The organism is Nocardioides sp. Z13_37 (genome assembly GCF_058355585.1).
Map to the genome: position 1 here is coordinate 56,206 of NZ_JBZGDV010000006.1, position 56,076 is coordinate 112,281.

Consider the following 56,076-nt stretch of genomic DNA (forward strand, 5'->3'; position numbering starts at 1 on the left):
CGGCCGAACGAGAGCCAGCGCGGGTAGTCGAGGCCGACCACGAGCTGGGCGCGCGGGAGCACGAGGTCGAGCCAGGCGCCGTACGCCGAGTCGAGCAGCCACCTCTCCTCCGCGACGACCCGCCCGATCACCTCGCGCTGCACTTCGGCGTCCACCGGCACCCAGCCGGGCAGCCACGTGAGCTCGTCGACCAGCGTCACCGGGTGACCGGTGCGGGCGCCGACCGCGAGCGCGGCCGTGCTCTTGCCCGAGCCGGTGACGCCGTAGACCAGGACCCGGTCGGGGAGCACCGTCGGGAGCCCGGCCGGGGGCCGGGGCGAGGGCTCAGCCATCGAGCGGGTTGCGGGCCAGCGACAGGAGCCGCTCGTACTGCTCGGGGTCGGTCGTGTTGACGCCGAGGTCGTGGTCGACCTTGCCGAGGCCGTGGTGGTCGCTGCTGCCCGTCACGACGAGGTCGAGGTCGGCGGCGATGCCGCGCAGCCGGGAGCGCACCTCGGGCGGGTGGTCCTGGTGGTCCACCTCGATGCCGGCGAGCCCGGCCGCCGCGAGCGAGCTCAGCGCCTCCTCGTCGAGGACCGTCCGGCCGCTGCGGCCCCACGGGTGCGCGATCACCGCCACTCCCCCGGCGTCGGTGACCAGGCCGATCGTCTCCTCGAGCGGAGGGGCCCAGCGGTTGACGTAGCCGGGGCGGCCCGGGTTGAGCAGCACCTCGAACGCCTCGGTGCGGTCGGCGACCAGGCCGAGGCGCACGAGCGCGTCGGCGACGTGGGGCCGGCCGGCCGCGACGGAGCCGCCGGCCTCGCGGTGCACGTCGTCCTCGGTGATGTCGATGCCCTCCGCGCGGAGGGCCGCGACGATCGCGGGCGTGCGCTCGGTGCGGCCGGCGAGGATCCGGTCGAGGGTGGCCGCGAGCGGGGGGTGGGCCGGGTCGGGGAGGTAGCCGAGCAGGTGCACGCCGCGGTGGCCGTACCTCGTGCTGATCTCGAGGCCGCGGACGAGGGTGATGCCGACCTCGTCGGCGGCGCGCTGCGCCTCGGCCCACCCGGACATCGCGTCGTGGTCGGTGAGCGCGACGACGTCGAGGCCGGCCGCGGCGGCCTCGCGCACCAGGTCTCCGGGGGTGTCGGTGCCGTCGCTGGCCGAGGAGTGCGTGTGGAGGTCGATCCGCACGTCAGCTGTTCCAGCTCAGGAGCGTCGGGTGCTCCCGCTCGTAGCCGAGGACCGAGACGGTCGAGGTGTCCAGCTTGAAGAACCGGCCCTCGGACGGCGACTGCTCGAGCCACCGCGCCGTGAGCACGCGCAGCGAGTGGCCGTGGGCGAAGGCGAGCACGCGGTCGTGGCGCCGCGCCCGCGCGATGACGCGGTCGAGCCGCGCCGCGACCTCGTCGGGCGTCTCGCCGCCGGGCATGGGGTGGGTCCACACGGTCCAGCCGGGCACGGTCTCGCGGACCTCGGCGGTCGTCACGCCCTCGTAGTCGCCGTAGGCCCACTCGACGAGGTCCTCGTCCACCTCCGCGTCGGGGAAGCCGGCCAGCTCGGCCGTACGGCGCGCGCGCCGGCGGGGGCTGGTGAGGACCAGGTCGAACCCGACCCCGGTCAGCCGCGGGGCCAGCGCTGCGGCCGCCGCCTCGCCGTCCTCGGTGAGGGGGAGGTCGGTGGTCGAGGTGTGCTTGCCGTCGCGGCTCCACTCCGTCTCGCCGTGGCGGACCACCCAGAGCTCGGGACCATCGGAGGACATGTCGCGAGAGTCTGCCACGACCGGCCGGTCGGGCTGCCACGATGCTCACCATGACGACGGCCGGACGGAGCGGGGCGGAGTCCGACGTGCGCCGGGCCCGCTGGGCGATCTCGGCGGCGTTCGGCGTGCAGGGCCTGGTCTTCATCAGCCTCACCACCCGCCTGCCCCGCTTCCAGGACCGGTGGGACCTCGACGAGCTCGCGCTGTCGGGCGTCCTGCTGATGATGGTGCTCCTCGCCGGGGTCGGCTCGCTGGTCGCCGAGCGGCTCGCCCCCCGCCTGGACAGCGCCGTGGTGCTGCGCGCCGGCCTGCTCGTGGTGGCGGGCTCGGTGGCCGTCGTGGTCCTCGCGCCCACCACGCTCGTCTTCGTGCTCGGCCTCGCGGCGTACGGCGTGGGGCTGGGGCTGGTCGACGCGACGGGCAACATGCAGGCGGTGGCGCTGGAGCACCGGCTCGGCCGGGTGGTGCTGCCGTCGTGCCACGGCGCCTGGACGCTGGGCGGCGTGGTCGGCGCCATCGGCACCCTCGCCGCGGGCGACCTCCCGTGGTCGGCGGTGGCGGTGGTCGCGGTGCTGCCGCTGGCCGCCGCGGCGGCGCCCTACCTGCCCCGCGACCACGGCGTGGCCGCGACCGGCGCGCCCGTCGACGTCCCGTGGCGGGCGATCGTCGCGGTCGGCCTGGCCCTGGTCGTGTTCTACACCGTGGACACCGCGGCGGCGACCTGGGGACCGGTCTACCTCGACGCCGTCTTCGACGCACCCGAGGGGCTGGTCGCCCTGGCGACGCTGCCCTACCTCGTCGCGAGCGGGCTGGTGCGCCTCGCCGGCGACCGCCTCACCGAGCAGGTCGGCGCAGTCCGGCTGCTGCGGGTCGGGGCGGGCGTGGCCCTCGTCGCGCTCGTGGTGGTCGTCGCCGCACCCTCGTGGCCGGTCGCCGTGCTCGGCTTCACGCTGCTCGGCTGCGGGGTCGCGGTCGTCGCGCCCCTGAGCTTCTCCGCCGCGGCTGCGCTGGCGGGCCGCGACGCCGACCCGGCGACCCGCCGGGCGCGCGTCGACGCCGTGGTCGCGCGGTTCAACCAGTTCAACTACGCCGGCGCGCTGCTCGGCGCGGTGATGACGGGAGCGGTCGGCTCAGGATCGCTGCGGGTCGGCTTCGCCGTCCCGCTGGTGCTCGTGGTGGCGCTGTTCTGGCTGGCACGGGCCTTCGCGCCGGCGGACGAGGTGCCCGCCGGCGCGAAGTGACCGCCCACCCCGGGTCACGCGCCTCCGCCACCGGCCTTGCGCCGATGCATCGGCTTGGCGACGTTCTTGTCGTTGACCTCGGATCCGTGTGCCTTCTCGCGCGACCCGGCCGTGTCGTCGGGGTGGTCGTGGCCCTTCTTGCGATCGAGGGCCTCCCGCATCTTCGCCTTGATGTCTGCGTTGGGGTCCTGGCCAGCCATGAGGTCCTCCTCGTCGATGACGCTACGAATGGTCCACCCTGTCAAACGCGACCACACGGGTCGAGCGGTTAAGGCCGTCGCAGCACGTCGAGCCGTGCGCCGAGGCCGCCCGTCATCCGGTGGACCTGCCAGCGACACCGGGCCACCGTCACCTCGTACGCCGCGTCGCCGAACTCCGCGCGGTAGCGCTCCGGCTCGCGCAGCAGCCGGGCGAGGTGCAGGAGCGCGCGACCGGCCGTGCCGTCGTGCTCCTGGGACCACTCGGCCCACTCGGAGGACAGGTCGATGGTGTCGACCACCTCGAGGCCCGAGCGCTCGATCGCGGCGTCGATGGCCCGCGGGTCGGCGGCGGCCGGCACCACGCCGAGCACCTCGAAGAGCCACCGGGCCTCCGCGTGGCCGAGCAGGTCGGTGGCGACCGCCTGGTGGGCCACGACGTGGCCGCCGGGACGCAGCACCCGGGCGAACTCGGCGAAGGCGTCCTCGGGGTGCCCGACGTGCACCATCGCGTCGCGGCACCAGACCAGGTCGAGCATCGCGTCGCGCACCGGCACCTCGGTGGCGCTGCCCCGCTCGAAGGCGAGGCGCGAGGCGATGTCGGGCACGAGGTCGCGGCGGACGGCGCGGGCGTGGTCGAGGTGGCCCTGGACGAGGTCGAGGCCGAGCACCCGGAAGCCGAAGTGCGTGGCCAGCCGGACGGCGTGGTCGCCGTCGCCGCACGCGACGTCGACGACCCGGCTGTCGGGCGGCAGCCCGAGCTCACGCACCACCTGGAGCAGCATCGAGGGGTCGCGGGGGGCGAGGCTCTCGTCGAGCCTGGCCGCGAACGCCGCCTCGGCCTGCGGGTCGAGCTCGGGGACGAGGTGGGGCAGGAGGTCGCGGTGCACGGATCGAGTCTGCCGTGACCGAGTAGGGTCGCCGGCATGGCTCGCCGTGTGTTCCTCCACGTCGGGACCGCGAAGTCCGGCACCACGTTCCTCCAGGACCTGTGGTGGCGCCACCGCGACGAGCTGCGCACCCGCGGGCTGCTGCTGCCCGGGCGCCGGCGTGACCACTTCGCGGCCGCCGCGGTGGTCAAGGGCATGTCGACGGTGCTCGACACCCTCGCCGCGCGCGAGCGCGACGCGTGGCGCCGGCTGGTCGAGGAGGCCCGCGAGTGGCCGGGCGACGTGCTGGTGTCCAACGAGCACTTCTCCGACTCTCGCGGCGACGCCGCCGCGGCCGCCCTCGCCGACCTGGCCGGCGCGGCCGACGAGGTGCACGTCGTGGTCACCGCTCGCGACCTCGGCCGGGTGCTGCCCTCGGCGTGGCAGCAGCGGGTCAAGATGGGCGCCCGCCAGCCCTACCGGCGCTTCCTCGCCACCGTGCGGCGCGGCGAGGGCGACCAGAAGTTCTGGCGCTACCAGGACGTGCCGGCGATCCTCGACCGCTGGTCCGCCGGCCTGCCCGACAGGCGGGCGCACCTCGTCGTCGTGCCGCCGGCAGGGGCGCCGCGCGAGGAGCTGTGGCGGCGCAGCGCCGCGGTGCTGGGCCTCGACGTCACCGGCCTCGACACCGAGGCCAGGCGACCCAACGACTCGCTGGGCCTGGTCGAGGCCGAGCTGCTGCGGCGGGTCAACGAGCGCCTGCCGCGCTCACGACGCTCCCCCGCCCTGACCCGCCACGTCAAGGGCACCTTCGTGCCGGAGGCGCTCGCCGGGTCGGCGCCCCGCGAGCCGTTCGTCCTGCCCGCCCGCCACCACGGGTGGGTCCGCGAGCGGTCGGAGGCCACGGTCGCCGACCTCCGCTCGCGGTCCTACGACGTCGCCGGCGACCTCGATGACCTGCTGCCCGCCGACCCGCGCACCGGTCGCACGCCCGACGACGCGACCGATTCCGAGCTGCTCGCCGCCGGCCGCACCGTCCTGGACCGGCTCGGTCTCGACCCGGCCGGCTCCCTGGACGAGGCGCTCGACGCGGTCGTGGGCGACCTGCTCCGGCACGGCTCCCCCGCCGCGGCGTCCGTGGCCGATGCCGCCGCCCCAGCGCCGTCCCCACGCGCCGCCGTGCAGCGCGTCGTACGCCGGGTCGCCGGGCGCCGGTGACCCACCGGGGCTCCGGCGGGCCTCAGCGCGGGACGAGCGCCCAGTAGTCGAGGTCGAGCAGCACGCCGTCGGCGTAGGCCCCGTCGTCGCCGCGCAGCGTCATCGACTCGTCGCGGCCCTTGGTGGCCACGAGCCGCAGCCGCAGCGCGCCGACCCCGAGGGCGTCGAGGACGGCCGTGTCGAGCACCTCCGACCAGGCGTGCACGGTGTCGCCGGCGAACGCCGGGGCGACGTGCGCGCCGGCGTTGATCGCGGCCACGAGCTGGGCGTTGGCCAGCCCGTTGAACGACAGCGCCCGCGCCAGCGAGATCACGTGGCCGCCGTAGACCAGGCGCCTGCCGTCGGGACGCGCGTCGGTGTTGAAGTGCACCTTGGCGGTGTTCTGCCACAGCCGGGTGGCCATCATGTGCTCGGCGTCGGTGAGCGTCACGCCGTCGACGTGGTCGATGCGCTCCCCCACCTCGTAGTCGCCGAGCCGGTGCGGCTCGCCCGCCGCCACGACGTCGTACGACGAGAGGTCGAGGCCGGCCGGCACGACCAGGTCGGCGGGCGCGACAGCGTCCGCGAGGACGGGGACGACGGTCTCCGGAGCAGGTGAGTCAGCCGACCGCTTGTGCACCATCACCCAGCGGGCCCAGTCGATGGCGACCTCGCCGCGCTGGTTGGTCGCGGTCGAGCGCACCCACACCACGCCGGTGCGCCCGCTGGAGTTCTGCTTGAGGCCGATCACCTCCGAGCGGGTGCGCAGCGTGTCGCCCGGCACGACGGGCAGGTGGAAGCGACACTCCGCGTAGCCGAGGTTCGCGACGGCGTTGAGCGACACGTCGGGGACGGTCTTGCCGAAGGCGATGTGGAAGGCGACGAGCTCCTCGACCGGGTGGGGCGCCAGCCCGACCGACGCCGCGAACCCCGCCGAGGAGGGGACCGCGAAGCGGGTCGGGTAGATCGCGCCGTAGAGCGCCCGGTCGCCCTCGGTGACCGTGCGCGGCGTGGCGTGCTCGATCACCTGCCCGACGGTGAAGTCCTCGAAGAAGTTGCCGGCGTTGGTCTTCATGCCGCACATGGTGCCGCACCCCGCACCCGCCGGGACCCTCTCGTGAGGGCAGTCACACGGCGGGTCACGCGTCGACGTCGACGCAGCTCCCGCCCCTGGCCGAGCTCGCCTCGATCGCGGCCAGCACGCGCTGCACGGCGAGGCCGTCCTCGAACGACGGGGTGGGCTCCTCCCCGGCCGCGAGGGCGGCGAGGAAGTCGGCGGCCTGGTTGGTGAAGGTCGCGTCCCAGCCGAGCACGTGGCCCGGTGGCCACCAGCCGTCGATGTAGGGGTCGTCCTGGTCGGTCACCAGGACGCGCCGGAAGCCCTCGGAGCCGTCGAGGCAGAGGTCGAGGTGGTTGAGCGACTCGAGGTCGAAGCGCAGTGCGCCGTTGCTGCCGTAGACCTCGATCCCGAGGGCGTTCTTGCGCGCGGTGGCCATGCGCGTGACCTCGAGGCTGACCACGGCGCCGCCGTCGGTGCGCAGGGTGCCCCACGCGGCGTCGTCGACGCTCACCTCCTCGGGACCGTCCGCGCCCTGGCGCTCGCCCACGAACGTGTGGGTCAGCGCGTTGACCGCCGTGACCTCCTGGCCGAGCAGGAAACGCACCTGGTCCACGGCGTGCGAGCCGAGGTCGCCGAGGGCGCCCGACCCGGCGAGCTCGCGGCGCAGCCGCCAGGTCATGGGCGCGGCGTCGTCGGCCAGCCAGTCCTGCAGGTAGGACACGCGCACCTGGCGCACCTCGCCGAGCCGGCCTTCGGCGATGTGCCGACGCGCAAGCACCAGCGCTGGGACGCGCCGGTAGTTGAAGCCGACCATCGAGTGCACCCCGTGCTCGCGGGCGGCGCGGGCGGTGGCGACCATCTTCTCCGCCTCGGCCATGGTGTTGGCGAGCGGCTTCTCGGCGATGACGTGCTTGCCGGCCTCCAGCGCGGCGATCGCGACCTCGGCGTGCAGGTGGCCGGGGACGCAGACGTCCACGATGTCGACGTCGTCGCGCTCGATCACCGCGCGCCAGTCGGTGGCCGACTCGGCCCAGCCGTACTGCCCGGCCGCCGTGGCCACCGCCTCCGCGTCGCGACCGACCAGGACCTGCTGGCGCACGCCGGGGGCGCCGGGTCGGAGCGAGGCGACGTTGCGCCATGCGTGGGAGTGGGCCTTGCCCATGAACGCGTAGCCGATGACGGCCACTCCCGGGGACCCGGCGGCGCCCGATGCGCTGGGTGTGCTGGTCACGTGCTTCTCCTGCCGTGAGGTGGCGGTCGCTCAGGCGAGCGACCGGAGGAACGACAAGCCGTCTCGGGCGAGCTCGTCCTGGGTGGGTGCCAGCGGACGCCAGATGGAGGCGGCCGTGGCGATGGAGGCGTTGTCGGCCGTGAAGCTCTCGATGACGAGCGGGCCGTCGTAGGCCACCTCGTCGAGACCCTGCACGAACGCACGCCAGTCGGTCTGGTCGCCGCCCGGCGCGCCCCGGTCGCTGCCGCAGACCTGGACGTGCGCCAGGTGGGGGCCGGCGGCCCGGATCGCGCCCGCGCTCGAGCGCTCCTCGATGTTGAGGTGGTAGCTGTCGAGCGCGAGTCCGAGACCGTCGCCGAGCAGCGGCCCGAGCGCGTCCAGCGCCTGGTCGACGGTGTTGACCAGGGAGGTCTCGTAGCGGTTGAGCGGCTCGACGCCGAGGCGCACGCCCCGCTCGACCGCGTGGTCGACCACGGGGGCGAGGTGCCGGTGGAGGTCGTCGTAGGCCGCCCGCCGCGCGTCGGCGTCCATGCGCCACACGCGGCCCGTGGCGGCGTAGAACGGGCCGCACACCGTCCGCGCGCCGATGCCGGCGGCGAAGTCGATGCAGGCCCGCAAGTAGTCCTGGGTGTCGGCGACGCACGCGGCGTCGACGAGGTCGCGCCCGGGTGCCATCGCCCCCACGACGCACGGCGTCAGGCCGGTCTCGGCGAGCACCTCGGCCACGACCGGGACGGTGAGGTCGCCGGCGTTCTCGAGCGGCAGTTCGACGGCGTCGAAGCCCATCGTGGCGATGTGCCGCAGCAGTCCGGCCACGTCCGCGTCGGTCAGCGGTGAGGTCCAGACCCACGTGTTGACGCCGATCTCTCGCATGGAGGTCCTTCCGGGTTGGCTGGGCAGGGGGTCGGACGGACGTCGGTGGGCCGGGCGCGGCCCGGCCCACCGACGGGTGCTTCAGTCGATCATGCCCGGATCAGGGGATCTGGCGCTCCTGCCAGACGTCGGGGTAGCCCACGAGGTCCTCGCCGCCGAACTTGGCGTAGTGGCCGTCGGGCATGCCGTCGTTGGCCTCGAGGTAGTCGCTGCGCTCGTCCTCGGTGATCGGGGTCTGCGGGAGCACCCACTCCTTGGGGACCTCCTCGCCGGCGAAGATCTTCTGCAGCGCGAGGAGCGGGGTGCGCCACTGGAAGTTGGAGTAGACGGGCGCCAGGCCGGTCAGCCCGGTGTCCTCCCACTTGCGCAGGAAGCTCATCTCGTCCTCGCCGGTCATCACCGGGTAGTCGGCACCGAAGTCCTCGAAGGCCTCGATCGCCGCGACGGCGCCGTCGCCGGCGTCCATCCACACGCCCTGGACCTCGCCCTTGCCGAGCTCGTCGGTGATGATCTTCTTGATCTCGGTCGGGTCGGCGCCGGTGAAGTAGTCGACCGCCTCGATGCCGTTCTCGTCGAAGAGCTTCTCGGCCGCGGCCCAGCGCTGCTCGAGCACGTCGACGCCCGGCAGGATGCGGAGCGCGACGACCTTGTCGCCCTCCTCGAGGTTGTCGATGAGGAACTCGGCGGTGTCGATGCCCCACGCGAAGCCACCGATCGGGTGGATGAAGGTGGTGGCGCAGTCGGTCTGCACGCCGCGGTCGAAGACGACGACGGGCTTGCCGGTCTCGCACGCGCGCTCGACCGCGTCGGTCATCGCGGCGGTGGAGTTGGGCGAGATGATGAAGGCATCGCAGTCGCCCTCGGAGATGAAGTAGTCGATGTCGGCGATCTGGGTGTTGTCGTCGTCACCGGCGTCGCGGGTCTCCATCTCGGAGATGACGCCCTCGTCCTGCAGGGCCTTGAGCTGCTGGTTCATGGTGATCCAGCCGGTCTGGCGCCACGGGTTGGAGATCGAGGCGTTGGCGAAGCACGCCTTCTGGGCGCCCTTGGCCTTGTAGTCGGACGTGTCGGTCATCTCGCCGTCGATGTACTGCAGGTAGGGCGTCTCGGTGTCGCCCTCGAAGGTCGCCGACCGCTGCTCGAACTGCGTGTCGTAGACGGCCTGGTCGAACCATTCCTGCTCCTCGGCGGGGCTCTCCTCCTCGGAGGCGTCCGGCGACTCGGACGTCTCCGAGGTCTCGTCGGTGCCGGAGGTGGAGTCCGTCGGGTCCTCGGTGCTGCACGAGGTGGCGAACACCCCGAGCAGCAGGGCCGAGGCCACTGCCATCGGCGCGCGGTGGATCTTGTGGCGCATCAGTTTTCTCCTGGTTCGGTGCCCGGTCGGGCAGTGGTGGGTGGTGGTGCGGGTGCTGCGGGACGAGACGGTGGACGACGACCCAGCGACCAGGCGCGGGCCGCCAGCGCGACGGCGAGGATGATGATCAGGCCCTGGACGGAGTTCCTCCAGGTCGACTCGACCTCCTGGAAGTTGAGGAACGAGAAGAGCAGCTCGAGGGCGAACGCCCCGGCTGCGGCGGAGAGGAGCCAGCCCCGTCCGCCGCCCAGCACGACCCCACCGAGCACGACGGCGGTGATCGCCTGGAACTCGTAGCCGGCGCCGACGGAGGGGTGCACGCCGGCGTAGCCGACCAGCAGGATGCCGGCGACGGTGGCCGAGAGCGCGGACAGGATGAACGCCCGCGTCTTGACCCACCACACCTTCGCGCCGGCGATGCCGGCGGCGTCGGGGTTGTCGCCGGTCGCGATCAGCGTGCGGCCGAACGGCGAGCGCATCAGCCAGACGCCGGCCGCCGCGACGGCGACGAGGATGATGACCGAGTAGGGCAGCACGTCGAGGACGGGCACGTCCTGGACGCCGCCGCGGCCGATCTCGCGGAAGGTGTCGACCGGGTTGCCGGTGGCGGCACCACCGGTCAGGTAGCGCACCAGTCCGCCGAGGGCGAGCATCGTGCCGAGGGTGACGATGAAGCTCGGCACCTGCAGGATCGTGGTGCCCAGCCCGTTGACCAGGCCGACGACCACCCCGATGAGCAGCATCAGGCCGATGGCCGGCAGCACGCGCCCCTCGTCGTCGCCGATGTAGTTGCCGGCGATGACGACCTGCGTCGCGATGACCGCGCCCATCGAGAGGTCGAACTCGCCGGAGACGATCACGTAGTACTGCCCCATCGCGGCGATCGCGATCGGCGCGGTGCGGCCGATGAAGCGGATGAGCTGCGGCGGCTCCCCGAAGGACGGGTTGACCCACACGACGGCGATGAAGAGCAGGGCGAGCAGGATGAACACCGCCCCGCCCGGGGTCAGCGCCCCGCGCAGGATCCGCTGCGGCAGCGAGCCCTCCGTGAGCGGCAGGGTGCGGCCGGCGGCCGTGCCGGCGGTCGCGGTGCTCATGCGGTCTCCTCCTTCGTGGTGGACCCGGTGGTGGACCCGGTCGTGGACCCGTTGGCCGCCCCGGGGAGTGGCAGCGTGGGCCGGTCGGAGCCGAAGCGGGGTGGACGGCGCACGACGCTGCGGCGGGCGTAGACCGCGACCGCGAGCACGATCACCAGGCCGCGCACGAAGTCCTTGAGGAACGGGTTGACCTGCATCACGCCCATGACGTTGTCGAGCACGGCGAAGATCGCGACGCCGCCGATGGTGCCGACCACGCTGCCCTTGCCGCCGGCCAACAGGGTGCCGCCGAGCACGACGGCCGCAATGGACAGCAGGTCGTAGCGCCCCTGCGAGCCGATCGTCGGCAGGCCGACCCCGGTGCGCGAGAGCAGCAGCAGGCCCGCCACCCCGGCGAGGAGCGAGCAGAGGACGTGCGCCGCGATCACGGGCACCGTCGTCCGCACCCCCGACATGCGCGCCACGTCGCGGTTGCCGCCGATGGCGTAGAGGTGGTGGCCCAGGCGGGTGAAGCGCAGCATCAGCGTGACCAGGAGCGCGGCCGCCAGCAACAGGATGAACGCGGTGGGCACGACCGCCGCGATGCCGCTGCGGCCCAGCAGCTCGAGCGCGGGCGAGGCGTCGCCGTGGCTGCCCTGGTAGTTGGTGGCGAGGTAGCCGCTGACGATGAGCCCGACACCGAGGCTGGCGATGAAGCCGTGCACGTCGAAGACGCTGACCAGCACGCCCATGACCAGTCCGACCAGCGCGCACAGGGCGAGGGTGTTGACGACCGCGGGCCACAGGTTGGAGTCCAGGCCCTTCATCCCGCCGGCCGCGATCACGGTGGCCAGGCTGACGACGTAGGGCACCGAGAGGTCCAGGCTGCCCACCAGGATCACGAGGGTCTGGCCGATCGCGATCAGGCCGAGCACGCTCATCGCGGTCAGCACCGCCCAGGTGTTGCCCTGGCTGAAGAAGTTGCGGCCCTCGACCGCGGTCAGCACCGCGGACGCGACGACGACGCCGAGCAGGACGAGGTAGATGAGCGCGGTCGAGTCGAGCCGTCGCGCGCCGCGCGGACGCGCCACGCGCCTCCGGCGCACGGGGTCGCGGGGCTCCTGCCCCGTCGAGGAGGCCGGGGTGCGGGCCGGCTCCGGCGTCCGGTCGGTGGTGGCGCTCATGCTGCCTCCTCGCGTGCGGCTCCGGTGGCCATGGCCAGCACGGCCTCCTCGCTCGCACCCGCCGGGAGCGAGCCGGCGAGGGTGCCGTCGCGCATCACGAGGATCCGGTCGGACATGCCGATCACCTCGGGGAGCTCGCTGGAGACCATCAGCACGGCGACGCCCTGACGGGTCAGCTCGCGCATCAGCTCGTAGACGCGGTGCTTGGCCCCGACGTCGATGCCGCGGGTCGGCTCGTCCATGAGCACCACCAGCGGGTCGATGCTCAGCCACCGGGCCAGCACCACCTTCTGCTGGTTGCCGCCGGAGAGGAACTGGACCTCCTGGCCCAGGCTGTGGGCGGCGACGTCGAGGTTGGACAGCACGCCGGGCATGTCGCGTCGGGCGGCGCCCGTGCGCCGCGGGAAGACCGCCCGCACGACGCCGAGGGCGTTGTCGAGGATCGACTGGTTGAGCGCGAGGCCCTTGGCCTTGCGGTCCTCGGTGATGAACGCGAGCCGGGCGCGCACGCCCTGGCGGGGGCTGCTGACCTTGAGCGGGGCGCCGTCGAGGGCGATGGTCCCGCGCGCCACGGGGTGCACCCCGAAGACGGTCTCGAGGAGCTCGGTGCGCCCAGAGCCCTGGAGCCCGGCGATCCCGACGATCTCGCCCGCGCGGACCTCGAGGGAGACGTCGTCGACGTAGCCGTTGCCGACGCCGGACAGCGCGAGGCGAACGTCGCCGACGGTGACGTCCGCGGGCTTGTCGGGGAAGTAGGTGGTCAGCGGGCGACCCACCATCAGCCGCACGAGCTCGGCCTCGCTGAGGTCCTCGGCCGGCCGGGTGGCGACGTGCTGGCCGTCCTTGAGGATGGTGATCGTCGAGCAGAGGTCGAAGACCTCCTTGAGCCGGTGGGAGACGTAGACGATGGCGACGCCGCGATCGGTGAGGCGGCGGATGATCGAGTAGAGGAGCTCGACCTCGTGGTCGGCGAGCGCCGCCGTGGGCTCGTCCATCTGGATCACCTTCGCGTCGAAGCTGACCGCCTTGGCGATCTCGACGATCTGCTGCTCGGCGACCGACAGGCTCCGCACCAGCGTGCCCGCCCGGAGGCCGGACACGCCGAGGCCCTCGAGCAGCTCCTCGGTGTCGCGGCGCATCCGCGCGGTGTCGACGGGGCCGAGGCGGCCCAGGCGCCGCGGCTCGCGGCCGAGCCAGATGTTCTCGGCGATGGTGCGCTCGAGGAGGAGGTTGAACTCCTGGAAGACCGTGGACACCCCCGCCCGCTGGGCCTGCACGGGGTGGCTGAACGAGACCTTCTCGCCGCCGACGACCACCGTGCCGCTGTCGGGGGTGTAGACCCCGGCGAGCATCTTCATCAGCGTGGACTTGCCGGCGCCGTTCTCGCCGACGAGCCCATGGACCTCGCCGGCGCGCAGCGTCAGGTCGACGCGGTCGAGCACGGTGTTGCCGAAGAAGCTCTTCGTCATCCCGGTCGCGACCAGGGCGGTCTCGGCGGGGTTGTCCGCAGGGTTGTCCGCAGGGGTGTTCGCAGGCGTGTTCACGGGCACATTCGCAGGCACGGCGCCACTGTGGCACGCGTCACTGGCTTTTGTCGAGCACGCAGCAAAAGTGTCCGGTCTGGCGTGCAAAGTCGCGCATGTGCTTGACTCCGCCCGTGCGAACCGGCGAGCTCTTCGACCTGCTGCGAGACGGAAGGCCCTGGACCCGCGCCCAGCTGGCCGAGGCGACCGGACTGGCTCGCTCGACGATCACGGCCAGGATCGACACGCTCATGCGACTGGGCCTGGTGGCGCCGTTCGGCGGTGCCCGGTCGACCGGCGGACGCCCCCCGGCGCTCTTCGCGCTCAACCCCACCGCCAAGCTGGTCGTCGGCGTCGACGTCGGCGCCACCCACGCGACCGCGGCGCTGACCGACCTCAACGGCTCGATCCTCGGCGAGGTCGACGCCCGCATCGCGGTCGCCGACGGCCCCGAGGCCGTGCTGTCCTGGGTCGTGGACTCGGTCCGCGACCTCCTCGCGACCAGCGACCGCCCGATCGACGACCTCGCGGCCATCGGCATCGGTCTCCCGGGCCCGGTCGAGCACGACACCGGACGCCCGATCAACCCGCCGATCATGCCGGGCTGGGACCGCTTCGACGTGCCCGCCTACCTCCAGCAGAAGTACCCCGTGCCGGTGCTCGTCGACAACGACGTCAACATCATGGCGCTCGGCGAGCGGCGCCGGCACCTGCGCGACGTCGACGACCTGGTGCTCATCAAGGTGGCCACGGGCATCGGCGCCGGCATCGTCTCCGGCGGCGTGCTCCAGCGCGGCGCCCAGGGCACGGCCGGCGACCTGGGCCACGTCCGGGTCCCGGGCGCCGACGACGTGCTGTGCCGCTGCGGCAACTCGGGATGCCTCGAGGCCGTGGCGGCGGGCCCGGCGCTCGCGGCCGCGGTGCGCGCGCAGGGCGAGCCCGCGGAGGACGGCGGCGACGTGGTCGAGCTCGTCCGCTCGGGCAGCCGGGTCGCGATGGGCGTCGTGCGTCAGGCCGGCCGCGACATCGGCGAGGTCGTGGCCACGATGGTCAACCTGATCAACCCCTCGGTCGTCGTCATCGGCGGCCAGGTGGCGGGGGCGGGCGAGCACCTGCTCGCCGGGATCCGCGAGTCGGTCTACCACCGGTCCCTGCCGCTGGCGACCGAGCACCTGCGCATCGTCACCTCACGCGCCGGAGGCGAGGCGGCCGTGCTCGGCGCCTCGGCACTGGCGATCGAGCACGTGCTCTCCCCCGACGTCGTCGAGGCCGCCAGCGAGGCGCTCGCCGCGGCGGACGCCGCGGCCGAAGCCGCCGGCGGCTGACGCACCCGTACCTCCGCCCGGCACGGGGGCAGGGGTCAGCCCAGCTTGTAGTCCTTGAGCAGGCTGCGGCCGATGATCATCTTCTGGATGTCGGAGGTGCCCTCGCCGATCAGCATGAACTTGACCTCGCGCATCAGCCGCTCGATCTCGTACTCCTTGGAGTAGCCGTAGCCGCCGTGGATGCGGAAGGAGTCCTCCACGACCTCGTTGGCGTACTCGCTGGCGACCATCTTGGCCATGCCGGCCTCGACGTCCATGCGCTGGCCGGTGTCCTTGAGCCGCGCGGCCTTGACCATCATCGTGTGCGCGACCTCGACCTTGGTGGCCATCTCGGCGAGACGGAACAGCACCGCCTGGTGCTCGGCGATCGGCTTGCCGAAGGTCTTGCGCTGCTGGGCGTAGGCGATCGCCAGCTCGAAGCCGCGCCAGGCCAGCCCGCACGCGCGTGCGGCGACGTTGACCCGGCCCACCTCGACGCCGTCCATCATCTGGAAGAACCCCTTGCCGGGCTCCCCGCCGAGGATCTGGTCGGCGCCGATCTGGTGGCCCTCGAAGATGAGCTCGGTCGTCTCGACGCCCTTGTAGCCCATCTTCTCGATCTTGCCCGGCACCGTGACGCCCTGGGCGGTCTCGCCGAACCCGGCCTCCTTCTCCACCAGGAAGGTCGTCATGTTCTTGTAGACGCTCTCGGTGCCCTCGTCGGTCTTGGTCAGCACCGCGACCAGGGTCGACGTCGCGCCGTTGGTCAGCCACATCTTCTGGCCCGTGATCGAGTAGCTGCCGTCGTCGGCCCTCGTGGCCTTGGTGGACACCGCCGACACGTCGGAGCCGAGACCGGGCTCGGACATCGAGAACGCGCCGCGCACCTCACCGGTCGCCATCCGCGGCAGGTACTTCTGCTTCTGCTCCTCCGTGCCGTGCTGGACGAGCATGTAGGCGACGATGAAGTGGGTGTTGATCACGCCGGAGACGCTCATCCAGCCCCGCGCGATCTCCTCGACCACCAGCGCGTAGGTCAGCAGCGACTCCCCCAGCCCGCCGAACTCCTCCGGGATCGTCAGGCCGAAGACACCGAGCTCCTTGAGCCCCTCGATGATCTCGGTCGGGTACGCGTCGGCGTGCTCGAGCTCCTGCGCGACCGGGATGATCTGCTCGTCGACGAACTGCCGCACCGCCTTGAGGATCTCGCTCTGGTCCTCGGAGAGGCCGTCGGTCTGGCAGAGGCGGGGCATGTGGTGGCTCCTGGACGCTCGCGGCTGGATCGCAGGGAGTCTAGGTCGCGAGCGAGGACCGGGGGCAGGGCCCGGCGCCGAGACAGTCGTCACACCCCGGCCCGGCACCGACGCCCGTGAGAGACTGGCGCGCATGCGACCCATCCGTGTGATCGGACCAGCCCTGGGAGCCTCCCTCGTCCTGCTCGCCGGCGCGTGCGGCGACGACGACGCCACTCCTGACACCGGTGTCGACCCCTCGTCGGAGACGTCCTCCGCGTCCCCCTCCGCCTCCCCCACCGAGACCGCGGCCGCGGTCGAGCCGATCGACTTCGGCACCGAGCCGGCCGTGTCGCCGCGCTACAAGAAGTCCGCGCTGCGCGCGACCTCCGACGGCGTCATCACGATGGTGCCCTCGACCCTGCCCGACGGCTGGACCGCCGTCGGCGGCGGCTACCAGCCCGACCCGCAGTGGTGGCGCATGGAGTTCACTGCGCCGACCGGCGAGGTCGTCCTCGACCAGCTCCCGGGCACCAGCGCCGAGGTGCTCGGCGACCAGCCCGACCTCACGGCCGCCGACGACGTCGACCTGTCCGACTGGGGCACCGGCACCTGGTCGGCATGGGACCACGCGGGTGCCACCGTGCTCGCGCACGACCTCAAGGGCAGCACCGTCGTGCTGCAGGGTCCTGACCTCGAGACCGTCCGCGGGCTCGCGGAGTCCCTCCTGCCTGCCGACGAGGCGGGCGAGCAGGAGGGCTGAGGCGCCTCGGTCAGTCGTTCTCCCAGGTGGGGCCGCCGCCGGTCAGCCCGTCGGGCTCGACCGTCACCATCGGGCCGACCCCGACCCGGCGGCCGTTGACGGTCTTCCACGAGGAGTACGTCGTGGTGTAGGCGTCGCGGCTGTAGGGCTTCTTCCACATCAGGTTGAAGTTCTTCATGTAGTCACGCACCATCCCGCGCCCGTGCATGCTGAAGAGGATCTCGTCCTGGGGCGTGCCCAGGCTCGACCAGTTCGTCGATCCGGTCCACACCATGTGGCTGTCGATGTTGCCCTTGTAGGACCCGCGCAGCACGAAGTACTTGTGGTGGGTGTAGCGCTCGATGCTCTCGGGCATGTTGTCGATCTCGGGGTCGCCGGTCGGCACGTCGTCCCTGAGGTTGAACCCGGTCGAGCGCAGCGGCACGCGGCCGCGGGCCGTCGGGGCGCCGATGTGCTGCTTGGTGTGGAAGCCCATCAGCCCGTAGTTGACCCGCAGGTGGCACCCGTCGGCGTAGAGCTGGCGCAGCTTGTCGGCGATGTAGTTGCCGCGGCCGCCGCGCATGGTGTGCATCGAGAGTGCGAGCTGGGTGCGCCGCTGCGTCCCCGCCGCGTCGGTGTAGACGCACTGGATGTTGTTGAGGATGTCGAGGATGACGTCCTTGTTGGGCGTGGTGTGGCGCGGGAAGACGATGTTCAAGTACTTGTGCTGGTCGCCGGAGGGGCAGGTCATGCCCGTCTCGCAGAAGAAGTAGGAGGGACGGCGCTTGTCCCAGTCGGGACGCATGTCGTTGAACAGTCGGAGGAACTGGTCGTAGAGGGTCTTCTTGCCGACCGTGGTCCACAGGTCGTTCCACTGCCAGCGCACGGCATTCATCGTCATGTTCTGCGAGCCGAGCATCACGACGTTGCGGTTCTTGCCGGTGCGGCTGAACAGGTAGAACTTGCTGTGCAGGTTGTTGTACTCGTTGTCGTCGGCGCGGCACCCCGACTTGCAGCGCTTGAGGAAGCTCGACTTCTTGGTCTTGTGGCCGAGCACCCGCTGGATGCGCACCTGCGCGTTGGGCACGAGGTGGTCGTTGAGCAGCACCTGCACCTTCACGCCGCGGCGGTGGGCGCGGATGAGCTCGTCGGCGAACACCTGCCGGTCGAGGGAGTAGGCCGAGATGACGATCTTCTCCCCGCGCGGCGTGTTGCGGATCGCGCGCAGGATGTGGCGCTCGATGACGTAGCGGTCCTTCTCGACCATCGGGTTGTTGAACTTGGCCCCGGTGGGGACCTTCCACTTCTTGTTGGGCTTGCCGGGCTTGCGCGCGGCGGGCGCCGTGGGCTTCGCCGACGTGGGCTCGGCCGACGTGGCGGCCTGGCCCCTCTGCGCGGCCTGGCCGGGGGCGGCGGGCGCCGGGCCCGCGGACGCCGCTCCGGAGGTGGGGGCGGCCAGGGCGGCCAGCAGCCCGGAGGCTGCGAGCAGGGCAACGAACTTCGAACGCACAACGACTCCTACGTGGCACCGGTGGCGCCCCGTGGCGCCCGGATCAGGGATTTCCCCGACGTGGCGGCACATCACCTGTGCTCGCGCGGACGTCGGCCACGATATCAGCGACGAGACGCGAGGCCGATTCAACAAGCTCGTCGGCGGTGACCGTGTCGGGCTCTCGTCCCGGCGCGCTCGCAGGCTCGGCCGTCAGCGCGGAGAGCTCCCCCAGCACGTGGAATCCCCGCTCGGCGATCAGGGCCGTGGCGGCGCGGTCGAGCTCGGCGAACCGCGCGCGGTGCTCGGCCGGCACGCCCCCGCGCTCCCGGGGCTGGCGGGCCAGCAGGTCCTCGGCGAGGTAGCCGCGGATCCACACGCCGCGCTCGTGCGCCGAGTAGGGCGGCAGGTGCTTGTTGACCAGGCGGAGCGTCTCGATCTGCACGATGCCCAGGGCCGGGTTGACCGCGTCGACGGGCGCCGGGTAGTCGTCCGGGTCGATGCCGAGCACCTCGGCGAAGTGGCGCCAGTGCAGGTCGCGCGCCTCACCGGCACCGGGCATCACCAGCACGTGCACCCGCTCGCTCGGCAGGTCGGGGGTCCAGCGCTCGAGCACCCCGGCGAGGTCCCACGTGCGCATGCTAAACTCCGGACCGCCCGCGGCGCGGCCGGCCAGCACCGCGTCGAGGCCGACGGTGCCGCCGTTCTTCACCGACTCCTGCCAGCCGGCGGAGACGACGCTCGCGGCGTCGCGCGCCGTGACGACGAGGTGCACCTCGGCCTCCGGGAAGTCCGCGACCGCGCGGGCGGCCTGCTCGGCGCTGGCGCCGCAGAGGAACTCGTGGGTGATCAGCACGTCGCCGGGGTGAGCGGCGACCTGGTCGACCAGGCGCCGCCAGGCACCGGGCGCGTCCGGGTGCCGCTTGGCCAGCCGAGGCCGCTCCTGCAGGTCGAGTGCCGCCCACAGGTGCTCGCGGTGCCCGAAGCCGGGCAGCAGCACGCCGTCGGCGAGGAGCCGGTCGCGGTTGCCCCACAGCACCTGCTGGAGGTAGGTCGTGCCCGTCTTGGGCAGCCCGATGTGGAGGAAGACCCGACGCGGTCCGCCGCGGCGCTCGCGCGGGCCAGGGCTCAAGAGAAGTCCCCTCGGTACTTCCCGAGCAGCTCCTCCAGCCTCTCCTCGTCGCGCGCCGCCACCGGCAGCAGCAGCTCGGTCACGACGTCGGTGAGCTCGGCGACGCGCACGTTGAGCGCGCGGTTCTCCTGCACGGCCTCCTCCAGCGCCGCGACGCGCTTCTCGAGGTCGCGGGTGCCCCCGGTGACGGAACGGTTCCTGCGTCCGAACATGTCTGCTCCCACCTCACGCGTTCCAGTCGATGATCATGCGGCACACCTGCGAGCTCCCGGGTGCCGACGACACCTGCTCGCGGACCTCCTCCACGATGCGCCCGCCGGACTCGGCCACCTCGGCGGCCACGACAGCGGGGTCGAGCGGCTTGCGGGCGCCGGTGCGGCGAGCGTAGCCGTCGCGGCCCTTCTCGCTGAGGAACTGCAGGTGCAGGGTGCCGTCGGTGCCGGCCAGCATCATCCGGGCCGCGCGCAGCATGTTGAGGCGACCGCGGCGTCCGAGCCGCTCGATGACGTGCACGCAGCCGACCGCCCGCGGTCCGGGCAGCCGAGCGATCCAGGCCGGGACGGCCAGCACGTGGCGCAGCTCGAGGAGGTTGAAGAGCTGGAAGGTCACGCGCTCGTCGTCGGCGCGGCGTCGCGCCTCCTCGTCGTAGGCGTAGGGCTGGAAGTCCAGCCCGATCGCGCTGACGCCGCGGTCGGCGAACCAGGCGACGTCGGTGCCGCGACCACACCCGATGTCGACGTAGGTCGCGAGGTCGGGGTGACGCTCGGCCACCTCGCGCGCCACGGGCGACACCGACGTGGCGCGGTGGGCCGTGCGCTTGTGGTAGGCGTGCCAGCCGGCGCGGCCGGTGCGCATCCCCCGGAACCAGCCGTTGAACAGCTCGATGGTGCTCTCGGGGGTGGTGAACTTGTAGGCCGGGTCGGGCACGCGCCAGTGCGGGCCGTAGGTGGCGGTGAGGAACTTGTCGGCGTGGGCGGGCACCGGGAACTCCCGACCCTCCAGCGACGCGGTGCCGAGCGGGTAGATCCACTCACGCTCGAACGGCACGGCGATCTCGCCCATGAGGTAGAGCATCCCGTCGCGCATGAACCCGCCGAACACGTCGAGGCCACGGTCGAGGCCGTCGCTCTCGAGGACGTGGATCTTCAGGGCGATGGCGCTGTAGCGGGTCACGCGGTAGCCCATGTCGGTGAGCGCCCGCTGGATGCGGAACGACTCGCGGATCACGTCGACGGGGTGGTCGTGGGCGCTGACGTAGCCGAGGTCGGCGTCGCTGTCGTGGCCGATGAGGCCGCCGTCGCGGATGGCGCCGAGGGCGGTGCCGTAGGCGAGGAAGGCGTCGAGGCCCACCTCGCGCAGCGCGCCGAGCACCTCCTCGATGGCGTCGAGCAGCGGCTCGACCTGGGCGGCGTCGCGGGTGTCGAAGGTCTCGACGAGCTTGAGCGACTTGTCGAGGGCCAGCGGCCGGCCGGCCGGGTTGACGACCTCGATGCGGTCGGTGCCCTCGCCGAACTGGACCGTGCGGGAGAACAGCACCGTGCCGGTGCCCGGGTCGGTGAGCGTCACCTCGGTGACGCCGTCGAGGAACGGTCGCAGCGGCTTGGGCCAGGCGAGGGTGATCCCGTCGTCACCCGGCGCGCCGTCGCGCAGCAGCCAGAACGACCAGATGCGCCGGCCGTCGAAGGCCACGTCGACCAGCTGCTCGCGTGCGCCGCCGACCAGCAGGCCCGCGGCGTCGATCCGGAGGACCTCCAGCGCGACGGGACGCCTCAGCTGGCTCAGGGACCTCACGGGACGTGAGTATATCGAGGGGTCCGCCGGGGGCGTCGGCCGCTCCTCGGTGCCCGCTCCCGCGGCTCCCGCTCGGGGGCGCCTACTCGTCCGTCTCGTCCTCGCCGTCGGTGTCGTCGAGCACCCCGTCGGAGGTGAGGGTGGCCGTCGAGTGGACCATCGCGTGATCGGAGGCGTTGCCCGTGTCGGTCACCGCGTAGTCGGTGAATGCGACACCTGTGGAGCCGAAGATCCAGTCGACTCCCATCCGCGGCGGCGGCGAGCAGCCGCCGACGGCGCTGCCGCCCGCGGCCGCCGTGAAGACGCCCGTGGCGGCGAAGCGGCAGAAGATCTCGGCGCGCTCGTTGTAGTCGCCGGTGGCGATGACCGGAAGCCCCTCGGCCTGGTGGAGCTGGGTCAGGTGGGACACCTCGATGGCGGCGGCCTCGGCCCGCCAGCGGCCGTTGCTGCCCAGCCTCGCCGTGTCGGCCGGGTTGTGGAAGTTGGCGAACCACGCCCGCCGCCCGGTGCTGGTCGACTCCAGCAGCACGACCGGCATCGCGATGCGGCTGCCGCCCGCGTAGGGGATGGACAGCGTGTGGGCATCCACCATCCGGAACATGTCGGAGCGCCAGGCGATGTTGAACCGCACCGACTTGTTGCCCAGCGTCATGCCCGGGTAGAGGGAGTACTCCCCCGCCCGCGCGGTGAACATCGAGTACTGGCTCTGCTCGAACTCCTGGAACCCCACCACGTCGATGCCGTTGCTGCGCAACGTCGAGATCGCCATGTCCATGCGGGGGCTGCCGTCGGGGTAGCCCGGCTTGTTGCCGCCCGGGCCGGTGTGGGAGTCGCCGAGCACGTTGAAGCTCGCGACCTGGAACTCGAGGGTCTGGTTGCGCCTCTCGGCCACCTTGACCTGGCGCGAGACCCGAGCGGCGAGCCGTCGCTGGGCCGCGCGGAAGCGGCGTACGGACTCCTCGAGCTGCTCCTGCGCGTGGTGCCGGGGCTCCGCACCCGGCGAGCCGGCGGCGTCGTCCCCGGCGTCGTCCCCGTCGCCGTCCGCCTCGTCGTCCGCCTCGTCACCGGCGTCGTCGTCGGTGCCCGTCGTGCCGTCGGAGACCGCAGTGGCCCGCGACTCCCGGTCGCCCGCGACGTCCTCGACCGCCGTGTCGGACCAGAACGACACCCACACCACGGCGGCGACCACGACGAGCACGAGCACCGGCGCCCAGAGCTCGAGGCGCGAGCGGCGACGGCCGGCCGCGGGCTCGGGGTCGGTCTCAGGGTCGGTCACGGCCACCTTCTGCGAGGGGTGAGCCGACTGCCCCGGCGGAGACTCCACGCCGGGCGTGGACGGCTCGGAGAGCCAACCCTAACCCGGGGGGCGCCGCCGGGGGCCAAATGTCGTCGAGTCAGGACCCCGGCACCAGCAGCGGGTCGAAGGCCTGGAACTGCTGCTGGGTGTTCATCGTGGAGCCCGGCACCGGTGGCACGCCGAGGGTGCGGGTGACGAGGTTGGTGAGGTCGCCGACCCGGATGGGCTGGGCGCCGGAGTAGCCGGTCTGCTGCTTGCCGGGCGAGGTGGCGGAGGGGTTGAGCGAGTAGAGGTCGCTGCCGGCCGGGACGCCGGGGCCGGTCACCCACATGGGCACGCGGTAGCTCTGCGCCCAGGTGCGCGAGGAGCCACGCGCCTTCTGCGCCCCACCGGTGCCGGTGACGATCAGCAGCGTGGTGCCGCCCATCGCGGGCGACTTGGCGATGCTGCGACGGATGCTGGCCACGCGCTGGAACGCCTTGCGCACCGCCTTCTTGTAGGCCGGACCGCGGAAGCCGCCGTCGAGACCGGCGCCGAGCACGCCCGACAGCTCGATCACGCTCAGCTCAGCGGGCTTGCGCGCGATCGTGTCGCGCCACCAGCCGACGCTGCGGGAGTCGTCGCGCATGATCTTGAACCGGTCGATCTTCGCCGGGCCGTCGTCGACGCCGTAGGGGTCCTTGCCGCCGGTCTTGCGGTTCCAGCTGCGGAGGACGAGCCGGGTCTCCTGGCGGCTGGAGGCGAACATCGTGCGCGCCGAGTTGTTGTGCGCGAGGTCGAAGATGCTGGAGACGTACTGCCCGGCCGAGTCGTGCACGGTCGACGGCAGTCGCGTCTTGGCGCCGACGCCGTGGCCGCCTCCCTTGGGGAAGACCCGGCGGCCGCTGAGCAGCGTCATCAGGTTGGCGTCGGGGCCGGTGTTCTCGGTGGCCGTGCGCGCGTTGGTGGTCGACGCGCCGTTGGTCGCCATCCGCGAGGCCTCGCCGGGGGCGCTGGTGCCGCGCACGACGGTGGAGGTCAGGCCGGGCACGGCCACGACGACGACGTGGTCGACGCCGACCGGGTCCGAGGCGGGGACGACCGCGTTGGCGTAGTAGAGCGGGTGGTCGCTGGTGCGGGAGACGAAGTCGTTCCACACGCGGGTGTAGCCGTTGAAGAACACGTCCTTGGTGCCCATGATCCAGTCGATCGCGCCACCGCTGGGAGGCTGGCACTTGGTGCCGTCGACGTATCCGCCGCTGGCCGACCACATGTTGGCACCGGGCGCCACGGCGCAGTAGTAGTCGCTGCCGCGCTCGTTCTTGTCGCCGAGGGAGATGAAGGGCGCGTCGGGGTAGGCGGCGCGCAGCTCGTTGGCCAGCGCCACCTCCATCGCGAAGCCGGTGTTGCGCCACTGCTGGGCCGGCCCACGGACGTCGGCGGGGTTGTGGGTGTTGAAGAACCACACCCGGCGGCCGGTGCCGATGTTCTGCAGGAGCACGGCCGGCATCCGGCTCGGCACGCCGTCGAAGTAGGGGATCGGGATGGTGCGGGCCTCGAGGAGCGTCCACACGTCGGTGCGCCAGCCGATCGAGTTCACCGACGGCCCGGCCGGGTTGTCGAGGCCCGGGTAGGTCTGCCACGAGGTGCCCATCAGCTCCTGGAAGCGCAGGGCCTGCGGCGGCTGGAACTCCTGGAAGCCCACCACGTCGAGCGCGTTCTGCTGGAGCAGGCTGACCACGCGGTCCATCCGCACCACGCCGGACTCCCAGCCCTTGCGCTTGCCGCCCGGAGCGGTGTGGTCGGCGCCGAGGACGTTGAAGTTGCCCACCCGGAACGACGTGGCCGGGGTGGTCTGGGCCGTGTCGAGGGCGCGAGCGGCGACAGTCGCGCCCGTCGCCGCGGCCGGCTCGGCCGCCCGGGCCGTCGCCGGGCCGTCGATGGCGGCCGGGGCCACCAGCAGCGCGGTCGCGAGGGCGAGCCCGCCCGCGCAGAGGCGCCGGAGGGAGGACGTGCGCGAGGGAGCGGTCGTGCCGGACAGGAAACCGGACATGGAAGGGGCCTCACAGATGTCGGGGAAGTGGCGTCGTCGAGGTGACCCGACCGCGACCCCTCCACAACACGTGCAGCACGTGCCTGGCCCGGGCCCGGTCGATGTGACGGAAGTGACTCGTGCGACTGAGCGTACACCAACGCCGCGGCGTGGAGAGGGGTTCGCGGCGAGCGCGGCACGCTACGGTGGCCAGCGTGAGCACCACCCCGACCCGCGTCTTCGTGGCACGGCTCGTCGGGCTGCCGATCTTCGACCCGCAGGGCGACCAGGTGGCCAAGGTGCGTGACCTGGTCGTCGCGCTCCGCACGGAGACGAGCCAGCCGCGCGTCCTCGGCATCGTCGCCGAGGTGTTCGGCCGACGCCGGATCTTCGTGCCGATGACCCGGATCACCGCCATCGACAGCGGTCAGGTGCACACCACCGGCCTGCTCAACATGCGGCGCTTCGAGCAGCGCTCCACCGAGACCCTCGTGATGGGCCAGATGCTCGACCGCACCGTGACCATCAAGGAGTCCGGCGTCACGGGCGTGGTCTACGACGTCGCGATGGAGCAGGCGCGCAACCGCGACTGGGTGCTCTCCCGGGTCGCGGTGCAGGAGCCGAGCAGGGGGTTCCGGCGCCGGGGGCAGACCCACGTCGTGGAGTGGCGCGACGTCACCGGGCTGACCCGGCAGGAGCCGACCCAGGGCGCCACCCACCTCATCGCGGCGCTCAACGACATGCGACCCGCCGACGCGGCCAACGTGATCCACGACCTCCCGCTGGAGCGGCGCACGGCCGTGGTGGCCGCGCTCGGCGACGAGCGGCTCGCCGATGTGCTCGAGGAGCTGCCCGAGGAGGACCAGGTCGAGATCCTCGAGCACCTCGACTCCGAGCGCGCCGCCGACGTGCTGCAGGAGATGTCGGCCGACGACGCCGCCGACCTCATCGCCGACCTCAGGCCCGAGACCGCCGCGACGCTGCTGGGGCTGATGGAGCCCGACGAGGCGGAGGACGTGCGGCGGCTGATGTCCTACGAGGACGACACCGCCGGCGCGATGATGACCCCCGAGCCGGTGATCCTCTCCCCCGACGCGACCATCGCCGACGCCCTGGCCCAGGTGCGCAACCCCGAGCTCACCCCGGCCCTCGCGGCGCTGGTCTACGTCTGCCGGCAGCCGCTCGAGACGCCCACCGGGCGCCTCCTCGGCGCCGCCCACATCCAGCGACTGCTGCGCGAGCCGCCCTCGACCCTGGTCGCGGCCGCGCTCGACGAGTCGATGGACCCGCTGCGCCCCGACGCCTCGCTCGACGCGGTGGCCGCCCACCTGGCCACCTACAACCTGGTCGCGGCGCCGGTGGTCGACGACGAGGGGCGCCTGATCGGGGCGGTGACGGTCGACGACCTGCTCGACCACATGCTTCCCGAGGGCTGGCGCGACCGTGCCCCGCGGCCCGGTCCCATCGCCGGAGGTGCCCGATGAGCGCAGACCGCCGCACGCGTCTCGACACGCCCCGCGAGACGCGACGCCCGCTGGTGCGCCGCCCCACGGTGGACGCGGACGCGTTCGGCGTCTTCGCAGAGTCGTTCGCGCGCTACATGGGCACCGCGAAGTTCCTGCTGTGGATGACGATGTTCGTCGCCGCCTGGATCGCGTGGAACACCCTCGCGCCGGGCGACCTGCGCTTCGACGACTTCCCCTTCATCTTCCTCACCCTGATGCTCAGCCTGCAGGCGTCGTACGCAGCGCCGCTGATCCTGCTCGCCCAGAACCGCCAGGAGAACCGCGACAAGGTGCTCGCCGAGCAGGACCGCCGGGTCAACGCCCAGTCCCAGGCCGACATGGAGTTCCTGGCCCGCGAGGTGGCGTCCCTGCGCATGGCCGTCGGGGAGGTCGCCACCCGCGACTTCCTCCGCTCGGAGCTGCGCGGCCTGATGGGCGACATCGAGGACCTGTCCCGCCGGGCCCCCGAGGACGAGCCGGGACCGTGAGGTCACGGGGCGGCTCGTAGACTTCAGCATCATGAGCACCCCCACGCAGCAGCAGGTGATGGACGCCCTCGCGACCGTCAACGACCCGGAGATCAAGCGGCCCATCACCGACCTGGGGATGGTCGACTCCGTCGCGGTCGCCGAGGACGGCTCGGTCGCGGTCCACGTGCTGCTGACGGTGGCGGGCTGCCCGCTCAAGGACACCATCAACCGCGACGTCACGGCGGCGGTGACCAAGGTCCCGGGCGTCGCCTCGGTCGACCTCACCCTGGGCGTGATGAGCGCCGAGCAGCGCGCCGGCCTCAAGGAGATCCTCAGCGACGGCCGCGCCCAGCGCGAGATCCCCTTCGCCCAGGCCGGCTCGCTGACCAAGGTCTACGCGATCGCCAGCGGCAAGGGCGGCGTCGGCAAGTCGTCCGTCACGGTCAACCTGGCCCTCGCCATGGCCGCGCAGGGCCTCAAGGTCGGCGTCGTCGACGCCGACATCTACGGCCACTCGGTGCCGGCGATGCTCGGCATCGCCGACGCCCGCCCGACGCAGGTCGACGACCTCATCATGCCCGTGCCGACGCCGTCCGGGGTCTCGGTGATCTCGATCGGCATGCTCAAGCCGCGCCGCGACCAGGTCGTGGCCTGGCGTGGGCCGATGCTCGACCGCGCGCTGGTGCAGATGCTCGCCGACGTCTACTGGGGCGACCTCGACGCCCTGCTCCTCGACCTGCCGCCCGGCACCGGCGACGTGGCCATCTCGCTCGGCCAGCACCTGCCCAACGCCGAGGTCGTCGTCGTCACCACCCCGCAGGAGGCAGCGGCCGAGGTCGCCGAGCGCGCCGGCACGATGGCCTCGATGATGCACCAGCGGGTCGTGGGCGTCGTCGAGAACATGAGCTACCTCCCCTGCCCGCACTGCCCGCCCGAGGACGACCACCGCCTCGAGGTCTTCGGAAGCGGCGGCGGCGCCCGGGTCGCCCGGACCCTCTCGGAGCGGTTCGGCTACGACGTGCCGGTCCTGGCCCAGATCCCCCTCGACATCTCGCTCCGCGAGGGTGGCGACGTCGGCAAGCCCATCGTGGAGGCCGACCCGGCCGCGCCGGCCGCGCGCGAGCTCACCCGGGTCGCCGAGACGCTGTCGGGTCGCGGGCGCGGTCTCGCGGGCATGCAGCTCGGGCTGACCCCGTCCAGCAAGTTCTGACCCGGGCCAGGCAGTAGGTTCTGGGGCATGTTCGACGTCGGGCTGCTCGAGCTGGCCGTGATCGCCCTCGTGGCGGTCATCGTGCTGGGTCCCGACAAGCTGCCCGACCTCGCTCGGCAGGCGGCCCAGCTCCTGCACCGGGCCCGCGGGCTCGCCACCAACGCCCGCGACGAGCTGCGCAGCGAGCTCGGCCCGGAGTACGCCGACCTGCAGCTGAGCGACCTCGACCCGCGCTCGATCGTGCGCAAGCACATCACCGAGGCGATGGCCGAGGTCGACCGCGAGCAGGCGCAGGCCGCCCGGCAGGCCTCGCTCCCCGAGGGCCAGGTGCCGCCCTACGACGTCGAGGCCACCTGACCGGACCCGGCACCCGGACGCCGGTCGGCCGGGCTCAGTCCTCGCGGCTCTGCACGGCCACCAGGCCCGCGTAGGGGACCAGCACGGCCCGACCGCCCGGGTCGCGGCACTCCACGAAGTCGGCGCCCACGCGCTCGACGTGGGCCTCGTGGCGGGTGCCGTCGGCGAGGTGCACCACGCACCGCTCCCCCGCGTCGGCGAGGCGACGCAGGGCCGCGCGCAGCCCGAGGCGGTCGACCGGCGACCACGCCACGTCTGGCACCGAGCGTCCGCTCGCCCCGCGCACCGCGGTGACGGCGCGCAGCGGCACGATCCAGTCCTGTCCCGCCGCGCCCAGCAGGCACCAGTCCTCCGCCACCCGCCACAGCCGGCCCTGGAGCCGGCCGAGGTGCGGCAGGTCGAGCGCGACGTCCTGTCCGCGTGAGGCCATCAGCCGGCTGGCGAGGGTGACGGCGCCGTACTCGGTGCGGGCCCGGTCGGCGAGCTCGGCCTCGCGGTCGGCCTCCCACGCCGCGGCCGCCTGGCCCTCGAGGTCGTCGAGCAGGGCGAACAGCTCGTGCTCCCAGGACATGGCAGCAGCCTAGGGCGGCTCAGGGCCTGTGGAACACCCGTTGACGACGGCGACATCCAGACGTTGAATGAGGCAAACGCACGCAAACGAAAGGGTTGCGATGTCTCGGGGGATCAACGCCGTCCGGCTCTGTGTCGTGTGGCTGGGGGTGAGCGCGGCAGCCGCCTCGGCGGCGGGGTCGCAGCCCGCCATGTGGCAGGAGGCCTGGCAGGGCCCGGCCACGGCCGACCGCACCGCCGAGGTCGTGGTCGCCGCGTGCGCCACGGTGCTGGCAGTGGCTCTGGCCTGGCTCTGGGTGGTGACCTCGGTGACGGTGGCAGCGCTCGCGACGGGCTCGGTCCCGACGAGTGGCGGCGCCGCGCGCCGCCTCGTGCTCGCCGCCTGCGGCGTGGCCGTGGTGGCCGGCGGGGCCCTGCCGGCGCAGGCCGCCGGGGGCGACGGCGCCGAGGTGCTCGTCGGGCTCCGGCTCCCCGAGCGGGTCGTCACGCCTGCCCCGGCTGTTGCCCCTTCCGGCGCGCATCGCCCGGCTCCCGCTGCCTCCTCCCCCGTGGGCCGCCCGGCGGCCGACGAGACGTACGTGGTGCGGGCGGGCGACTCCCTGTGGTCGATCGCGCGGGCGCACCCCGCGCCGGCCACCGACACCGCGACGCGGTGGCGCGCCATCTGGCACCACAACCGCACCGTGGTCGGGGACGACCCCGACCTGATCCACCCCGGCCAGGCGCTCCGCCTGCCATCCAGCCACCCCGACACCGACACCGACACCGACGCGAACACCGACACGGACGGAGAACGACGATGAGCACTCCCGACACCGCCGAGGCCGAGGTCGTCCTCCTGCGACCTGCCCCGGGCAGCGCCAGCGTCCAGGGGGCGCTCGCGCTGGACCTCACCCCGCGCACCGCTCCCCCGCGCCCGCGGCTGCGCAGCACCCGCGCCAGCGACCTCGTCGACCTCGAGCGGGCCTCGCGCGAGCAGGTCGACGCGTTCGTCGCCCGGTGCCTGCAGGCCGCCGTCGAGATCGCCGCCGGCGACCGACCGGTCGCCCAGCTCCTGCGCCACGCGGCGCCGGAGGTGGTGGAGGCCCTGTCCGTGCGCGCCCGCGCCGTGGCGGCTGCGGGCGGGCTCGCTCCGGGTCGGGTCCGCGGACCCAACCCCGCACGACCGGTCGTGGTCGGCGTGCGCACCGCGCTGATCCGCTGCGACGCGGTCGAGGCCAGCGCACACGTGCGCTACGGGCGCCGCTCCCGCGCGGTCGCCGCACGGTTCGAGGTCGTGCGCGAGCGCTGGCAGTGCGTCGCGCTCGAGCTCGGCTGATCTCGCGACCAGCCCCCGATCAGGTGCCGGTCAGCCGCCCATGGTCGCGCGGCCGCTCGCGCCGCCCGGGGCACCGTGGCAGCGCTTGAACTTCAGCCCGGAGCCGCAGGGGCACAGCGAGTTGCGGCCCACGCCGGCGAACGGGTCGCCCTCGGCGTCGGGTGCCGCGTGGACCTCGGCCTCGCCGTCCTCCGACGGTGCGCTGTAGGACAGGTTCTTGGGACGGTTGGGCTTGTCGAGGCCCTTGGCCCGGATGGTCGGCGAGTGCGACTGCGCCTGGGCGAAGTCGATCTGGGGCGTGGCCGCGGAGACCTGGGGCGCCTGGGGGGCGGCCGCCATGACCTCGTCCGGGGCGGGCTCGCCGGTGGCGTCGTCGTCCTCGTCGACCTCGACCTGGAGGTTGAACAGGAAGCCGACCGACTCCTCCTTGATGCCGTCCATCATGGCGGTGAACATGTCGAAGCCCTCGCGCTGGTACTCCACGAGCGGGTCGCGCTGGGAGTAGGCGCGCAGGTAGATGCCCTCGCGGAGGTAGTCCATCTCGTAGAGGTGCTCACGCCACTTGCGGTCGAGCACGGAGAGCACGACGCGGCGCTCGAGCTCGCGCTGGACCTCCTCGCCCATCTCGTCCTCGCGGCGGTCGTAGGCCTCCTGCACGTCGCGTTGGAGGTCCTCGATCAGCGACTCGCGGGTGAGCCCCTCGAGGCCGCCGGCGGCCTTGATGACGCCCTCCTTGGTCAGGCTGACCGGGTAGAGCTGGCCGAGCGCGGTGAACAGGCCGTCGAGGTCCCAGTCCTCCGCGTAGCCCTCGGTCGCGCCCCGGACGTAGCCGGCGACGACGTCGTCGAGGAAGCCGCGGATCTGCTCGCCGAGGTCGGCGCCCTCGAGCACGCGGCGGCGCTCGGCGTAGACGACCTCGCGCTGGCGGCTCATCACGTCGTCGTACTTGAGGACGTTCTTGCGCGACTCGAAGTTCTGCGACTCGATGTTGGCCTGGGCGCCGGCGATGGCGTTGCTGACCCGCTTGGCGTCGATCGGCACGTCGTCGGGGACCTTGAGGACCGTGAGGATCCGGTCGACCCACTCCGACTTGAACAGCCGCATCATCTCGTCCTGCAGCGACAGGTAGAAGCGGGACTCGCCCGGGTCGCCCTGACGGCCGGAACGACCGCGCAGCTGGTTGTCGATGCGGCGCGACTCGTGGCGCTCGGTGCCGACGACGTAGAGGCCACCGAGCTCCCTGACCTCGTCGTGCTCGGCCGCGACCTGGGCCTTGATCCGCTCGACCATCGCGGGCCACGCGGCGTCGTAGGCCTCGGGGTCCTCGGCGGGGTCGAGGCCCTGCTTGCGCAGCTCCTGGTCGGCGAGGAAGTCGACCGAGCCGCCGAGCATGATGTCGGTGCCTCGACCGGCCATGTTGGTCGCGACGGTGACGGCGCCCTTGTGTCCGGCCAGGGCGACGACCTTGGCCTCGTCGGCGTGCTGCTTGGCGTTGAGGACGGTGTGCGGGATGCCGCGCTTCTTGAGCAGGTTGGAGAGGTACTCCGACTTCTCGACCGACACGGTGCCGATGAGGACCGGCTGGCCCTTCTCGTGGCGTTCGGCGATGTCGTCGGCGACGGCCTCGTACTTCGCCTCCTCGGTGCGGTAGACGAGGTCGACGTTGTCGACGCGCTGCATGGGGCGGTTGGTCGGGATCGGGACGACGCCGAGCTTGTAGATCTTGTCGAACTCCGAGGCCTCGGTCATCGCCGTGCCGGTCATGCCGGAGAGCTTGTCGTAGAGGCGGAAGTAGTTCTGCAGCGTGATGGTGGCGAGGGTCTGGTACTCCTCGCGGACGGTCACGCCCTCCTTGGCCTCGATGGCCTGGTGCAGGCCGTCGTTGTAGCGACGCCCGGCCAGGATGCGGCCGGTGTGCTCGTCGACGATGAGCACCTCGCCGTCCATGACGACGTACTCCTTGTCGTTGCGGAACAGCTCCTTGGCCTTGATGGAGTTGTTCAGGAACGAGATGAGCGGGGTGTTGACCGAGTCGTAGAGGTTGTCGATGCCGAGGTGGTCCTCGACCTTGGTGATGCCGGGCTCGAGCACCGAGATGGTGCGCTTCTTCTCGTCGACCTCGTAGTCGGTGTCACGGACCAGCGTGCGGGCCACCTTGGCGAACTCGCCGTACCACTTGACCTCGTCCTGGGTCGGGCCGCTGATGATGAGCGGGGTGCGGGCCTCGTCGATGAGGATCGAGTCGACCTCGTCGACGATGGCGAAGTTGTGGCCGCGCTGCACGCACTCCTCGACCGAGTCGGCCATGTTGTCGCGCAGGTAGTCGAAGCCGAGCTCGTTGTTGGTGCCGTAGGTGATGTCGCAGGCGTAGGCCTCGCGGCGCTCGGCCGGGCGCATCGACGGCAGGATCACGCCGGTGGTGAGGCCGAGGAAGTGGTGGACGCGGCCCATCTGCTCGGACTGGAACTTCGCGAGGTAGTCGTTGACGGTGACGACGTGGACGCCCTTGCCCTCGAGGGCGTTGAGGTAGGACGGCAACACGGCGACGAGCGTCTTGCCCTCACCGGTCTTCATCTCGGCGATGTTGCCCAGGTGCAGCGCGGCGGCGCCCATCACCTGCACGTCGAAGGGACGCATGCCGAGCACGCGCTTGCTCGCCTCGCGGACCGTGGCGAACGCCTCCGGCATGAGGTCGTCGAGGGTCTCCCCGTTGGCGAGCCGCTCGCGGAACTCGTCGGTCATCCCGCGGAGCTCCTCGTCGCTCATCTTGACGAAGTCGTCCTCGATGGCGTTGACGGCCTTGGACACGGCTTCGAGCTCACGGAGGATCTTGCCCTCGCCGATGCGGAGGAGCTTGTCGATGATGGCAGGCACGAGTGGTAACTGTACCTACCTCGACAATGCCGCTCCCAATGCGCGCGACAGGTCGCCCCGCTCCCCCACGATCACGTCGTCCAGGCCCAGCCATCCGGACAGCCGGCGCAGCTCGACCGCGAGCTCGTCGGCCGTCTCCAGCGGGGCGCACGCCTCGGCGAAGGCGCCCGGGACGAGCAGGCGCCCGGACGCCCGGTCGGCCTTGAGGTCGACCCGGGCGACCAGGCGGTCGCCGAGGAGGAACGGCAGCACGTAGTAGCCGTGGACCCGCTTCTCGGCCGGCACGTAGATCTCGATGCGGTAGAAGAAGTCGAACAGGGCCTCGGCCCTGCTGCGCTCCCACACCACGGGGTCGAACGGGCTGAGCAGGGCGCGTGCGGCGACGCGGCGCGGCAGCCGGGCGTCGCGGTGGAGGTAGGCCCGGCGCCTCCATCCCTGCACCGCGACCGGGGTCAGCTCGCCGGACTCCACCAGCTCGTCGACGGCGGCCTTCGCGCTCGCCTTCCCCGGTGCGGGCTGCAGCCGCAGCCGGTAGTAGTCGGCCAGGCACGCGGCGCTCGCGACGCCGTGCGAGCGGGCCGCCCTGCGGACGAGCTCGGTGACCGCCTGCTGCGGGGTGGGAGTGGGCGCGGCGAGGACGGCGGCGGGGAGCACCCGCTCGGGCAGGTCGTAGACCACCTCGAACTGGCTGTTGCGCCCGGCCACCGCGACGTCGCCCACGAGGTAGAGGTAGTCGAGGACCTTGCGGGCCTCGGACCAGTTCCAGCCCCAGTGCTCCTTGGTGCGGGGGCCGGTGCTGAGCTCGTCCTCGAGGTCGCGTGCCGTCACCGGCCCGCGCTCGCGCACGGCGTCGAGCACCCGCGGCTCGAGCCTCGGGTCGGCGATGAACCCCCACTTGCCGCGCTCGCCGCGGTACTTGTCCATGCGGTGGCGCATGAGCGGCCAGAGCTCGACCGGCATCAGCGCCTGCACGTGCGCCCAGTACTCCACGAGCCGGCGCGGCCGGCGCGGCGTGTGAGTCTGCGCGCGACGCAGCAGGTCGACGTCGTAGGCGCCCATCCGCGAGTAGAGCGGCATGAAGTGCGCGCGCTGGAGCACGTTGACCGAGTCGACCTGCAGCACGCCGGTGCGCGTGAGCGTGCGCTCGAGCGTCGCCATGGACGGCGTGGCGTGCGTGCGGTCGGTGAAGCCCTGCGCGGCCAGCGCGATGCGCCGGGCCTGGAGCTGCGTGAGCTGGTCCACGGCGTGCACTCAACCAGTCGGGACCGACACCGTCAGCCGCCGGTCAGGGCAGGTCGAGCAGCTTCTCGCGCATGGCGTACATGACCGCCTCCATGCGGGAGTGGAGCTGCAGCTTCTCCAGGATGTTGCGCACGTGGTTCTTCACGGTGTTCTCCGAGATGAAGAGCTCCTTGGCGACCTCGCGGTTGTTGAGGCCCTTGGCCACCAGCCGGAGGACCTCGAGCTCGCGCTCGGTGAGCCGCAGCGCCGGACCCTGCTCGCGCTCGGGCTTGGACATCTGCTTGAACTCGTCGATGAGCTTGACGGCCATCGACGGGCTGATCAGCGACTGTCCCTCGTTGACCACGCGGACCGCCTGGGCGACCTCCTCGATCGAGGAGTCCTTGAGCAGGTAGCCGGCCGCGCCGTTCTTGACCGACTCGTAGAGGTCGGCCTCCTCGTCGGAGACGGTGAGCATGATGATCTTGGTGGCCGGGACGGCCTCCTTGATCGCCCGGCAGGCCTCGACGCCGGTGCGGCGCGGCATGCGTACGTCGAGGAGGATCACGTCGGGCGCCGTGGTGATCGCCAGCTCGGTCGCGGTGACGCCGTCGGCGGCCTCGCCGACCACCTCGATGTCGCTGTCGCCGCCCAGCAGCATGATCAGGCCGCGGCGGAACAGCTCCTGGTCGTCGACCACCAGGACACGGACGGGTTCGGTGCCAGCTGCTGTTGCCTCGGTCACGCGCGCATCATGTCATGCGCGCGTGACCGGGGGCACGCGCCGCGTCAGTCGAGCTCGAGCGAGATCACGCCGTAGTCGTAGCCGCGGCGGCGGTAGACGACCGCCGGCCGCTCACTCTCCTTGTCGACGAACAGGTAGAAGTCGTGCCCGACGAGCTCCATCTCGTAGAGCGCCTGGTCGAGGGTCATCGGGGACGCGCTGTGCGACTTCTCGCGCACCACGAGCGGACCCTCGCCGGTCACGGTGATCGGTCCGACCTTGTGCTCGACCACCTCGGAGTCGGCGTCGGCGTCGGCGGTGTCGTCCACCTCGGGCAGCGCGGCCAGCGCCTCACCCACCGACAGGTGCTCGTTGCGTCCCTTGTGGACCCGGCGCCGGTCGGCGGCGCGGCGCATCTGCGCCTGCATCTTGTCGAGGGCCAGGTCGAGCGCCCCCATCTTGTCCTCGGCCGCTGCCTCGGCCCGGATCACCGGACCCTTCGAGAACGCGGTGAGCTCGACCTTGGTGGACCGGTCGGCCTGGCGGGGGTTCTTCTCCACTGCCACCTCGACCTGCACGCGCATGATGCGGTGATCGTGCTTCTCCAGGCGGGTGAGCTTCTCGGACACGTGCTCGCGGAACCGGTCGGACACCTCGCAGTGCCGCCCCGTGACCACAACCTCCATGTGAACCTCCTCAACTAGCGAACGGTCCGCACCCTTCCAGGTAGCCGCGGCGGCACACCCGCCGCGGCGGGGTGGGATGGAGCCCGCCCGGCCGACCTGGTCTTCGACCCCACAACCGCCTGCTGAGACGTTCGCAACTTCTCCGTCACTACTGGCCTTCTCCCGGCATCCGGCACATCTGGTGCCGGAGACGGGGCAGGACTTACTTCTAAGCCGCACCGTGATCGTCCGCCGGGCAGCGCGCTGCAGAGCACCGCAGTGCCCGGGGACTTACGTGGACCGTTTCGCCTGCGACTGGCATCGGCTTGCCACGGGTCTGGCCTGGCGTCCCACCTCGCGGTGCGGCGCACAGCCCTCTCCGTGACGCAACCACGGACCCGGGCGGACTCCATGACAAGACGCTAGCCCCTCCCGAGCCGGGAACCAACAGCGGGGTCACCAGTCGAACCACCGTCCGAGCCACCGTCGGATCGGCCCTCCGGAGCACGCCGTCGCGTGCCCGCCACGGCGGCGACCGCGACCGGTGGCAAGCCCACCGCCGCGAGCGCCCGCTGGGCCTCCCGGGCGGTCGACCCGGTGGTCACCACGTCGTCGCAGACCACGACGAAGGCCGCGCGGCGCCGGCGAGCCACGCGGGCCAGCGCGCGGGAGGGGCAGTGCATCGAGCCCGCGATGTTGGCCGCACGGCCCGCCGCGTCGAGGCCGGCCTGGTCCTCGGCCCCCCGCGAGACGAGCAGCGCGGCGACCTCGACCGGACGCTCGCCCCGCAGGCGCCACGCCGCCGCCCGCGCGAGCGCCGCCGTGGCCTCGTAGCCGCGGCGGCGACCGGCGCCGGGGCGCGACGGGACCGGGACGAGCAGCAGCGGGACGCGGGGGTCGAGCCCGGCCGCGGCGCCGCGCACGGACCGGGCGAGCAGGTCGCCGAGCACCCGCCGGTGCCCCCACTGGCCGCGGTCCTTGTGGCCGACCACCAGGGCGCGGACGGCGCCGTCGTAGGACTCCGCGACCCACGGCGGCACCAGCCCTTCGGGGACGGGCGAGGGCCACGCGACCCGCGCGGTGGGCGACAGCCCGCCACGGCACGCCGGGCACAGCATCCGGCCCGGGAGGTCGCACCCCACGCACCGGCTGCCGAGGAACAGGTCGAGCGCCTCGTCGAGCACGCCGCCATGCCAGCAGCCCGGGGCGTACGACGACAACCCCCGTCGCGGCGGCTGTGGATCAGCCGACGTAGGTCAGCGCGCGCAGGCCCTGGGGCAGGTCGGGCACCGCGCGCTCGGGGCGGGTCACGCTCGTGACGGCGCGCCCCGCCAGGGCGTAGACCTCGCCGTCGGCGGGGCTCGACACGAGCACCCGGGTGGGACCGCGCAGCAGGGTCGCGCCGCCCGCGGCGATCTCGCCGGGGGCACCGTCCACCGCGAGCGTGCGCACGTCGGAGTAGTCGTCGTTGATGACGCTCAGCACCGAGACCGTGGTGGGCGAGCGCCAGCCGACGTCGCGGATCCGGGCACTGCCCTCAGCAGGCAGCGCGAGCGTCTGCGGTTGCGTGAAGCCGATGACGACGCCCGCGGCGTCGTGCCGGATCCGGACCGACACCACCCGGTCGACCTTGCGGCCCCGGGCGACGCCGACGAGCCGGGTACCGTCGCGCGAGACGACCAGGTCGGTGATCCGCCGGCCGCTGAGCCCGGGCACGACGACCTCGCCGGCGACCCCGTCGACGACCTGGACCACCCGGGCCCGGCCGTTGCCCCGGTCGAGCACCCAGATCCGGTCGCGGTAGTCCCAGTGCGGGGCGGTCAGGTCGACGGCCCCGACCAGGACGGTCGCGACCTCGCCGGAGGGCGCGTCGGTGGGGGCCAGCACCAGGTCGGTGCCGGTGGCGCTGACCCCGGCGACCCGCGAGCCGGTGAGGCTGACCCCGATGGAGCGCAGGTCGTAGCCGGAGTCCTCCTGCCCCAGCGGGCCGGCCGTGGGGACCAGCTCGTCCATCCGGCCGCTGACGACCCGTCCGCGGTCGAGGGCGAACAGGTCGGTGCTGGCGGGGACGCCGTTGGGGTCGTAGGCCCCGCCGAACTGGAGACTGACCTGCGGGGAGCCGCTGGGCCCGGCGATGGTGCGCCCGCCGATGCTGAGCTGCACGGCGCTGATGCGCGGCTCCTGCCGCAGGGTCCACACCAGCTGGGCCAGCATCCGCTGGGCGGTCAGCTCGTCGACCGCGTCCGGGTCGCCCGACAGCGACACCTCGGCGACGCCCGAGGTGATCGGCACGAGGCCGTGGGTGGTGCCGGGCGGGAAGTAGCTGCGGGTGACGTCGCGCCGGTCCTGCGAGGAGCCGGTGAGCAGGCCGCGCACGAGCGAGGAGGCGAACTGGTCTCCCCGCGGGACGAAGACCGGCTCGGGGACGAGCACCTCGGTCGTCGGGTCGAAGTAGTAGAGCGAGGCGCGCTCGTACCAGTCGTCGAACCACGAGGCCGGGACGATCAGCGCGTCGGGCACGTCGTCGATGCGCCACTCGCCGCCCTCCTCGACGAGGCGGAGCGGGATGGAGGTGGCCGCCTGGGTGCGCTTCCAGGACCCACGGGCGTCATAGCGGTTGACCTCGTTGAGGGGCACCCGGACCGACGTGCCGGCGGTGGCGTCGCCGAGCTCGGCGTAGGTCATGATCTGCTGCTCGGGCGCCCACGCCTCGGCGGCCTCGAGCGTGAGGAACTGCCGCGCGACGCTGGGGCGCACGGGGGTCGCCTTCATCGCCTCGAAGAAGCCGTCGACGATCTCCCCGGTCGACTCGCCGGCCTGCGGCGGACGCGGGTCGTAGGAGATGCCGGGCGCGTCGTCGCTGTCGGTGGTGACCTCCGACTCCACGACCGGGCCGTCGACGGGCATGCGCACGCATCCGGCGAGCAGGACCGCGACCGCGATCGCGCCCGTCGCACGCACCACGCGCCGCGCGTTCATGCGGTCTCCCGGGCGTCGAGGGGCACCAGCGGCAGCGGCGAGTGGCGCAGCTGGGTGCCGAGGTGACGCGGCAGGGTGAGCCGGAACTGGGCGCCCTCGCCGGGGCGGCCCCACGCCTGGAGCCAGCCGCCGTGGAGGTGGGTGTCCTCGAGCGAGATCGACAGCCCGAGCCCGGTGCCGCCGCTCGTGCGGGCGCGCGCGGGGTCGGCGCGCCAGAAGCGGTTGAAGACCATCGCCGACTCGCCGGGACCGAGGCCGACGCCGTGGTCGCGCACCGCGATCGCGGCCGACTGGCCCTCGGCGCCGACGTAGATGTCGACGTCGCGGCTCTCCGCGTGGTCGATGGCGTTGGTGACCAGGTTGCGCACGATGCGCTCCACGCGGCGTACGTCGGCCTCGGCGACGCACGGCACGCCGGGGTCGTGCAGCACGACGCGGGTGTCGCGCTGGGCGGCGAGCACCGACGTCATGTCGACCACGCGTCGGGCGACGTCGACGAGGTCGACGTCCTCGGCCTCGAGCACGGCCGCGCCGGCGTCGAAGCGGCTGATCTCGAGCAGGTCGGCGAGCAGCGTCTCGAACCGGTCGAGCTCTTTCTGCAGCAGCTCCGCCGCGCGACCGGTGACCGGGTCGAGGTGCGGCCGGGCGTCGTGGATCACGTCACTGGCCATCCGGACGGTGGTGATCGGGGTGCGCAGCTCGTGGGAGACGTCGGAGACGAAGCGCCGCTGGAGCCGGCTGAGCTCCTCGAGCTGGCGGATCTGCTTCTGCAGGTTGGAGGCCATCTGGTTGAACGACGTCGCCAGCCGGGCCAGGTCGTCCTCCCCGGTGACCCGCAGCCGCTCCTGCAGCTGGCCGGCCGCGAGGCGCTCGGCGACGCGGCGTGCCATCCGGATCGGGGTCACCACCTGCCGGGTGACGAGCCAGGTCAGGCCGGCCACCAGGAGCAGCAGCGGCACGCCCGCGATGAGCAGGGCGCGGCCGACCAGGGCGAGCGTCTCCTGCTGCTCGGCGAGCGGGTAGAGGTAGTAGAGGGTGTAGGTGTTGTCGTCGGCCGGCAGCCGCACCTGGCTGCCGACCACGATGCCCGGGCCCTCGAGCAGGCCCTGGATCGGGCGGGTGGTGCGGATGTCGGTGTAGGTCCACGCCGTCGGGGAGACCTCGTCGAAGCGGGCCTCCAGCGTCTCGGGCACGCTGGAGAGGTCGAGCCCCTCGGTGAACTTGGCGCCGCCGTCGGCCAGGCGGAGTCCCTCACCGATGGGCGGCGACAGCACGACGGCGAAGCCGCGGGTCGCACCGCGCGCCTGGATGGGCTCGACGAGCGCCTGCTGCTGCGCCGACTCATTGACGTCGAGCGCGGGAGCCGCGGCGAGCGCGGCGCGGGCGGCCTCGGTCTCACCCTCGGCCTCCTGCACGACGGCCTCGACGCGGTGGTCGAGCAGGCCGTCGCGCGTCTGCTGCATCAGGAACCAGCCGACGATGCCCACGACCGCCGCGGACAGCAGGACCGTGCTCACCACGACGCGCGCCTGCACCGAGCGCCGCCAGAAGGCGGGCCCGCGCCGCAGCACCGGTGGGAGCCGGTCGAGCATGCTCACCGCGGGTCGCCTAGGACTTGCCGGCCTTGTAGCCGACGCCGCGCACGGTCAGCACGACCTCGGGGTTCTCCGGGTCGTGCTCCACCTTGGAGCGCAACCGCTGCACGTGCACGTTGACCAGCCGGGTGTCCGCGCTGTGCCGGTAGCCCCAGACCTGCTCCAGCAGCACCTCGCGGGTGAAGACCTGCCACGGCTTGCGGGCCAGGCACACCAGCAGGTCGAACTCAAGGGGGGTGAGGTTGATCGGCTCGCCGTTGCGGGTCACCGAGTGCCCGGCGACGTCGATCGACACGTCGCCGATGGTCAGGCCCTCGTCGGCCGTGACGTCGTTGCGGCGCACCCGCGCGCGTACCCGGGCGATGAGCTCCTTGGGCTTGAACGGCTTGACGATGTAGTCGTCGGCGCCGGACTCGAGTCCGACGACCACGTCGACGGTGTCGCCCTTGGCGGTGAGCATCACGATCGGCACGCCGGACTCGGCGCGGATCTCCTTGCACACGTCGATGCCGTCCTTGCCGGGCAGCATCAGGTCGAGCAGCACCAGGTCCGGCCGGTAGTCACGAAACGCGTCGAGGGCCACGTCGCCGCGGCCCACGATGCGGCTGTCGAAGCCCTCCTGGCGCAGCACGATGGAGAGCATCTCCGCCAGGGAGGCGTCGTCGTCCACGACGAGCACGCTGCCGCGCGCGGGCTCGGCAACGTCGGTCATGGCGCCAGTGTAGGGCTGGCGCCATGACCCGACGGCACGAATCGGGGTCGGCTCAATAGCGGTAGTGGTCGGACTTGAACGGGCCCTCCACCGGGACGCCGAGGTAGGCGGCCTGCTCCTTGGTGAGCTCGGTCAGCTCGACGCCGAGGGCGTCGAGGTGGAGCCGGGCGACCTCCTCGTCGAGGTGCTTGGGCAGCACGTGGACGCCCAGCTCGTAGGAGTCGGCCTTGGAGAACAGCTCGATCTGCGCCAGCACCTGGTTGGTGAAGGAGTTGGACATCACGAACGACGGGTGGCCGGTGGCGTTGCCCAGGTTGAGCAGGCGGCCCTCGGACAGCACGATGACCTTCTTGCCGGGCTTGCCGTCCTCGGCGGGGAAGATCCACTGGTGGACCTGCGGCTTGATCTCGTCCTTGACGATGCCGGGGATCCTGGCCAGGCCGGCCATGTTGATCTCGTTGTCGAAGTGACCGATGTTGCCGACGATCGCCTGGTGCTTCATCTTGTGGAAGTGCTCCACGGTGATGATGTCGAAGTTGCCGGTGGTGGTGATGAAGATGTCGGCGGTCTCGACGACCGACTCGAGGCGGCGCACCTCGTAGCCGTCCATCGCAGCCTGGAGCGCGCAGATCGGGTCGATCTCGGTGACGATGACGCGAGCGCCCTGACCGCGCAGCGACTCCGCGCAGCCCTTGCCGACGTCGCCGTAGCCGCAGACGACGGCGACCTTGCCGCCGATCATCACGTCGGTGGCGCGGTTGATGCCGTCGATCAGCGAGTGGCGGCAGCCGTACTTGTTGTCGAACTTGGACTTGGTGACCGAGTCGTTGACGTTGATCGCCGGGAACAGCAGGGTGCCGTCCTTGAAGCGCTCGTAGAGGCGCAGCACTCCGGTGGTCGTCTCCTCGGAGACGCCCTTGACGAGCGGTGCGCGCTTGGTCCAGCGCTGCGGGTCGGCCTCGAGCGAGCGGGCCAGGACGCGCAGCACCTCCTTGAACTCCTCGTTGTCGGTGGAGTCCTGCGACGGGACGGCGCCCGCCTTCTCGTACTCGACGCCGAGGTGCAGCAGCATCGTGATGTCGCCGCCGTCGTCGAGGAGCATGTTGGGCCCGCCCTCGGCGAAGTCGAAGACCTTCTCGGCCTCGTCCCAGTACTCGGCGAGGGTCTCGCCCTTCCACGCGAAGACCGGGACGCCCTGGGGGTCCTCGGGCGTGCCGTCACGCCCGACGACGACCGCGGCGGCGGCGTGGTCCTGGGTGGAGAAGATGTTGCAGGTGGCCCAGCGGATGTCTGCGCCGAGAGCCGCGAGGGTCTCGATCAGCACGGCCGTCTGGATCGTCATGTGCAGCGAGCCGGCGATGCGCGCGCCCTTGAGCGGCTGGTCCTTGCCGTAGCGCTCGCGCATGGCCATCAGACCGGGCATCTCGTGCTCGGCGAGCTCGATCTCCTTGCGGCCGTAGGCGGCGAGGGTGAGGTCGGCGACCTTGAAGTCCATCAGTTGTCTCCTGGTGTGGTTCAGCCGTCTGCGCCGCACATCTGTGCGTCCTCGGGATCTCCCGCGCGGACCAGAAGAGAGTAGGACCGGCCTCAGGGATTCGGAGAATCCCCGGCGGGCGGGTCGACGGCCGTCGAACCGGCGGCCCTGCCGTGCTCGTCGCCGTCCCTCGCACCGTCCTCGGCGCCGTCCTCCACGCCGTCCGTCACGCCTTCCTCGGCGCCGTGCTCGGCGTCGTGCTCCGCGCCGTGGCCGCCCCCGATGCCGACGGCGTGCAGCGCGGCCAGCACGATCCCACCGACGACGAGGCCGACGAGACCGGACAGGACGGTGTTGAGCAGCCAGCCGACGAGCCCGCCGAACGCGCCGCCCACGGCGTCGTGGACGTCGACCTCCCAGCGGTGCACGAGGTCGTACGGCGCGTGCAGCACGTCGCCGATGGCCGTGCCCTCGAGCAGCCCGTCGTGCCCGCCGATCTCGTAGAGGCTGACCAGGAAGATGTGCCCGCCCACCCACAGCATGGCCAGCGTGCCGATGAGCGAGATCGCGGTGAGCAGCCGCGGCATGGCGGAGACCAGTGCGAGCCCGACCCGCTGCGACCGCTTCGACGGCTTCTCCGCGAGGTGCAGGCCGACGTCGTCCATCTTCACGATGAGCGCGACCACGCCGTAGACCAGCACCGTGATGAGCACCGCGACGACGGCCAGGACGATCGCCCGCATCCAGATGGACGCGTCGGGGTCGGACCCGACGACCTCCTTGAGCGCGATGACCATGATCTCGGCGCTGAGGATGAAGTCGGTGCGGATGGCGCCGCTGACCGTCTTCGCCTCGTGCTCGGGGCTCAGCTCGCCCGTGCTGGTGAGCTCGTCCTCGGCCTCCGCCGCCACCGGCTCGTGGCCGCGGACCTTCTCCCACACCTTGTGCGCCCCCTCGTAGGCGAGGAAGCCACCGCCGAAGATGAGGATGGCCGGGAGCAACTGGGGAAGGAACTGCCCCAGCAGCACCGCGGCGGGCAGGATGAAGAGCAGCTTGTTGCGCAGCGAGCCGATCGCGATCTTCTTGATGATCGGCAGCTCCCGCGCGGCGGGCGACCCGTGGAGGTACTGGGGGGTGACGGCGGTGTCGTCGACGACCACGCCGGCGGCCTTCACGCTCGCGCGAGCGGCGGCGGCACCGACGTCGTCCACGCTGGCTGCAGCGATGCGCGCGAGCGCGGCGACGTCGTCGAGGAGGGCGAACAGTCCGCCGGCCATGGGTGATCCTTCGAGAGTGGGACGGGTGGTGCGTCGAGTGGATTGCAGCCTATCGGCGGTGCGTACGCCGATCGCTCCCCCGGGCGTCCGTGGTGCTCGCGGGATCTCCGCCATGTCTGCGGTCGAGCGTCTGCGCACGGTGGCGGCGGCGTGCCTGGTCGCGCTGTGCATCGGCGCGACGGCGGGCTGCTCGGGCGACCCCGTCCAGCCGGTCACCACGGAGGCCTGGGTGCCGGGGGACGATCCGCCGCCCTACTGCTCGCCGTCGACCGCAGCGGACGCCGACTTCTGGACCATCGTGCACGCCTCCTGCGTCATCGCGCAGGACGGTGACGTCGCGCAGGCCGAGGCCCTCCGCCACCTGCTCGACTCCTACGGCACGGGCCGGATCGAGCGCTTCCACCGCTCGTTCGTCCAGCCCAACGAGCAGCTCGCCGTCGTGGCCGACGTCGCCGACGACGTGTGCGCCCCGGGGCTCGGGCTCGGCACCGACCTCGGCACCGACTACCGGAGCTGGGTGATCGCGCACGGGCAGTCGGCGTACGACGCGGTGCTGGCGGACCCGGATGTCCTCCGCGCCTTCCCCGACGCCGAGATCGGCTGCGGGCTCGGCGAGCCCTTCGGCGTGGTGGCACTCGACCTCTACCTCGAGCGCACCGGCCTGGACGCCGACGAGGCCGAGCTGCCCGTCCTGGAGGGGTGAGGGCGGGCCTCTCCTGGGCTCGCCTGTCTCGACGGCGGGCGTGCAGCGGTCAGGGCGACCCGGGGTCGTGGACGTAGGTGAGCAGCTCGGCGTGGGGCGGCACGGAGCCGCGGCTGCGCTCGCCCGTCGCACGCCACCCGTGCTTCTCCCAGAACGCGCGTCCGCGCGGGTTGGCCGCGTAGCACCGCAGCCATGGGCGCCTGACGCCGGCGACCGCCAGCCGGGCCAGGAGCGCGTCGTGGGCAACCGTCGCCAGGCCGCTCCCCCATTCCTCGACAGCGACACCGAAGTGCCTGACCTCGTCACCGGCCAGGGCCGCGAAGCCGGCGACGGCGCCCGCCCGCTCGATCACGAAGCACTCGACGGCGGGGTCGGCGATCTCCGCGCACCACCGCTCGGCCACGGCCTCGCGCGGGAACGGATGGACGTCCTGCGGGAACACCCCTGACAGGCCGGCGACGGACGCGGGCTCCTGGATGTCGATCACCGCCGGCACGTCGGACGCGCGCATCGCGCGCAGCACGCCGTCGGTCGCCATCCGGGGAGAGTAGCCCCAGCTGATGGCGACTCCGTCGTCCTTGCGCCCCTACGCGGTCGCCCAGAGAGACGCACCACTACGCCATGGGGACCGCGGCGCGCCGCGGCGCGCCGCGGGCCGTCCGCGGGGTGGCCGCGTAGCACCGCAGCCACGGGCGCCTGACGCCCGCGACCGCCAGCCGGGCCAAGACCGCGTCGTGGGGCGACCGTCGCCACGCCGCTGCCCCATTCGAGATAGCGCCGCAGGTCGCGCGCTTGCGGCCGGCCCCTCGACCATGGGCCATGTCGTTCATCAACAGCTCGGTCGCGGGCAGGCGACTGTCGGTGGTCGACGGTAGAATCGAACACGTGATCGAAGCACTGGTAGGGCCACAAGCGGCAGGTGGGGTTGACGACCTCACCGCCGCCGGTGTGCTGCGCGCGATCCGCGAGCGTCGCGCCGCCGAGGAGCGGGCCGCGGCCGACCAGCTCGTGCTCGCCGCCCAGTGGGCCGACCTGCACCCGCCGGAGTCCATCCACTCCGCGGCCTCCTTCACGGTGCCGGGCTGTGAGCACGAGGAGCCCATCGCAGGCGAGGGTGCCCCGCTGGTCGCGGAGTTCTGCGTCGCCGAGCTCGGGAGCGTCCTGGGCGTCTCGACGGTGTCGGCGAAGAGGCTCATCGGCCACGCCCTCGAGCTGCGCCACCGCCTCCCCCGGCTGTGGGCGCAGGTCCACGCCGGCAGGGTCCCGGCATGGCGCGCCCGGGCGGTCGCCGAGGTCACCATCCACACCACCCCCGCGCTGACACGTGAGGCGGCGGCGTACGTGGACGCGCAGGTGGCCGCCGTCGCCGGGCGCATTGGCCCGGCGCAGCTCGACCGGCTCGTCGCCGAGACCATCAAGCGCTACGACCTCGCCGCGCCCGACCCGGCCTCCGATCCGGAGGACGGCTACCTCTACGTCGACCCCCGCCACGCCACCCTCCACGACCAGGAGGTCCACTTCGCGGGCACGATGTGGTTCGAGGCAGAGCTCGACATGGCCGACGCCCTCGACCTCGACCGCGCGCTCGCCCACGGCGCCGCCACCCTCGCAGCGCTCGGCTCCGTGGAGTCGTTGGACGCGCGCCGTTCCGTGGCGCTCGGTGACCTCGCGCGGACGCAGACGGCGCTCGACCTCCACCACCAAGGCGCCACCGCGACCACGCGCACCGAGGACGGGCTGCCCGTCGCCCGCGAGGTCGTGCTGCACGCCCACGTCGACGCCACGTTCTCCGGTGACGCCACCGTCCTCGGTCCCACCGGGCGGCTCGAGGAGCGCCAGCGGCTCGTGCTGCTCGACCACATCCGCGGCTGGTGCGGCGAGTCGCGCACCAAGGTCACGATCAAGCCGGTCATCGACCTCAACACCCACCTGCACACCCCTGCCTACGCGATCCCCGACCGGCTCCGCGACCAGGTCGTCCTTCGAGACCGCCGCCTGCGTCTTCCCGTGGTGCACCCGCCCCGCCCGCGGCTGCGACATCGACCACGTCATCGCCTACGACCACGACGCCGCCGCCGAGGGCAGACCACAGCCCGGGCCCACCCAGACATCCAACCTCGCCGCCTTGTGCCGGTCCCACCATCGCCTCAAGACCCACACCGCCTGGCGCTACGAGACCACCGGCCCCGGAGCGTACGAGTGGACGTCACCCCACGGTCACCGCTACCGCCGCGACGCATCCGGCACCACCCGGATCGACGAGCCGGACCCACCCGGCATCCCGCAACCCCGCCGACCATGACCCCGCCCCACACCCCGCCACCCACCCGGTAGCGGGGCCACCGGCACGCCCGGGGCCCCTGGCGGGGCGCCCACCGCAGCCCGGCCAGGCTGGCAAACGCCACTCAGCGCCGCCACCGAACATCGCACGCACTCCCTCGCCGAGCCGGTGACGGCACCCAGCCCGGTGGCCTCCATGTCCACCTCGCGTGGATCTCGTGCTGCCAGGACCCGGCGACGTGCCGGAGCCGCGGCCCGGCCCGCTCCAGGTCCACCTCGTGATCCCCGTCAGCGCGCCCGGCGGCCGATGTCAGTGCCATGCGCCAGACTGCGCCCCATGGACGCGCAGACACTGCTCACCCGGCTCGCCGAGGTCATCGATGCCCATGACTGGGAGGCGCTGCCCGACCTGCTGCACGGGGACTTCACCTGCCGGCTGGTGCACACGGGCGAGGTCTTCGGCCGCGACGCGTGGGTGCGGTTCAACGCCGACTACCCCGGCTTCGGGGGCATGCAGGTCGAGGACCTCGTCGCCGACGGCGAGCGCGGGGCGCTGCGGGCGCGGGTGACCGCGACGGGCGGCGCGGGCGAGGGCCTCGAGTTCGCCGTGGCGAGCTTCGCGACGGTGCGCGACGGGCTGCTCCACGAGCTCGTGGAGGTCTGGACCGACGTCGACCAGCGGCCCCCGGCCGGCACCCGGACGTAGCCTGACCCGGTGCTCCCCGAGCCCACCCGGCGCCTCCGCTTCCGCCGCATGCGGATGGCCGACCTCGACGACGTCACCGCGCTCCTCGTCGCCTTCGACCCGATGCGCGGCGACCGTCCGTCGAGCACCCGCGAGGACGGCCGGCGCTGGATCGAGTGGCAGGAGCGCAACCACGCCGAGCACGGGTTCGGGCTCTGGGTCGTGGAGACCCACGACGGCACGTTCGTCGGCGACTGCGGCCTGACCGTGCAGGACGTCGAGGGCACGCCCCACGTCGAGGTCGGCTACCACCTCCTGCCGGCCGCGCGCGGTCACGGCTACGCCACCGAGGCGGCGCGGGCCGTGCGCGACTGCGCGGCCGCCCACGGGATCGACCACCTCGTCGCCCTCGTCCGGCCCGACAACGCAGCCTCACAGCGGGTGGCGCGCCGCCTCGGCATGGAGGTGGAGCGGACCGCCCACGTCCACGGGGGCGAGGCCCTCGTCCTCGGCATGCGGCTGGACCGTCCCTGACGACGGAGCCCCGGGCCGGCCGCGCGCGGCGGTCGGTCCCGGGGCTCCGGACGCGAGGGCTCGAGGCCTCAGGTCACCTCATCTTCTTGGCGGCGAGCTTCGCGAGCTTCTTCACGCTGGCGCTGCTGACCGGTGCGTCGTCGGCCACCACGATGCTGGCGATGCGCTTGCCGTCGCGGATCAGCACGCTGGCGGAGTGGCTGGTGAAGCCCGAGATGACGGTCTCCTGCACGATCGCGAGGGACTCCTGGCCGAGCTTGGGGCCCTTGGTCGGACGCACGGTGACGGTCGCACCGCTGGCGAGGTCGGTGTAGCTGGCGCACTTCTTGACGTAGGAGGTGAAGGCCTTGAAGTAGGTCTTGGCCTTGCCGGCGGACTTCACCTCCGCGACCCCGGCCACGACGATCGGGTCGCCCGCGCCCGACAGGCCCGCGGTGCTGACCGCGGAGGTGGCCTTCTTCTGCGTGTTCGAGCCGCAGCTGCCGTCCGGCACGGCGATCTTGTTGGTCCGCTCCGTCGTGAACTCGCCGTCCGCCAGCTCGGGGAAGATCTTGACGATGTCCGCCTTGCCGGGCGCGTCCTTGGGGCTGACGGCGGCCTGCGCGGCGGGCGTCGACACCAGGAGCAGGGCGGTGGCGAGACCACCGGCGAGGGACAGGGACGTGCGGTTCATGGCTTCTCCTGCAGGGAAAGGAAGTGCTGACCGCCCAGTCCTGCCCCGCGTCGACCGGCCCAAACCTCCCGCGCCCAGGCCCGGACCGGCGCGCTCAGTCGTCGACGAGGCCGATGCGCAGGTACTCCGCGGCGTAGGTGCCGCCGAGCAGCAGCGAGGCGTAGCGCGCCACCTCGGCGTCGGCGTCGGTCTCGAGGAACTCCACCCGTACGCCGTGGCGCGCGGCGGCGGCCCGCAGCTCGCCGGCCTGCTGGCGCACGGCCGGGTCGTCGGAGCGGTCGTCGAGGACGAGCAGCAGCGGCCGGATCTCGCCGGGCTCGTCGGCGAACGGGTCGGCGAACAGGTCGCGGGACTTGGTGGCCTCGATGACGGGCAGCAGGTGCTCGGCGTCGCCGGCGATCGCGGACCGGCCGCTCGTGCGACGGAGCAGCTCGGCGAGCCGTCGGGCAGCCCGCGCGGCCAGGACGGAGCCGCCCCACACGAGCGGGTTGGCGTCGGCCATCGCGATGGCCAGCATCTTGGCCGGGTTGACCGCGAGGTCGCGGTGCGGCGAGCAGCTCTCGGCGACCTGGTCGAGCGAGGCGGCGACCGACTCGGCGTCCGCCCGCGGGCCGAGGTGCACCTGGGCGAGGTAGTCGAGCATCACCACCGCCGTCGCGAGCTGGTCGCCCGTCACGGTCGGCAGCACCGTCACGTGGCGCCCCGCGGCGTGCTCGCCGACGAGCGAACGCTCGGGGCAGGCCACCACGACCTGCGCCCCGCGGCGCACGGCCTCCGCGACCGCCGACGCGGACCCGGCGTCGTTGCCCTCGGGCGCCAGCATCACGACGAGGTCCAGCGAGCCTGCCCAGCCCGGCAGGCCCGGGTTGGGCCAGGCCACGAACGGCACCGGGCACCACGGCTCCAGCACCGCGCGCAGCAGGCGCGAGTCGGGCCCGGCGGCGATCACCGCACGCGGACGGGACTCGTCGCGACCGCGGGCGATGGCCTCCGCGGTCGCCGCCGCGGCCTCGTGGGCCTCGCGCCGCACCCGGGCGCCGCTCTCGGCGAGGGTGCGCAGGCGCAGGTCGGAGGCGTCCAGCACCGCGGTGTCGTCCAGCCGGGACTCGTCGAACCAGGTCGCCACGGCCAGCTCCTCAGACCGGCTTGCGGGCCTCGTCGACCAGCAGCACCGGGATGTCGTCGCGGACCGGGTAGGCGTTGCCGCACCCCTGGCACACGAGCTCCTCGGCACCGCCGGACGCGGCCGGCGACAGCTCGCCGTGGCAGGCCGGGCAGACGATGATGCTCAGCAGCTGCTCGTCGATGTTCACGCCGATGATCCTAGGGGGTGCCGAGCGCGGTCAGTCAGTGGGCGTGAGCACCCGGAGGTGCCCCCGCTTGGCGCCACGGGACGGGTCGTCGGTGGAGTGCAGCGGCACCGGCGCCGGGGCCGGCCGGGCGGCCTCGCGCACGGCGTCGGCCAGCGCGAGGAGGTCGTCGCTGCTCGGCCCCTGGGCCGCCGGGTCGGGCGCCAGCCGCAGCACCTCCCAGCCGCGCGGGGCCGACAGCCGCTCGCTGTGCAGCTCGCAGAGGTCGTAGGCGTGGGGCTCGGCGTACGTCGCCAGCGGGCCGAGGACGGCCGTCTGGTCGGCATAGACGTAGGTCAGCGTGTTGACCGCAGAACGGCCACACGCCGTCCGCGAACAACGACGGGCAAGGCTCACGGCGCTGACGCTACCCGCCGCACCCACGTGCGGCGTTTAGGCTCGCGGCGTGGACATCGGGGTGGGCAGTGGGGCGAACAGTGGGCCGGGCGGTGGGCCGGGCGGACACGAGGGCGGCGGCGAGACGCGACCGCGCCGGACCCGTGAGCGGCGCGGGCGCGGCATGCGCGGTCCGGGCGTGGCACCGACGCGGCCCGGCACGCCCGCGCTGCGCACCGCGCGGCAGCGCTTCGACCAGCTGGTGCTCGACGTGGTGACCCCGCTCGACGAGCGGTGGCACCGCCACCTCGGGCTGGTGGAGTACGCCGTCGAGGACGCCCCGATGCTTCCCGACGACTGGGGCGACGAGACAGTGCCGCTGTCGTCGCTGGTGCGCGGCAAGGGCCAGGACCCCACCCGGCTGGTGATCTTCCGGCGCCCGATCGAGCACCGCTCCAGCAGCCGCGACGAGCTCGAGGCGATGGTGCACACCGTCGTCGTCGAGCAGATCGCCGAGCTGCTCAACCTCACGCCCGGGCAGGTCGACGAGAGGTACGCCGACTGAGGCTGCCGGCTACCGCTGGGCCGGGCGCACGTCGGGCACCTGGCTGGTGGTGTCGAGCTGCGGCAGCGGCAGCACCGACAGGCCGCGGTCGTCCACCTCGACCGACACCACCGCGCTGGTGCGCTCGATGCTCAGCAGGGCCAGCACCGCGTCGTCGGGCACCCGGATCCGCGCCGCGGTCGCCGGGTCGAGCTCGACGCGGCGCTGGCGGACCACTGCGGAGCCGTCCTCGGCCCACGCCCGCAGGGTGACCAGGCCGGGCGCGGTCGCGCCCGTGACGACGAACCGCTTGGACCCCGCGGGGAGCGCGACGGCCGCGTCGCGGTCGACGGCGGAGCCGGCCGTCGCGAGCGCGAGGTCGCCCGCCGTGCGGGTGCGCAGCGAGGCGGTGACCGGACCGGTCGCCTCCAGCCGCAGCGCCTGCACGCCTTGCAGCGGGCGCCCACGCAGGACGCGGGTGAGGTCGACCTCGGTGACGGTGGCGGGCGCGAGGGTCACCTCGTCCACGCCCTCGGGCGCGAACTCGCTCTCCTCGCTGACCAGCTCGAGCGCGACCCGCACCTCGCTGTCGCCGGGGTTGGCCAGGGTGAGGACGCGGTCGGCGCGCGAGGTGCCCACTCCCGCGACGTAGGACGTGGCGGCGGGCTCGGCCTGCGACGGGAGCCACTCGCGCACCGGCCGGGCGCGACCCACCGGGTCGACGACGTCGACGACGCTCGAGGCGAGCCGGCCGCGGGTGACGACCACGCGCAGGGCGAGCGCGTCGCGGTTGGGCACGACCTCGGCGAGGTCGAACGAGGTGGACCGGCCGCCGGGGACGCGCACGCCCCGCAGCGCGGGCACGTCCACCTGCCCGCTGCCGTCCCACACTGTGACGTCGGCGACGGCCGGGCCGCGGTCGGGGTTGATGAGGGTGAGCGTCGAGGTGTGCTCGGCCGACGCGCCGACCCCGGTGAACCACCGCTCGGGCGCCGGCTGGTCGCAGTCGGTGGCCGAGCCGCCGCCGGAGCGGGATGCGACCAGGCCCTCGGCCAGGTCGCCGGTGCCGTTGACCACGACGTAGCGCCGCTCCTTGCGCGCCGCGACGCCGTCGGTCACGGGCTGGGTCTCCTCGCGGCGACCGACCCGCAGCGCCAGCTCGCCCGAGGCCAGCCCGGTGCTGCCGAAGCGCACCTCGTCGGCGCCGGGCAGCCGGGCGGGGCAGACCGTGGTGACCCGGTCGAGCGGCGCGTCGGTCGGGGCGTGGGAGGCCTGCTGCTCGGCGGCCGGGCGGACGAGGGCGAGCGCGGCGACGGTCAGCAGCGGGATGACCAGGGCCAGGATCGTCAGCGGCGAGGGCCGGCGGCTCGTGGTCCCGGCCGCCCTGCGGCGGCCTCCGGCGGCGGGTGCGGTGGGCTCAGCCATCACGGTCCCCCTGCCGTCGCGCCCGGACCGTCGGCGCAGCCAGGACCAGCACGAGCACGATGGCGGCGCCCTGCACCACCAGCAGCACGGTGCGCCACCACGGGCTCGGGCCGTCCACGGAGTCGGGGTCGAGGGGCCGGTCCACGCGCCAGGCGCGCGTGGCGCGGTCCTCGGCGCTGGCCTGCTCGAGGCCGGCGGTGGCGTCGAGCAGCGAGGAGATCCGGCCGTCGGCGGGCGAGCTCAGCACGACGTACTCGATGCCGCGGGCCCCGAGGTCGGCGACGACGGCGGGCGTCGGCGCGGAGACCAGGGTCTGCACGTCGCGGGTCAGGCCGGGGTCCTCGTCGGCCAGGGTGAGGATCTCGTCCTCGCCGACGGTGGTGCCGTCGTCGCGCCGGATGCGGTAGGTCACGCCGTCCTCGACGGAGCCGTCGATGACCAGCACGCCGTGCTCCTCGCCGAGCAGCGAGCTCTGCTCCATGTAGACCGGCACCGTCTGCTCGCTCTCGTCCGAGAGCACCGCCTCGTCGGACGACGTGGTCAGCCACCAGCCCAGCCCGCCCAGCGGCACGACCGCGGCGGCGACGGCCAGCGCGGTGGCCACGCCCCGCTGCCACCACGGGTGGTGGTCGGTGAGCCGGCGCAGGTAGGCGTCAGCACCGAGCGCGACCGCCACGACCGCCGTGCCCTGGAGGATCACCACGAACAGCCCCAGGGTGGGGCGGGTGGTGACCGCCGGCAGGTCGAGGGTCACGTGCGACAGCAGGCCGGAGACGACGGCCGCGGCGAGCGCCACGAGCCAGCACAGCAGCACCGCCACCCGGGTCCGCCGCGGGATGAGGGCGACGACCGCCAGCAGGGCGAGCACCACGCCGAGCCACCAGGGCGCTCCGAGGTCGTTGAGCCGGCCGGTGACGAGGCCGCCGAAGGTGACCTGGTCGACGGTGAGGCGTCCGGCCTCGAGCAGCAGCCCGGAGGCCGAGCCCGTGGTCAGCAGCGGCACCAGCCACGGGGCGAGGAGCACCGGGGTCGCGGCCACGGCGACCACCGGCGGGCCCCAGCTGTCGCGCTCGCGCAGCAGCCGCGGGGCGATGACCGCCGCCGCGCCCAGGACGACGGCGGTGGCCAGCAGGGCGAAGAGCCACAGGCCCGGCACGAACGCCGCGCCGAGGGCCAGCAGCAGCGCGGTGCGCCAGGCGGCCCGCCAGCGCCGGTCGCGGTCGGGGTCGACGAAGCCCAGGGCGGCATGGGCCGTCCACGGCAGCAGCGCGGAGACCGCGACGATGCCGAACCGGCCCTCGGCCCACGCCCCGGACGTGACCGGGACGAGCGCGTAGGTCAGCGCGCCCCACACCACGAGCCAGCGCGGCAGGCCCAGCGGGTCGACCAGCCGACCGACCACCTTGAGCAGGCGCCACGCGCCCCAGGCCGCGAACGGCACGGCCAGCAGCATGAGCGCGGACACCACGGCGCTGGTGTTGCCCAGGAGGACGGTGGCGCCCAGCGCGAACGGCAGCACGTAGGCCGGTGCCGGCACGTCGGTGCCGGTGCCGAGCGGGTGCCAGCTCGACACGTGCAGCCGCCACCAGTCCGCAGCGGCGTCGGGCACCGGCGACAGCGCTCCCCCGGTGATCGACCCGAACGCCTCGCGCCCGGCGACCAGGGCGAGGACCGTGAAGAGGGCCAGCACGACCGCGACGGGGTTGGTGAAGAACCGCGCCACGATGCCGGTGTCGGTGAGGTAGGCGTCCTCGTCGTCCTCGACCGGGCCGCGACGCTCGGTGCGCGAGCCGGCGGCCGGGGACTCCTCGGTCGCCTTGGCGAGCCGGCGCCGCTCGGCGACGTCCGCGGCCTGGCTCGTGGCCGCGGAGGCGAGGTCGGTGACGAAGTCGAGGCCGTGGCGGTAGGGCAGCCACCACGGCGCCAGCAGGCGGCGTACGTCGGCCGCCTCGCCCCGGCGTGCCCGGGCCCGCTCACGCCGGGCGGCGAGGAGCTGGCGGGGACGTCCGTGCACCGACAGCGTCGCGGCGAGCTCGTCGAGGGCCTCCCCCACCGAGCGCACGGCGAGGAACCCCAGCACCCGCAGCAGCGAGCCGAGGAAGAGCCGGACGTACTGCCACGCGAAGCCGCGCGTGGACACGTTGGCCAGCGACGTGAAGAGGGCGGCGCGCCGCTCCTGGTAGTGGGTGTGGCGGCCGGTGAGCGGGGTGCGCCGGATGCCGCGGTGGGCCGCCTCGGCGTGGAAGACGACCGCCTGCGGCACCACGAGGGTGCGGTGGCCCGCGAGCGCGGCTCGCCAGCCGAAGTCGATGTCGTTGCCGAAGATCGGCAGCTCCTCGTCGAGCCCGCCGAGCGACTCGAGCACGCGGCGACGCACGAGCATGCCGGCGGTGTTGACCGCGAGCACCTCGCGCACCGCGTCGTGCTGGCCCTGGTCGTACTCGCCGCGCTCGAGCCCGGTCTCCCGCCGGCCGGTGCCGGTGATGGTGAGGCCGACCTCCAGGAGCCGGCGCAGGGAGGGCCACTCGCGCAGCTTGGGCCCGAGGATCGCGACGCCGGGGTGCTCCTCGGCGGCGGCGAGCAGCTCGGCCAGGGCCGTCGGGGCGGGGTTGGCGTCGTCGTGGAGCAGCCAGACCCACTCGTCGTCGTCCGCGGCGGGGGCCAGCTCGAGGCCGTGGCGCACGGCGGCGGGATAGCTGGTCGAGCCCGGCACGACGTCGAGGACGACCCGCTCGCCGAGTGCGGCGCGGACCAGGTCGACGCTCTCGTCGCGGCTGGTGGTGTCGACGGCGACGACGCGGTCGACCGGGTGGGTCTGCCCGGTCAGGCCGGAGAGGACTGCTGGGAGCCAACGCGCCCCGTCATGACTGACGAGAAGCGCAGTGACGGTCACCGCAGCACCCTAGCGAGGGGCTCCGCGCTCCATGAAACCGTCGGGACGGTGCTCGGGGCGGCACTGGGGATGGCGCTGGGGGCGGGCCGGCGGGGGCCCGGCCGCGACCCTCAGACCGCGCGCTTCTTGAGCTTGCGGCGCTCCCGCTCGGAGAGCCCGCCCCAGATCCCGAAGCGCTCGTCGTTCATCAACGCGTACTCGAGGCAGTCGTCGCGGACCTCGCACGTCAGGCAGACCTTCTTGGCCTCCCGCGTGGATCCGCCCTTCTCGGGGAAGAACGCCTCGGGGTCCGTCTGCGCGCACAGCGCGCGGTCCTGCCACCCGAACTCCTCGCCCTCGGGCTCGAGGAGAAACAGTTCTGCTCTCATGGCTGACGCCCTTTCGACCCTGTTTTCAGAACTGAACGACACCGGTTCATTGAACGACACTACTGGAATTACATGCCTGTCGTACCCACGTAGTCAAGCCCGGATCTGATATGGCCGTTCCGCTTCCGGCAGGCTGCTCCTATGTCATCATCCGCAGCCACGCTCCGTCGTATCACCGTCCTGTCCGGCGGAGTCGGCGGGGCCCGCTTCCTCCAAGGGCTCCTCCACGGCCTCCGCACGGGCACCGTTCCGGGCGGCTCCGGCGACACCGAGGTCACGGTGGTGGCCAACACCGCCGACGACTGGTGGATCCACGGCCTCAAGGTCTGCCCCGACCTCGACACCGTGATGTACACCCTCGGCGACGGCATCGACGTCGAGCGCGGCTGGGGTCGCCGCGACGAGACCTGGAGCGCCAAGGACGAGCTCGCGGCCTACGGCGTCGAGCCGACGTGGTTCGGCCTCGGCGACCGCGACATCGCGACCCACCTGGTCCGCACCCAGATGCTCGAGGCCGGCTACACGCTCTCGCAGGTCACCGAGGCGCTGTGCCGCCGCTGGCTCACGCCCCGGCACGGCGAGGCCGTGCGGCTGCTCCCGATGTCCGACGACCGCGTCGAGACGCACGTGGCCGTGGCCGACGCCGAGAGCCCGAGCGGGCGGCGGGTCGTGCACTTCCAGGAGTACTGGGTGCGGCTGCGCGCGGCCGTGCCGGCCGAGGCGGTCGTGGTGGTCGGGCAGGACGCCGCCACCCCCGCGCCCGGCGTCCTCGAGGCGATCGCCGGGGCCGACCT

Annotated in this window: 54 protein-coding genes (2 of these 54 cut by a window edge); 16 read left to right on the forward strand and 38 right to left on the reverse strand. The window is 73.0% G+C overall.

Annotated elements, in window-relative coordinates; all coding sequences use genetic code 11:
* The 3 genes in view from AC4H2S_RS14735 to AC4H2S_RS14745 are tightly spaced (at most 1 nt apart) and all read right to left on the reverse strand, a layout consistent with a single transcriptional unit that may run on beyond the window.
* A protein-coding gene (locus AC4H2S_RS14735; RefSeq protein WP_491497721.1) for a P-loop NTPase family protein crosses the window boundary here: on the reverse strand, positions 1–332 show its 5' portion. It extends 241 nt beyond the left edge of the window; 332 of the gene's 573 nt are visible here — the first part of the coding sequence; its start codon is at positions 330–332; its stop codon lies beyond the left edge, outside the window.
* Positions 325–1,170: a PHP domain-containing protein gene (locus AC4H2S_RS14740; RefSeq protein ID WP_491497722.1), complete on the reverse strand. Its 846-nt coding sequence runs from the start codon at positions 1,168–1,170 to the stop codon at positions 325–327. Before AC4H2S_RS14740 ends, AC4H2S_RS14735 begins: the two co-directional genes overlap by 8 nt.
* Position 1,171: 1 nt before the next feature.
* Complete coding sequence (locus tag AC4H2S_RS14745; protein WP_491497723.1) at positions 1,172–1,738, reverse strand: histidine phosphatase family protein; 567 nt, start codon at positions 1,736–1,738, stop codon at positions 1,172–1,174.
* 50 nt (positions 1,739–1,788) lie between these two features.
* Here AC4H2S_RS14745 and AC4H2S_RS14750 point away from each other — a divergent pair, with 50 nt between their 5' ends.
* The gene (locus tag AC4H2S_RS14750; protein ID WP_491497724.1) at positions 1,789–2,979 is read left to right on the forward strand and encodes an MFS transporter; all 1,191 of its coding nucleotides are present in this window, start codon (positions 1,789–1,791) and stop codon (positions 2,977–2,979) included.
* Between the two features lie 14 nt (positions 2,980–2,993).
* On the opposite strand, the gene AC4H2S_RS14755 is transcribed toward AC4H2S_RS14750, so the two are convergent.
* Complete coding sequence (locus AC4H2S_RS14755; protein ID WP_491497725.1) at positions 2,994–3,179, reverse strand: DUF5302 family protein; 186 nt, start codon at positions 3,177–3,179, stop codon at positions 2,994–2,996.
* 68 nt (positions 3,180–3,247) lie between these two features.
* On the reverse strand, positions 3,248–4,066 hold the full coding sequence (locus AC4H2S_RS14760) for a class I SAM-dependent methyltransferase (RefSeq protein ID WP_491497726.1): 819 nt from the start codon (positions 4,064–4,066) through the stop codon (positions 3,248–3,250).
* A 36-nt stretch (positions 4,067–4,102) separates the two neighbouring features.
* Between AC4H2S_RS14760 and AC4H2S_RS14765 the strand changes: the two genes are divergently transcribed.
* Positions 4,103–5,263 (forward strand): hypothetical protein, encoded by a 1,161-nt coding sequence (locus AC4H2S_RS14765; RefSeq protein WP_491497727.1) that lies wholly within the window; start codon positions 4,103–4,105, stop codon positions 5,261–5,263.
* Between the two features lie 22 nt (positions 5,264–5,285).
* Here AC4H2S_RS14765 and AC4H2S_RS14770 read toward each other — a convergent pair whose 3' ends face one another.
* The 7 genes from AC4H2S_RS14770 to AC4H2S_RS14800 form a co-directional block, all read right to left on the reverse strand.
* Entirely contained in the window at positions 5,286–6,317 is a 1,032-nt protein-coding gene (locus AC4H2S_RS14770) for a MaoC family dehydratase (protein ID WP_491497728.1), read from the reverse strand.
* 64 nt (positions 6,318–6,381) lie between these two features.
* Positions 6,382–7,533, reverse strand: a complete 1,152-nt coding sequence (locus tag AC4H2S_RS14775; protein WP_491497729.1) for a Gfo/Idh/MocA family protein — start codon at positions 7,531–7,533, stop codon at positions 6,382–6,384.
* A 30-nt stretch (positions 7,534–7,563) separates the two neighbouring features.
* A complete protein-coding gene (locus AC4H2S_RS14780; RefSeq protein ID WP_491497730.1) occupies positions 7,564–8,406 on the reverse strand; it encodes a sugar phosphate isomerase/epimerase family protein in 843 nt (280 codons plus the stop codon).
* Positions 8,407–8,506: 100 nt separating this feature from the next.
* A complete protein-coding gene (locus AC4H2S_RS14785) occupies positions 8,507–9,760 on the reverse strand; it encodes a substrate-binding domain-containing protein (RefSeq protein ID WP_491497731.1) in 1,254 nt (417 codons plus the stop codon).
* Positions 9,760–10,857 (reverse strand): ABC transporter permease, encoded by a 1,098-nt coding sequence (locus AC4H2S_RS14790; RefSeq protein ID WP_491497732.1) that lies wholly within the window; start codon positions 10,855–10,857, stop codon positions 9,760–9,762. The genes AC4H2S_RS14785 and AC4H2S_RS14790 overlap by 1 nt, the downstream gene beginning before the upstream one ends.
* Positions 10,854–12,020 (reverse strand): ABC transporter permease, encoded by a 1,167-nt coding sequence (locus AC4H2S_RS14795; protein ID WP_491497733.1) that lies wholly within the window; start codon positions 12,018–12,020, stop codon positions 10,854–10,856. The genes AC4H2S_RS14790 and AC4H2S_RS14795 overlap by 4 nt, the downstream gene beginning before the upstream one ends.
* Entirely contained in the window at positions 12,017–13,564 is a 1,548-nt protein-coding gene (locus AC4H2S_RS14800; protein ID WP_491497734.1) for a sugar ABC transporter ATP-binding protein, read from the reverse strand. Before AC4H2S_RS14800 ends, AC4H2S_RS14795 begins: the two co-directional genes overlap by 4 nt.
* Before the next feature lie 113 nt (positions 13,565–13,677).
* Between AC4H2S_RS14800 and AC4H2S_RS14805 the strand changes: the two genes are divergently transcribed.
* Positions 13,678–14,868 (forward strand): ROK family transcriptional regulator, encoded by a 1,191-nt coding sequence (locus AC4H2S_RS14805; RefSeq protein WP_491497735.1) that lies wholly within the window; start codon positions 13,678–13,680, stop codon positions 14,866–14,868.
* A gap of 35 nt (positions 14,869–14,903) precedes the next feature.
* Here AC4H2S_RS14805 and AC4H2S_RS14810 read toward each other — a convergent pair whose 3' ends face one another.
* Complete coding sequence (locus tag AC4H2S_RS14810; RefSeq protein ID WP_491497736.1) at positions 14,904–16,100, reverse strand: acyl-CoA dehydrogenase family protein; 1,197 nt, start codon at positions 16,098–16,100, stop codon at positions 14,904–14,906.
* 133 nt (positions 16,101–16,233) lie between these two features.
* Between AC4H2S_RS14810 and AC4H2S_RS14815 the strand changes: the two genes are divergently transcribed.
* Positions 16,234–16,842 carry a hypothetical protein gene (locus AC4H2S_RS14815; protein WP_491497737.1) on the forward strand — a complete coding sequence of 203 codons (609 nt, stop codon included), beginning with the start codon at positions 16,234–16,236 and terminating at the stop codon, positions 16,840–16,842.
* Positions 16,843–16,852: 10 nt separating this feature from the next.
* Here the strand turns inward: AC4H2S_RS14815 and AC4H2S_RS14820 are convergent, their stop codons facing one another.
* The 6 genes from AC4H2S_RS14820 to AC4H2S_RS14845 form a co-directional block, all read right to left on the reverse strand.
* On the reverse strand, positions 16,853–18,331 hold the full coding sequence (locus tag AC4H2S_RS14820) for a phospholipase D-like domain-containing protein (RefSeq protein ID WP_491497738.1): 1,479 nt from the start codon (positions 18,329–18,331) through the stop codon (positions 16,853–16,855).
* Positions 18,332–18,374: 43 nt separating this feature from the next.
* Positions 18,375–19,442: a hypothetical protein gene (locus AC4H2S_RS14825; protein WP_491497739.1), complete on the reverse strand. Its 1,068-nt coding sequence runs from the start codon at positions 19,440–19,442 to the stop codon at positions 18,375–18,377.
* A complete protein-coding gene (locus tag AC4H2S_RS14830; RefSeq protein ID WP_491497740.1) occupies positions 19,439–19,654 on the reverse strand; it encodes a DUF6752 domain-containing protein in 216 nt (71 codons plus the stop codon). The genes AC4H2S_RS14825 and AC4H2S_RS14830 overlap by 4 nt, the downstream gene beginning before the upstream one ends.
* A 13-nt stretch (positions 19,655–19,667) precedes the next feature.
* Complete coding sequence (locus AC4H2S_RS14835; RefSeq protein ID WP_491497741.1) at positions 19,668–21,233, reverse strand: class I SAM-dependent methyltransferase; 1,566 nt, start codon at positions 21,231–21,233, stop codon at positions 19,668–19,670.
* A gap of 82 nt (positions 21,234–21,315) precedes the next feature.
* On the reverse strand, positions 21,316–22,509 hold the full coding sequence (locus tag AC4H2S_RS14840) for an endonuclease/exonuclease/phosphatase family protein (protein WP_491497742.1): 1,194 nt from the start codon (positions 22,507–22,509) through the stop codon (positions 21,316–21,318).
* A 118-nt stretch (positions 22,510–22,627) separates the two neighbouring features.
* Positions 22,628–24,562 carry an endonuclease/exonuclease/phosphatase family protein gene (locus AC4H2S_RS14845; protein WP_491497743.1) on the reverse strand — a complete coding sequence of 645 codons (1,935 nt, stop codon included), beginning with the start codon at positions 24,560–24,562 and terminating at the stop codon, positions 22,628–22,630.
* 194 nt (positions 24,563–24,756) lie between these two features.
* Here AC4H2S_RS14845 and AC4H2S_RS14850 point away from each other — a divergent pair, with 194 nt between their 5' ends.
* Genes AC4H2S_RS14850 through AC4H2S_RS14865 form a run of 4 tightly spaced genes read left to right on the forward strand, consistent with a single transcriptional unit; the run spans position 24,757 to position 28,083 of the window.
* Entirely contained in the window at positions 24,757–26,025 is a 1,269-nt protein-coding gene (locus tag AC4H2S_RS14850) for a magnesium transporter MgtE N-terminal domain-containing protein (protein ID WP_491497744.1), read from the forward strand.
* Positions 26,022–26,534, forward strand: a complete 513-nt coding sequence (locus tag AC4H2S_RS14855; RefSeq protein ID WP_491497745.1) for a DUF1003 domain-containing protein — start codon at positions 26,022–26,024, stop codon at positions 26,532–26,534. Before AC4H2S_RS14850 ends, AC4H2S_RS14855 begins: the two co-directional genes overlap by 4 nt.
* A 31-nt stretch (positions 26,535–26,565) precedes the next feature.
* A complete protein-coding gene (locus AC4H2S_RS14860; RefSeq protein ID WP_491497746.1) occupies positions 26,566–27,726 on the forward strand; it encodes an Mrp/NBP35 family ATP-binding protein in 1,161 nt (386 codons plus the stop codon).
* A gap of 27 nt (positions 27,727–27,753) precedes the next feature.
* A complete protein-coding gene (locus AC4H2S_RS14865) occupies positions 27,754–28,083 on the forward strand; it encodes a sec-independent translocase (protein ID WP_491497747.1) in 330 nt (109 codons plus the stop codon).
* A gap of 34 nt (positions 28,084–28,117) precedes the next feature.
* Here AC4H2S_RS14865 and AC4H2S_RS14870 read toward each other — a convergent pair whose 3' ends face one another.
* On the reverse strand, positions 28,118–28,654 hold the full coding sequence (locus AC4H2S_RS14870) for a hypothetical protein (RefSeq protein WP_491497748.1): 537 nt from the start codon (positions 28,652–28,654) through the stop codon (positions 28,118–28,120).
* 100 nt (positions 28,655–28,754) lie between these two features.
* On the opposite strand from AC4H2S_RS14870, the gene AC4H2S_RS14875 reads away from it, so the two are divergent.
* Entirely contained in the window at positions 28,755–29,456 is a 702-nt protein-coding gene (locus AC4H2S_RS14875; protein ID WP_491497749.1) for a LysM peptidoglycan-binding domain-containing protein, read from the forward strand.
* Positions 29,453–29,971, forward strand: coding sequence for an Rv3235 family protein (locus AC4H2S_RS14880; protein WP_491497750.1), 519 nt, complete (start codon positions 29,453–29,455; stop codon positions 29,969–29,971). Before AC4H2S_RS14875 ends, AC4H2S_RS14880 begins: the two co-directional genes overlap by 4 nt.
* Before the next feature lie 30 nt (positions 29,972–30,001).
* On the opposite strand, the gene secA is transcribed toward AC4H2S_RS14880, so the two are convergent.
* The 10 genes from secA to AC4H2S_RS14930 form a co-directional block, all read right to left on the reverse strand.
* Entirely contained in the window at positions 30,002–32,845 is a 2,844-nt protein-coding gene (gene secA, locus AC4H2S_RS14885; protein WP_491497751.1) for a preprotein translocase subunit SecA, read from the reverse strand.
* A gap of 15 nt (positions 32,846–32,860) precedes the next feature.
* Positions 32,861–34,087, reverse strand: a complete 1,227-nt coding sequence (locus tag AC4H2S_RS14890; RefSeq protein WP_491497752.1) for a winged helix-turn-helix domain-containing protein — start codon at positions 34,085–34,087, stop codon at positions 32,861–32,863.
* A gap of 43 nt (positions 34,088–34,130) precedes the next feature.
* A complete protein-coding gene (locus AC4H2S_RS14895) occupies positions 34,131–34,811 on the reverse strand; it encodes a response regulator (protein WP_491497753.1) in 681 nt (226 codons plus the stop codon).
* 44 nt (positions 34,812–34,855) lie between these two features.
* Positions 34,856–35,476 (reverse strand): ribosome hibernation-promoting factor, HPF/YfiA family, encoded by a 621-nt coding sequence (gene hpf / locus AC4H2S_RS14900; protein WP_491497754.1) that lies wholly within the window; start codon positions 35,474–35,476, stop codon positions 34,856–34,858.
* A 401-nt stretch (positions 35,477–35,877) separates the two neighbouring features.
* On the reverse strand, positions 35,878–36,639 hold the full coding sequence (locus AC4H2S_RS14905) for a ComF family protein (protein WP_491497755.1): 762 nt from the start codon (positions 36,637–36,639) through the stop codon (positions 35,878–35,880).
* Between the two features lie 58 nt (positions 36,640–36,697).
* Positions 36,698–38,434 carry an LpqB family beta-propeller domain-containing protein gene (locus AC4H2S_RS14910; protein WP_491497756.1) on the reverse strand — a complete coding sequence of 579 codons (1,737 nt, stop codon included), beginning with the start codon at positions 38,432–38,434 and terminating at the stop codon, positions 36,698–36,700.
* A complete protein-coding gene (mtrB, locus tag AC4H2S_RS14915; RefSeq protein WP_491497944.1) occupies positions 38,431–40,026 on the reverse strand; it encodes an MtrAB system histidine kinase MtrB in 1,596 nt (531 codons plus the stop codon). The genes AC4H2S_RS14910 and mtrB overlap by 4 nt, the downstream gene beginning before the upstream one ends.
* A gap of 16 nt (positions 40,027–40,042) precedes the next feature.
* Positions 40,043–40,741, reverse strand: a complete 699-nt coding sequence (gene mtrA, locus AC4H2S_RS14920; RefSeq protein WP_491497757.1) for an MtrAB system response regulator MtrA — start codon at positions 40,739–40,741, stop codon at positions 40,043–40,045.
* A gap of 52 nt (positions 40,742–40,793) precedes the next feature.
* Entirely contained in the window at positions 40,794–42,236 is a 1,443-nt protein-coding gene (gene ahcY, locus AC4H2S_RS14925; protein WP_491497758.1) for an adenosylhomocysteinase, read from the reverse strand.
* A 92-nt stretch (positions 42,237–42,328) separates the two neighbouring features.
* Positions 42,329–43,492 (reverse strand): DUF808 domain-containing protein, encoded by a 1,164-nt coding sequence (locus AC4H2S_RS14930; RefSeq protein WP_491497759.1) that lies wholly within the window; start codon positions 43,490–43,492, stop codon positions 42,329–42,331.
* Positions 43,493–43,604: 112 nt separating this feature from the next.
* On the opposite strand from AC4H2S_RS14930, the gene AC4H2S_RS14935 reads away from it, so the two are divergent.
* Complete coding sequence (locus tag AC4H2S_RS14935; protein WP_491497760.1) at positions 43,605–44,195, forward strand: DUF4240 domain-containing protein; 591 nt, start codon at positions 43,605–43,607, stop codon at positions 44,193–44,195.
* Positions 44,196–44,244: 49 nt separating this feature from the next.
* On the opposite strand, the gene AC4H2S_RS14940 is transcribed toward AC4H2S_RS14935, so the two are convergent.
* Positions 44,245–44,733 (reverse strand): GNAT family N-acetyltransferase, encoded by a 489-nt coding sequence (locus AC4H2S_RS14940; RefSeq protein ID WP_491497761.1) that lies wholly within the window; start codon positions 44,731–44,733, stop codon positions 44,245–44,247.
* A gap of 347 nt (positions 44,734–45,080) precedes the next feature.
* Between AC4H2S_RS14940 and AC4H2S_RS14945 the strand changes: the two genes are divergently transcribed.
* From AC4H2S_RS14945 to AC4H2S_RS14955, 3 genes are all read left to right on the forward strand, one after another.
* Positions 45,081–46,529, forward strand: coding sequence for a DUF222 domain-containing protein (locus AC4H2S_RS14945; RefSeq protein WP_491497762.1), 1,449 nt, complete (start codon positions 45,081–45,083; stop codon positions 46,527–46,529).
* A 283-nt stretch (positions 46,530–46,812) separates the two neighbouring features.
* Positions 46,813–47,181 carry a nuclear transport factor 2 family protein gene (locus AC4H2S_RS14950; RefSeq protein WP_491497763.1) on the forward strand — a complete coding sequence of 123 codons (369 nt, stop codon included), beginning with the start codon at positions 46,813–46,815 and terminating at the stop codon, positions 47,179–47,181.
* Between the two features lie 9 nt (positions 47,182–47,190).
* The gene (locus tag AC4H2S_RS14955; RefSeq protein WP_491497764.1) at positions 47,191–47,694 is read left to right on the forward strand and encodes a GNAT family N-acetyltransferase; all 504 of its coding nucleotides are present in this window, start codon (positions 47,191–47,193) and stop codon (positions 47,692–47,694) included.
* A gap of 73 nt (positions 47,695–47,767) precedes the next feature.
* Here AC4H2S_RS14955 and AC4H2S_RS14960 read toward each other — a convergent pair whose 3' ends face one another.
* The 4 genes from AC4H2S_RS14960 to AC4H2S_RS14975 all read right to left on the reverse strand — a co-directional run bounded on the left by AC4H2S_RS14960 (position 47,768) and on the right by AC4H2S_RS14975 (position 50,073).
* Positions 47,768–48,367: a hypothetical protein gene (locus AC4H2S_RS14960; protein ID WP_491497765.1), complete on the reverse strand. Its 600-nt coding sequence runs from the start codon at positions 48,365–48,367 to the stop codon at positions 47,768–47,770.
* A gap of 94 nt (positions 48,368–48,461) precedes the next feature.
* Positions 48,462–49,493: an SIS domain-containing protein gene (locus AC4H2S_RS14965; protein WP_491497766.1), complete on the reverse strand. Its 1,032-nt coding sequence runs from the start codon at positions 49,491–49,493 to the stop codon at positions 48,462–48,464.
* 10 nt (positions 49,494–49,503) lie between these two features.
* Positions 49,504–49,680, reverse strand: coding sequence for a Trm112 family protein (locus AC4H2S_RS14970; protein WP_491497767.1), 177 nt, complete (start codon positions 49,678–49,680; stop codon positions 49,504–49,506).
* Between the two features lie 30 nt (positions 49,681–49,710).
* Positions 49,711–50,073 (reverse strand): DUF3499 domain-containing protein, encoded by a 363-nt coding sequence (locus tag AC4H2S_RS14975; RefSeq protein ID WP_491497768.1) that lies wholly within the window; start codon positions 50,071–50,073, stop codon positions 49,711–49,713.
* A 178-nt stretch (positions 50,074–50,251) separates the two neighbouring features.
* On the opposite strand from AC4H2S_RS14975, the gene AC4H2S_RS14980 reads away from it, so the two are divergent.
* Positions 50,252–50,617: a metallopeptidase family protein gene (locus tag AC4H2S_RS14980; RefSeq protein ID WP_491497769.1), complete on the forward strand. Its 366-nt coding sequence runs from the start codon at positions 50,252–50,254 to the stop codon at positions 50,615–50,617.
* Positions 50,618–50,626: 9 nt separating this feature from the next.
* Here the strand turns inward: AC4H2S_RS14980 and AC4H2S_RS14985 are convergent, their stop codons facing one another.
* The 3 genes from AC4H2S_RS14985 to AC4H2S_RS14995 form a co-directional block, all read right to left on the reverse strand.
* Positions 50,627–52,021: a DUF5719 family protein gene (locus AC4H2S_RS14985; RefSeq protein WP_491497770.1), complete on the reverse strand. Its 1,395-nt coding sequence runs from the start codon at positions 52,019–52,021 to the stop codon at positions 50,627–50,629.
* Positions 52,014–54,914: a glycosyltransferase family 2 protein gene (locus AC4H2S_RS14990; RefSeq protein ID WP_491497771.1), complete on the reverse strand. Its 2,901-nt coding sequence runs from the start codon at positions 54,912–54,914 to the stop codon at positions 52,014–52,016. The genes AC4H2S_RS14985 and AC4H2S_RS14990 overlap by 8 nt, the downstream gene beginning before the upstream one ends.
* A gap of 110 nt (positions 54,915–55,024) precedes the next feature.
* Positions 55,025–55,282: a WhiB family transcriptional regulator gene (locus AC4H2S_RS14995; RefSeq protein ID WP_056605988.1), complete on the reverse strand. Its 258-nt coding sequence runs from the start codon at positions 55,280–55,282 to the stop codon at positions 55,025–55,027.
* Between the two features lie 141 nt (positions 55,283–55,423).
* Here AC4H2S_RS14995 and cofD point away from each other — a divergent pair, with 141 nt between their 5' ends.
* On the forward strand, positions 55,424–56,076 hold the 5' portion of the coding sequence (gene cofD, locus AC4H2S_RS15000; RefSeq protein ID WP_491497772.1) for a 2-phospho-L-lactate transferase. The gene runs 391 nt beyond the window's last position; only the first 653 of its 1,044 coding nucleotides appear in the window; its start codon is at positions 55,424–55,426; its stop codon lies beyond the right edge, outside the window.

Excerpts from the sequence above, each read along its gene's own strand:
- AC4H2S_RS14865 (WP_491497747.1), top strand. The coding sequence starts at position 27,754 with ATGTTCGACGTCGGGCTGCTCGAGCTGGCCGTGATCGCCCTCGTGGCG.
- mtrB (WP_491497944.1), bottom strand. The coding sequence starts at position 40,026 with ATGCTCGACCGGCTCCCACCGGTGCTGCGGCGCGGGCCCGCCTTCTGG.
- AC4H2S_RS14790 (WP_491497732.1), bottom strand. The coding sequence starts at position 10,857 with ATGAGCACCGCGACCGCCGGCACGGCCGCCGGCCGCACCCTGCCGCTC.
- AC4H2S_RS14745 (WP_491497723.1), bottom strand. The coding sequence starts at position 1,738 with ATGTCCTCCGATGGTCCCGAGCTCTGGGTGGTCCGCCACGGCGAGACG.
- AC4H2S_RS14765 (WP_491497727.1), top strand. The coding sequence starts at position 4,103 with ATGGCTCGCCGTGTGTTCCTCCACGTCGGGACCGCGAAGTCCGGCACC.
- AC4H2S_RS14875 (WP_491497749.1), top strand. The coding sequence starts at position 28,755 with ATGTCTCGGGGGATCAACGCCGTCCGGCTCTGTGTCGTGTGGCTGGGG.
- AC4H2S_RS14795 (WP_491497733.1), bottom strand. The coding sequence starts at position 12,020 with ATGAGCGCCACCACCGACCGGACGCCGGAGCCGGCCCGCACCCCGGCC.
- AC4H2S_RS14910 (WP_491497756.1), bottom strand. The coding sequence starts at position 38,434 with ATGAACGCGCGGCGCGTGGTGCGTGCGACGGGCGCGATCGCGGTCGCG.
- AC4H2S_RS14995 (WP_056605988.1), bottom strand. The coding sequence starts at position 55,282 with ATGAGAGCAGAACTGTTTCTCCTCGAGCCCGAGGGCGAGGAGTTCGGG.
- AC4H2S_RS14950 (WP_491497763.1), top strand. The coding sequence starts at position 46,813 with ATGGACGCGCAGACACTGCTCACCCGGCTCGCCGAGGTCATCGATGCC.
- mtrA (WP_491497757.1), bottom strand. The coding sequence starts at position 40,741 with ATGACCGACGTTGCCGAGCCCGCGCGCGGCAGCGTGCTCGTCGTGGAC.
- AC4H2S_RS14985 (WP_491497770.1), bottom strand. The coding sequence starts at position 52,021 with ATGGCTGAGCCCACCGCACCCGCCGCCGGAGGCCGCCGCAGGGCGGCC.
- AC4H2S_RS14750 (WP_491497724.1), top strand. The coding sequence starts at position 1,789 with ATGACGACGGCCGGACGGAGCGGGGCGGAGTCCGACGTGCGCCGGGCC.
- AC4H2S_RS14860 (WP_491497746.1), top strand. The coding sequence starts at position 26,566 with ATGAGCACCCCCACGCAGCAGCAGGTGATGGACGCCCTCGCGACCGTC.
- AC4H2S_RS14785 (WP_491497731.1), bottom strand. The coding sequence starts at position 9,760 with ATGCGCCACAAGATCCACCGCGCGCCGATGGCAGTGGCCTCGGCCCTG.
- ahcY (WP_491497758.1), bottom strand. The coding sequence starts at position 42,236 with ATGGACTTCAAGGTCGCCGACCTCACCCTCGCCGCCTACGGCCGCAAG.
- AC4H2S_RS14960 (WP_491497765.1), bottom strand. The coding sequence starts at position 48,367 with ATGAACCGCACGTCCCTGTCCCTCGCCGGTGGTCTCGCCACCGCCCTG.
- AC4H2S_RS14770 (WP_491497728.1), bottom strand. The coding sequence starts at position 6,317 with ATGAAGACCAACGCCGGCAACTTCTTCGAGGACTTCACCGTCGGGCAG.
- AC4H2S_RS14935 (WP_491497760.1), top strand. The coding sequence starts at position 43,605 with ATGTCTGCGGTCGAGCGTCTGCGCACGGTGGCGGCGGCGTGCCTGGTC.
- AC4H2S_RS14815 (WP_491497737.1), top strand. The coding sequence starts at position 16,234 with ATGCGACCCATCCGTGTGATCGGACCAGCCCTGGGAGCCTCCCTCGTC.
- AC4H2S_RS14755 (WP_491497725.1), bottom strand. The coding sequence starts at position 3,179 with ATGGCTGGCCAGGACCCCAACGCAGACATCAAGGCGAAGATGCGGGAG.
- AC4H2S_RS14855 (WP_491497745.1), top strand. The coding sequence starts at position 26,022 with ATGAGCGCAGACCGCCGCACGCGTCTCGACACGCCCCGCGAGACGCGA.
- AC4H2S_RS14870 (WP_491497748.1), bottom strand. The coding sequence starts at position 28,654 with ATGTCCTGGGAGCACGAGCTGTTCGCCCTGCTCGACGACCTCGAGGGC.
- AC4H2S_RS14780 (WP_491497730.1), bottom strand. The coding sequence starts at position 8,406 with ATGCGAGAGATCGGCGTCAACACGTGGGTCTGGACCTCACCGCTGACC.
- AC4H2S_RS14845 (WP_491497743.1), bottom strand. The coding sequence starts at position 24,562 with ATGTCCGGTTTCCTGTCCGGCACGACCGCTCCCTCGCGCACGTCCTCC.
- hpf (WP_491497754.1), bottom strand. The coding sequence starts at position 35,476 with ATGGAGGTTGTGGTCACGGGGCGGCACTGCGAGGTGTCCGACCGGTTC.
- AC4H2S_RS14940 (WP_491497761.1), bottom strand. The coding sequence starts at position 44,733 with ATGGCGACCGACGGCGTGCTGCGCGCGATGCGCGCGTCCGACGTGCCG.
- AC4H2S_RS14830 (WP_491497740.1), bottom strand. The coding sequence starts at position 19,654 with ATGTTCGGACGCAGGAACCGTTCCGTCACCGGGGGCACCCGCGACCTC.
- AC4H2S_RS14880 (WP_491497750.1), top strand. The coding sequence starts at position 29,453 with ATGAGCACTCCCGACACCGCCGAGGCCGAGGTCGTCCTCCTGCGACCT.
- AC4H2S_RS14810 (WP_491497736.1), bottom strand. The coding sequence starts at position 16,100 with ATGCCCCGCCTCTGCCAGACCGACGGCCTCTCCGAGGACCAGAGCGAG.
- AC4H2S_RS14930 (WP_491497759.1), bottom strand. The coding sequence starts at position 43,492 with ATGGCCGGCGGACTGTTCGCCCTCCTCGACGACGTCGCCGCGCTCGCG.